The organism is Streptomyces flavotricini, from assembly GCF_020639365.1.
Lineage (GTDB): Bacteria > Actinomycetota > Actinomycetes > Streptomycetales > Streptomycetaceae > Streptomyces > Streptomyces flavotricini.
Genome location: NZ_JAINUL010000001.1, coordinates 125,005 through 181,466 on the forward strand (window position 1 = coordinate 125,005; position 56,462 = coordinate 181,466).

51 protein-coding genes and 4 pseudogenes (1 of these 55 running past the window's edge) are annotated in these 56,462 nt (G+C 70.4%); 26 read left to right on the forward strand and 29 right to left on the reverse strand.

The genetic code is table 11. From position 1 onward, the window contains the following. Positions 1-361: 361 nt before the first annotated feature. Positions 362-1,750, forward strand: coding sequence for a pre-peptidase C-terminal domain-containing protein (locus K7B10_RS00580; RefSeq protein ID WP_229333975.1), 1,389 nt, complete (start codon positions 362-364; stop codon positions 1,748-1,750). Positions 1,751-2,300: 550 nt separating this feature from the next. On the opposite strand, the gene K7B10_RS00585 is transcribed toward K7B10_RS00580, so the two are convergent. Next, positions 2,301-3,209 carry a helix-turn-helix domain-containing protein gene (locus K7B10_RS00585; RefSeq protein ID WP_229333976.1) on the reverse strand — a complete coding sequence of 303 codons (909 nt, stop codon included), beginning with the start codon at positions 3,207-3,209 and terminating at the stop codon, positions 2,301-2,303. A 100-nt stretch (positions 3,210-3,309) separates the two neighbouring features. Here K7B10_RS00585 and K7B10_RS00590 point away from each other — a divergent pair, with 100 nt between their 5' ends. The 4 genes from K7B10_RS00590 (at position 3,310) to K7B10_RS00605 (ending at position 7,122) form a co-directional block, all read left to right on the forward strand. Beyond that, on the forward strand, positions 3,310-4,068 hold the full coding sequence (locus tag K7B10_RS00590; RefSeq protein WP_229333977.1) for a nuclear transport factor 2 family protein: 759 nt from the start codon (positions 3,310-3,312) through the stop codon (positions 4,066-4,068). Positions 4,069-4,471: 403 nt separating this feature from the next. After that, complete coding sequence (gene ygiD / locus K7B10_RS00595; RefSeq protein ID WP_229333978.1) at positions 4,472-5,275, forward strand: 4,5-DOPA-extradiol-dioxygenase; 804 nt, start codon at positions 4,472-4,474, stop codon at positions 5,273-5,275. A gap of 238 nt (positions 5,276-5,513) precedes the next feature. After that, complete coding sequence (locus tag K7B10_RS00600; RefSeq protein WP_229333979.1) at positions 5,514-6,203, forward strand: macro domain-containing protein; 690 nt, start codon at positions 5,514-5,516, stop codon at positions 6,201-6,203. 25 nt (positions 6,204-6,228) lie between these two features. After that, entirely contained in the window at positions 6,229-7,122 is an 894-nt protein-coding gene (locus tag K7B10_RS00605) for an SIR2 family NAD-dependent protein deacylase (protein WP_229333980.1), read from the forward strand. A gap of 23 nt (positions 7,123-7,145) precedes the next feature. On the opposite strand, the pseudogene K7B10_RS41480 reads toward K7B10_RS00605, so the two are convergent. Continuing rightward, positions 7,146-7,252: pseudogene (locus K7B10_RS41480) on the reverse strand (site-specific integrase); the annotation flags it as partial. A 465-nt stretch (positions 7,253-7,717) separates the two neighbouring features. Here K7B10_RS41480 and K7B10_RS00610 point away from each other — a divergent pair. Further along, positions 7,718-8,044: a hypothetical protein gene (locus tag K7B10_RS00610; protein ID WP_229333981.1), complete on the forward strand. Its 327-nt coding sequence runs from the start codon at positions 7,718-7,720 to the stop codon at positions 8,042-8,044. A gap of 75 nt (positions 8,045-8,119) precedes the next feature. Here the strand turns inward: K7B10_RS00610 and K7B10_RS00615 are convergent. Continuing rightward, a pseudogene (locus K7B10_RS00615) lies at positions 8,120-8,926 on the reverse strand (IS5 family transposase). 350 nt (positions 8,927-9,276) lie between these two features. On the opposite strand from K7B10_RS00615, the gene K7B10_RS00620 reads away from it, so the two are divergent. Both K7B10_RS00620 and K7B10_RS00625 read left to right on the forward strand, forming a co-directional pair. Next, a complete protein-coding gene (locus K7B10_RS00620; RefSeq protein ID WP_229333982.1) occupies positions 9,277-9,468 on the forward strand; it encodes a hypothetical protein in 192 nt (63 codons plus the stop codon). 253 nt (positions 9,469-9,721) lie between these two features. Continuing rightward, a complete protein-coding gene (locus K7B10_RS00625; protein WP_229333983.1) occupies positions 9,722-9,895 on the forward strand; it encodes a CsbD family protein in 174 nt (57 codons plus the stop codon). A gap of 1,307 nt (positions 9,896-11,202) precedes the next feature. Here K7B10_RS00625 and K7B10_RS00635 read toward each other — a convergent pair. Continuing rightward, positions 11,203-12,105 (reverse strand): helix-turn-helix transcriptional regulator, encoded by a 903-nt coding sequence (locus K7B10_RS00635; RefSeq protein ID WP_229333984.1) that lies wholly within the window; start codon positions 12,103-12,105, stop codon positions 11,203-11,205. 274 nt (positions 12,106-12,379) lie between these two features. Beyond that, complete coding sequence (locus K7B10_RS00640) at positions 12,380-13,240, reverse strand: SDR family oxidoreductase (protein ID WP_229333985.1); 861 nt, start codon at positions 13,238-13,240, stop codon at positions 12,380-12,382. An 89-nt stretch (positions 13,241-13,329) separates the two neighbouring features. On the opposite strand from K7B10_RS00640, the gene K7B10_RS00645 reads away from it, so the two are divergent. Next, positions 13,330-14,058, forward strand: coding sequence for a TetR/AcrR family transcriptional regulator (locus K7B10_RS00645; RefSeq protein ID WP_229333986.1), 729 nt, complete (start codon positions 13,330-13,332; stop codon positions 14,056-14,058). Between the two features lie 119 nt (positions 14,059-14,177). On the opposite strand, the gene K7B10_RS00650 is transcribed toward K7B10_RS00645, so the two are convergent. From K7B10_RS00650 to K7B10_RS00660, 3 genes are all read right to left on the reverse strand, one after another. Further along, the gene (locus K7B10_RS00650; protein WP_229333987.1) at positions 14,178-14,615 is read right to left on the reverse strand and encodes a transposase; all 438 of its coding nucleotides are present in this window, start codon (positions 14,613-14,615) and stop codon (positions 14,178-14,180) included. 434 nt (positions 14,616-15,049) lie between these two features. Then, positions 15,050-15,850 (reverse strand): maleylpyruvate isomerase family mycothiol-dependent enzyme, encoded by an 801-nt coding sequence (locus K7B10_RS00655; RefSeq protein WP_229333988.1) that lies wholly within the window; start codon positions 15,848-15,850, stop codon positions 15,050-15,052. 384 nt (positions 15,851-16,234) lie between these two features. Next, on the reverse strand, positions 16,235-16,405 hold the full coding sequence (locus tag K7B10_RS00660) for a hypothetical protein (RefSeq protein ID WP_229333989.1): 171 nt from the start codon (positions 16,403-16,405) through the stop codon (positions 16,235-16,237). A 564-nt stretch (positions 16,406-16,969) separates the two neighbouring features. Between K7B10_RS00660 and K7B10_RS00665 the strand changes: the two genes are divergently transcribed. Then, on the forward strand, positions 16,970-19,015 hold the full coding sequence (locus tag K7B10_RS00665; protein ID WP_267501301.1) for a WD40 repeat domain-containing serine/threonine protein kinase: 2,046 nt from the start codon (positions 16,970-16,972) through the stop codon (positions 19,013-19,015). A 407-nt stretch (positions 19,016-19,422) separates the two neighbouring features. On the opposite strand, the gene K7B10_RS00670 is transcribed toward K7B10_RS00665, so the two are convergent. After that, positions 19,423-20,085: a TetR/AcrR family transcriptional regulator gene (locus K7B10_RS00670; RefSeq protein ID WP_229333991.1), complete on the reverse strand. Its 663-nt coding sequence runs from the start codon at positions 20,083-20,085 to the stop codon at positions 19,423-19,425. An 85-nt stretch (positions 20,086-20,170) separates the two neighbouring features. Here K7B10_RS00670 and K7B10_RS00675 point away from each other — a divergent pair, with 85 nt between their 5' ends. Beyond that, a complete protein-coding gene (locus tag K7B10_RS00675) occupies positions 20,171-21,334 on the forward strand; it encodes an FAD-dependent monooxygenase (RefSeq protein WP_229333992.1) in 1,164 nt (387 codons plus the stop codon). Positions 21,335-21,563: 229 nt separating this feature from the next. Here K7B10_RS00675 and K7B10_RS00680 read toward each other — a convergent pair whose 3' ends face one another. Then, positions 21,564-22,160 (reverse strand): sigma-70 family RNA polymerase sigma factor, encoded by a 597-nt coding sequence (locus K7B10_RS00680; RefSeq protein WP_229333993.1) that lies wholly within the window; start codon positions 22,158-22,160, stop codon positions 21,564-21,566. A 76-nt stretch (positions 22,161-22,236) separates the two neighbouring features. Here K7B10_RS00680 and K7B10_RS00685 point away from each other — a divergent pair, with 76 nt between their 5' ends. Beyond that, entirely contained in the window at positions 22,237-23,067 is an 831-nt protein-coding gene (locus K7B10_RS00685; protein WP_229344671.1) for an alpha/beta fold hydrolase, read from the forward strand. Here the strand turns inward: K7B10_RS00685 and K7B10_RS41485 are convergent. The 5 genes and pseudogenes from K7B10_RS41485 to K7B10_RS00705 all read right to left on the reverse strand — a co-directional run. Then, a pseudogene (locus K7B10_RS41485) lies at positions 23,004-23,540 on the reverse strand (hypothetical protein); the annotation flags it as partial. The gene K7B10_RS00685 and the pseudogene K7B10_RS41485 sit on opposite strands and share 64 nt — an antisense overlap. 119 nt (positions 23,541-23,659) lie before the next feature. After that, positions 23,660-25,297: a flavin monoamine oxidase family protein gene (locus tag K7B10_RS00690; protein ID WP_229333994.1), complete on the reverse strand. Its 1,638-nt coding sequence runs from the start codon at positions 25,295-25,297 to the stop codon at positions 23,660-23,662. A 15-nt stretch (positions 25,298-25,312) separates the two neighbouring features. Continuing rightward, positions 25,313-26,833 (reverse strand): APC family permease, encoded by a 1,521-nt coding sequence (locus K7B10_RS00695; protein WP_229333995.1) that lies wholly within the window; start codon positions 26,831-26,833, stop codon positions 25,313-25,315. Between the two features lie 273 nt (positions 26,834-27,106). Beyond that, positions 27,107-27,301, reverse strand: a complete 195-nt coding sequence (locus K7B10_RS00700) for a hypothetical protein (protein WP_229333996.1) — start codon at positions 27,299-27,301, stop codon at positions 27,107-27,109. Positions 27,302-27,738: 437 nt separating this feature from the next. Continuing rightward, positions 27,739-28,644 carry an AraC family transcriptional regulator gene (locus K7B10_RS00705; protein WP_229333997.1) on the reverse strand — a complete coding sequence of 302 codons (906 nt, stop codon included), beginning with the start codon at positions 28,642-28,644 and terminating at the stop codon, positions 27,739-27,741. A 145-nt stretch (positions 28,645-28,789) separates the two neighbouring features. On the opposite strand from K7B10_RS00705, the gene K7B10_RS00710 reads away from it, so the two are divergent. Next, positions 28,790-29,548: an SDR family NAD(P)-dependent oxidoreductase gene (locus K7B10_RS00710; protein ID WP_229333998.1), complete on the forward strand. Its 759-nt coding sequence runs from the start codon at positions 28,790-28,792 to the stop codon at positions 29,546-29,548. 474 nt (positions 29,549-30,022) lie between these two features. On the opposite strand, the gene K7B10_RS00715 is transcribed toward K7B10_RS00710, so the two are convergent. The 5 genes from K7B10_RS00715 to K7B10_RS00735 all read right to left on the reverse strand — a co-directional run bounded on the left by K7B10_RS00715 (position 30,023) and on the right by K7B10_RS00735 (position 38,293). Next, complete coding sequence (locus K7B10_RS00715; RefSeq protein WP_229333999.1) at positions 30,023-30,874, reverse strand: SDR family oxidoreductase; 852 nt, start codon at positions 30,872-30,874, stop codon at positions 30,023-30,025. Between the two features lie 775 nt (positions 30,875-31,649). After that, a complete protein-coding gene (locus tag K7B10_RS00720) occupies positions 31,650-32,057 on the reverse strand; it encodes a PPOX class F420-dependent oxidoreductase (RefSeq protein WP_229334000.1) in 408 nt (135 codons plus the stop codon). A 996-nt stretch (positions 32,058-33,053) separates the two neighbouring features. Then, a complete protein-coding gene (locus tag K7B10_RS00725) occupies positions 33,054-33,404 on the reverse strand; it encodes a hypothetical protein (RefSeq protein ID WP_143686675.1) in 351 nt (116 codons plus the stop codon). Positions 33,405-33,573: 169 nt separating this feature from the next. Further along, positions 33,574-37,503 (reverse strand): WD40 repeat domain-containing protein, encoded by a 3,930-nt coding sequence (locus K7B10_RS00730; RefSeq protein ID WP_229334001.1) that lies wholly within the window; start codon positions 37,501-37,503, stop codon positions 33,574-33,576. 349 nt (positions 37,504-37,852) lie between these two features. Continuing rightward, positions 37,853-38,293 carry a hypothetical protein gene (locus tag K7B10_RS00735; RefSeq protein WP_229334002.1) on the reverse strand — a complete coding sequence of 147 codons (441 nt, stop codon included), beginning with the start codon at positions 38,291-38,293 and terminating at the stop codon, positions 37,853-37,855. Positions 38,294-38,416: 123 nt separating this feature from the next. Here K7B10_RS00735 and K7B10_RS00740 point away from each other — a divergent pair. Continuing rightward, a pseudogene (locus K7B10_RS00740) lies at positions 38,417-38,656 on the forward strand (IS110 family transposase); the annotation flags it as partial. Here the strand turns inward: K7B10_RS00740 and K7B10_RS00745 are convergent. Beyond that, a complete protein-coding gene (locus tag K7B10_RS00745) occupies positions 38,653-39,003 on the reverse strand; it encodes a hypothetical protein (protein WP_229334003.1) in 351 nt (116 codons plus the stop codon). The pseudogene K7B10_RS00740 and the gene K7B10_RS00745 sit on opposite strands and share 4 nt — an antisense overlap. 386 nt (positions 39,004-39,389) lie before the next feature. On the opposite strand from K7B10_RS00745, the gene K7B10_RS00750 reads away from it, so the two are divergent. Then, positions 39,390-40,205, forward strand: a complete 816-nt coding sequence (locus K7B10_RS00750) for an SAM-dependent methyltransferase (RefSeq protein ID WP_267501303.1) — start codon at positions 39,390-39,392, stop codon at positions 40,203-40,205. 113 nt (positions 40,206-40,318) lie between these two features. Here the strand turns inward: K7B10_RS00750 and K7B10_RS00755 are convergent, their stop codons facing one another. From K7B10_RS00755 to K7B10_RS00765, 4 genes are all read right to left on the reverse strand, one after another. Next, the gene (locus tag K7B10_RS00755; RefSeq protein ID WP_229334005.1) at positions 40,319-40,816 is read right to left on the reverse strand and encodes a YfbM family protein; all 498 of its coding nucleotides are present in this window, start codon (positions 40,814-40,816) and stop codon (positions 40,319-40,321) included. Between the two features lie 878 nt (positions 40,817-41,694). Then, a complete protein-coding gene (locus K7B10_RS00760; protein WP_229334006.1) occupies positions 41,695-42,399 on the reverse strand; it encodes a hypothetical protein in 705 nt (234 codons plus the stop codon). 119 nt (positions 42,400-42,518) lie between these two features. Beyond that, complete coding sequence (locus K7B10_RS40620) at positions 42,519-42,650, reverse strand: hypothetical protein (protein WP_267502798.1); 132 nt, start codon at positions 42,648-42,650, stop codon at positions 42,519-42,521. Between the two features lie 113 nt (positions 42,651-42,763). After that, positions 42,764-42,937, reverse strand: coding sequence for a hypothetical protein (locus tag K7B10_RS00765; RefSeq protein ID WP_229334007.1), 174 nt, complete (start codon positions 42,935-42,937; stop codon positions 42,764-42,766). A 938-nt stretch (positions 42,938-43,875) separates the two neighbouring features. Here K7B10_RS00765 and K7B10_RS00770 point away from each other — a divergent pair. Next, the gene (locus K7B10_RS00770; RefSeq protein WP_229334008.1) at positions 43,876-44,115 is read left to right on the forward strand and encodes a chaplin; all 240 of its coding nucleotides are present in this window, start codon (positions 43,876-43,878) and stop codon (positions 44,113-44,115) included. A 306-nt stretch (positions 44,116-44,421) separates the two neighbouring features. Here the strand turns inward: K7B10_RS00770 and K7B10_RS00775 are convergent, their stop codons facing one another. After that, complete coding sequence (locus K7B10_RS00775; protein WP_229334009.1) at positions 44,422-44,643, reverse strand: amidase family protein; 222 nt, start codon at positions 44,641-44,643, stop codon at positions 44,422-44,424. Positions 44,644-44,650: 7 nt separating this feature from the next. Here K7B10_RS00775 and K7B10_RS00780 point away from each other — a divergent pair, with 7 nt between their 5' ends. The 3 genes from K7B10_RS00780 (at position 44,651) to K7B10_RS00790 (ending at position 46,916) form a co-directional block, all read left to right on the forward strand. Further along, a complete protein-coding gene (locus K7B10_RS00780) occupies positions 44,651-44,896 on the forward strand; it encodes a hypothetical protein (RefSeq protein ID WP_229334010.1) in 246 nt (81 codons plus the stop codon). 254 nt (positions 44,897-45,150) lie between these two features. Continuing rightward, on the forward strand, positions 45,151-45,789 hold the full coding sequence (locus K7B10_RS00785; RefSeq protein WP_229334011.1) for a carbonic anhydrase: 639 nt from the start codon (positions 45,151-45,153) through the stop codon (positions 45,787-45,789). A gap of 128 nt (positions 45,790-45,917) precedes the next feature. Beyond that, the gene (locus tag K7B10_RS00790) at positions 45,918-46,916 is read left to right on the forward strand and encodes an L-threonylcarbamoyladenylate synthase (RefSeq protein WP_229334012.1); all 999 of its coding nucleotides are present in this window, start codon (positions 45,918-45,920) and stop codon (positions 46,914-46,916) included. Between the two features lie 117 nt (positions 46,917-47,033). Here K7B10_RS00790 and K7B10_RS00795 read toward each other — a convergent pair whose 3' ends face one another. Further along, positions 47,034-48,173: a PucR family transcriptional regulator gene (locus K7B10_RS00795; RefSeq protein WP_229334013.1), complete on the reverse strand. Its 1,140-nt coding sequence runs from the start codon at positions 48,171-48,173 to the stop codon at positions 47,034-47,036. Positions 48,174-48,260: 87 nt separating this feature from the next. Between K7B10_RS00795 and K7B10_RS00800 the strand changes: the two genes are divergently transcribed. Then, positions 48,261-49,316 (forward strand): ferredoxin reductase, encoded by a 1,056-nt coding sequence (locus K7B10_RS00800; RefSeq protein ID WP_229334014.1) that lies wholly within the window; start codon positions 48,261-48,263, stop codon positions 49,314-49,316. Between the two features lie 7 nt (positions 49,317-49,323). Beyond that, entirely contained in the window at positions 49,324-50,442 is a 1,119-nt protein-coding gene (locus K7B10_RS00805) for a fatty acid desaturase family protein (RefSeq protein WP_229334015.1), read from the forward strand. 651 nt (positions 50,443-51,093) lie between these two features. Here K7B10_RS00805 and K7B10_RS00810 read toward each other — a convergent pair. Together K7B10_RS00810 and K7B10_RS00815 are read right to left on the reverse strand one after the other, a co-directional pair. Beyond that, positions 51,094-52,059, reverse strand: a complete 966-nt coding sequence (locus K7B10_RS00810) for an anti-sigma factor RsbA family regulatory protein (protein WP_229334016.1) — start codon at positions 52,057-52,059, stop codon at positions 51,094-51,096. Further along, positions 52,056-52,829, reverse strand: a complete 774-nt coding sequence (locus K7B10_RS00815) for an MEDS domain-containing protein (protein WP_267501305.1) — start codon at positions 52,827-52,829, stop codon at positions 52,056-52,058. The genes K7B10_RS00810 and K7B10_RS00815 overlap by 4 nt, the downstream gene beginning before the upstream one ends. Positions 52,830-53,309: 480 nt before the next feature. Here K7B10_RS00815 and K7B10_RS00820 point away from each other — a divergent pair, with 480 nt between their 5' ends. From K7B10_RS00820 to K7B10_RS00840, 5 genes are all read left to right on the forward strand, one after another. Then, entirely contained in the window at positions 53,310-53,777 is a 468-nt protein-coding gene (locus K7B10_RS00820; protein WP_229334018.1) for a hypothetical protein, read from the forward strand. Positions 53,778-53,968: 191 nt separating this feature from the next. Then, positions 53,969-54,301 (forward strand): hypothetical protein, encoded by a 333-nt coding sequence (locus K7B10_RS00825; RefSeq protein WP_229334019.1) that lies wholly within the window; start codon positions 53,969-53,971, stop codon positions 54,299-54,301. Positions 54,302-54,468: 167 nt separating this feature from the next. Further along, positions 54,469-54,831 carry a hypothetical protein gene (locus K7B10_RS00830; RefSeq protein ID WP_229334020.1) on the forward strand — a complete coding sequence of 121 codons (363 nt, stop codon included), beginning with the start codon at positions 54,469-54,471 and terminating at the stop codon, positions 54,829-54,831. A 242-nt stretch (positions 54,832-55,073) separates the two neighbouring features. After that, complete coding sequence (locus K7B10_RS00835) at positions 55,074-55,697, forward strand: flavodoxin family protein (protein ID WP_229334021.1); 624 nt, start codon at positions 55,074-55,076, stop codon at positions 55,695-55,697. 393 nt (positions 55,698-56,090) lie between these two features. Then, positions 56,091-56,462, forward strand: partial view of a TIGR03557 family F420-dependent LLM class oxidoreductase gene (locus tag K7B10_RS00840; RefSeq protein WP_229334022.1) — the 5' end (the start) only. It continues 585 nt past the right edge of the window; 372 of the gene's 957 nt are visible here — the first part of the coding sequence; its start codon is at positions 56,091-56,093; its stop codon lies beyond the right edge, outside the window.

Consider the following 56,462-nt stretch of genomic DNA (forward strand, 5'->3'; position numbering starts at 1 on the left):
GCGTTCGCCGTCGACTGCAACACGGAAATTACAGAACTGGTTCGATGATGGCTAGATGTATCGCTCATTACATTGCAGTAACGGGGCACGGTTTGGGCTGCAAGGCCCTCGCGGCCAAGCGGTTGAGCGGCCTGAATCAACTGGCCAGGGGGAGAGGTGCTGCGTTTTGCGTGCTACATCTACCGTTCACTCAACTTGGCTTGTAAGTTCTGCTACTGCGCACCACCGCGACGGCGCAGCTCCCCCACGCGCCCCTCAGGGCGTCGCCACGCCCTGCCCTCTGCAGATCCGCGCACCTCCCCCACCTCTCGGAGACTTCATGGGCACACGATTCAGGCATGCCAAGCTGGCCTCGGCCGCTATGGCTCTGCTCACGCTGACCGGCGCACTCGCCTCCACCGGCAGCGCCGAAGCGGCCGGCACCCGCATACGCCTCGGCAGCGCCTCCGACGTCAGCCGCACCTCCTGGCAGGGCCCCGCCTTCACCATGAACGGTGACGGAAAGATCAACCCCGGATCCATGTCGGCCGCCATCGACGCCATCCGCGGCGGCACCGGCAGCCTCGACGTCGTCATCCTGGCCGGCTCCGCCCCCACCTCAGGCAGCGCCGCCCCCGAATGCGACGCCGTCATGGCGCTGCCCGGCGTCAACTCCTGTACCAGCTGGACCCTGACCGCCGCCTCCGACGGCAACAACAGCCAGGTCAACGCAGACATCCGCAACGCCGAGTTCGTGTACTTCGCCGGCGGGGACCAGTGCCGCTACGCCGCCTGGAAGGGCACCGCACTGGAAGCCTCCGTCGAATCCGTCGTCGCCAAGGGCGGCGGCTCGGGCGGCGGCAGCGCGGGCACCCACATCAACAGCCCCGTGGTCTACGACGCATGCCAGGGAAGCGTCACCAGCGCCGAAGCCCTCGCCAACCCGTACGACAGCTACATCACCTTCACCACCGGCATGTTCGACTGGCCGAACTACGCTGGCGTCATCAACGACTCCCACTTCACGGCCCGCGACCGGATGGGCCGCACCATGGCCTTCGTCGCCCGCGCGATCAAGGACGGCCGGACCTCCGGCGGCAAGGCCTGGGGCGTCGGAGTCGAGGAAGGCAGCTCGCTGCTCCTCGACAGCAACGGCCAGGCCACCCTCTACGGCACCGAGGCCTTCATCGTCCTCGGCGACCACCAGCCCGAACAAGCCACCGCCGGCAAACCCCTGACGTTCTCCGGCTACAAGATCTGGCACCTCGGCCCCGGCCAGACCTACGACTTCAAGAACCGTCCCACCTGCGGCTACTACCTCCGCAACGTCACCGGCGGCGTCATCGACACCAACCCCTACAGCGGCACACCACAGACCACCTGCGGCACCCCGGGCGGCACAGTCCTCCTCGCCGAGAACGAAGCCAACGACACCCGGGCCACCGCCAACGACGCCACCGCCCTCACCTACCCCGCCTCCATCAGCGGCACCATGGCCTCCACCACCGACCGCGACTACTTCCGTGTCTCGCTGGCGGCCAACGAACGCCTCACCGTGCAGTGCGCCGTGCCCGACGCCTACGACGCAGACCTCTACCTCCTCGACTCCAACGGCAGCACCCTCACCCGATCTGTCAACAACGGCCTGGGCACCGACGAGTCACTCACCTTCACCAGAACCGCCGCGGGAAGCGCCACCTACCACCTCGAACTCGAGGCCTACCGCGGCTCGGGCACCCCCACTTACACCTGCACCCTCACCAAGAACTGACACCAGCGCCGGACCGGCGTCGACCGGTCCAGCGCACGTGTCGCCGCGGAGACGGGGCGGCGCCACAAGAATCCTCCGAAGGCCGCGCCCTGCCCCGGGGCGCGGCCTTCGTATGCGTGGCCCTGGGTACAAAACTGCCAGACGTTGGTTACACATGGGTCTCCGAGAGTGACGGAGATCCGCCATGCCCCCTTCGCCGCAACAGCAGCAGGACCGCCAGGCCCAGCACCGTCTGGCGGTCCTGCGACACGCCGAGGAAGTCACCGGGAACGCCTCGCTTACAGAAGCGGCAAAAGGTTCTCCGGGACGGCTTGTTGGCGTCGGCACGCTCCGAGCTACCGCGCGGCCCCGTTTCCTATGCCCGGCGCCGACCACGATCACCCCATCGAGAAAGGGATCTGGCCTTCAACGACGCCTACACATGATCGCTGACGTGCCCGTGTCCTGCACGTCGAGGGGGTGGGGCGGTTCGCCGGAATGATCGGCAGGGTGAGCGGGGTGGACGAGTCAGGCTGGGCGAGGATGCTGCGGCTGATCGGTATGTCGATGGTCAGGGGCGTTGTTGTGTGCGGAAGGTGCCGGGGGGCAGGCCGGTCTCCCGGGTGAAGAACTTGCCGAAGTTGGTGGGTTCGGTGAAGCCGAGGCGGCGGCCGATGGCGGCGACGGGCAGGTCGGTGTGGGCCAGGAGGCGGCCGGCTTCCAGGGCGACGCGGGCGTCGATGAGGGTTTTGGCGTTGCGTCCCGTGGCGGCTTGGCAGGCGCGGTTGAGGGTGGGCAGGGAGTACCCGACCCGGGCGGCGTAGGCGGCGGCGTTGCGGGTGGTGGCGAAGGAGCGTTCGAGTTCGTGCTGGAAGCGCAGGAAGGTGTCGCCTGCGGTGGTGGAGGGTCCGGGCTGGCTGTCGTGCGGGCCGGGGAGTCTGGCCAGGCGGAGGACGAGTGCGGCGAGCAGGTGACGCAGGAGTTCCGCGGTGGTCGCGCTGCATGGGTCTCGCACGGCGCTTCGGTATTCGGCGGCCAGTTCTCCCAGGGCGGCGGTGAGCAGGGTGTTCTCGTGTGGCGCGAGGCGCCAGACGGCGGGACTGAAGGGCGTGAGCAGGGTGCGGGCGGCCCCCAGGGGCGGCAGGAAGGCGGGGGTGAACAGCACTATGGCCGCCTGGACCGGGTCGGCCGGGCGGACGGGTCGGGGCAGGCGCAGTACCCGGCCGGGGGCCACGTGCAGCAGAGTGCCCGGGGGTGAGGGGTGATCTTGGAAATCAACCATGGTGATGGCTTCGCCCGCGGCGACCAGGATGATCTGATGGAAATCTGTGCGGTGCACGCCGGTCAGCGCCTGCGGGGAAAGTCTGCTGGCCAGACACGTAATACTGGTCACTTCGATACCCAGAGGGGCGCGGTCGGGGTTGTGGAAGCCGTACTCGGCGACGTGCGTGCCTTCGCCCGGATGCTCGGTTTTGACCATGATGCTTTCGGATCTTACCTCGCGACAGCGGCACACCTGGCCGAAGGTGGAGGTGCGACTGGTGGAGACGGCTCCGCCTCCGCGCCGGAAGGAACGTGTCATGGGCAACAAGGAACTGGTTCTGCAGGCCGCCGATGAGCTGTTCGGCAAGAAGGACCCCTCCGCGGTGGACCGCTGGGTCGCGGCCGACTACCGCCAGCACAGCAGCCTGGCCGCCGACGGCCCCCAGGCACTGCGCGACCTGGTGGCCGGTCTGCCCGACGGTTTCCGCTACGAGGGCGCCCGGGTGATCGCGGACGGCGACCTGGTCGCCCTGCACGGCACCTACTACGGCTTCGGACCGGACCCGCTGGTCGCCTTCGACCTGTTCCGCGTCGACGCCGACGGCAAGCTGGCCGAGCACTGGGACGCCCTCACCCCGGTCGTGGCGAAGACCGCTTCCGGCCGCTCGCAGACCGACGGGCAGGGCGAGCCGCGTGAACTGGACAGGACCGAGGCCAACCGTGCCCTCGTCGTGGAGTTCGCGGAGAGGGTCCTCAAGGGTGCCGACTACTCGGTGCTGACCGACTTCATCTCCACCGAGACCTACCTCCAGCACAACCCGGAGGCCGCCGACGGCCTGGACGGCTTCGGCGCCGCCGCCGCGACGTGGGGCGAGCAGGGCAAGAACCTGGTCTACAAGCAGGTCCACAAGGTCGTCGCCGAAGGCGACCTGGTGCTGCTGCAGTCCGAGGGCGAGTTCGGCGTGCCAGTGGCGTACTGGGACCTGTTCCGCGTCGCCGACGGCAAGATCGTCGAGCACTGGGACGTCATCGCGCCGGTCCCGGCCGAGCTGCCGCACACCAACGGCCTGTTCTGAGCGGCCGGAGAACATCGTGAGCACTCTGACCTACGCCGGGAAGAAGTTCCGGTTCACCGTGGACAACGGCACGGTGTTCCACAACACCTACGCACCCGACGGCACCGAACTGCGCTACGAGACCGTCGCCGGCCCCGGCACAGGCACGGTCAATGAACACCAACACGGTCCACGCCTTCTGGACCTACGAGACTCCCGACGGCCGGGAGGGCGAACTGCACACCGGCACCCTCGAAGAGCTCTGAGGACACCCGACGGCGAGCGGCCGGACCGCCCGCGGTCCGGCCGCTCGCCGCTTGGCACCCGAATCCCCCCTTTGCGTCCGCCGCCTCCAGCGAGTTCCCGGGGCCGACGTCCGCGATCAGACTTCTTCCCTCCGCGATCTGACTGTTGAGGAGTACCGGTGACCACCGAGCCCGGCACCATGCCCGCCGTCTTCGTCGGCCACGGCAGCCCCATGAACGCCCTGGAGCCCAACGAGTGGACTTCAGGCTGGGAGGAGCTCGCCCGGTCCATGCCCCGCCCGCGCGCCATCCTGTCCGTCTCCGCCCACTGGTACGTGCCGGGCGTCCGCGTCACCGCAGCCGAGCAGCCCCGCACCATCCACGACTTCGGCGGCTTCCCGCCCGCCCTGCACCAGGTGCAGTACCCCGCGCCGGGCTCGGCGGAGCTGTGCCGCCGAGTGACCGAACTGCTCAGCCCGCAGCCGGTGGCCGCCGACCGGCACTGGGGTCTGGACCACGGCACCTGGTCACTCCTGGTCCACATGTATCCCGAGGCCGACATCCCCGTCGTCCAGCTCTCCGTGGACGAGAACCTCACCCCGCGCGAACACTACGAACTGGCCAAACGCTTGCGCCCGCTGCGCGAGGAGGGAGTGCTGATCCTCGGCTCCGGGAACGTCGTGCACAACCTGCACACCTACGCCTGGGGCCTGACCCGCGACGAGCCCTTCGACTGGGGCGTCCGCTTCAACCAACGGATCCGCGAAGCCGTCCCCGCCGGCCGCATCGACGAACTCGTCGATTACGAGCAGTGCGGCCAGGACGCCCTCCTGTCCGTACCGACCCCCGAGCACTACCTGCCGTTCCTGTACGTCATCGCCCAGTGCCGCCACGACGAAGGCATCCAGGAGCCGGTCACCTTCCCCGTCGACGGGTACGACGGCGGCGGAGCGATCTCCATGCTCTCCGTCCGCATCGGCTGACGCCCACCATGACCCCGAACGCCCTGCGCCTGGACGCCTACCGAGCCGCGATCGCCCTGAACACCCCGCCCCGGCCGCTCGCACCACCCGCGCCCACCGAGGAACGCGCACCCTGACCCGGACCGCGCTCCGGCTGCTGGCCGACGACCCGGCCGCCCCACGGCCCGGGCTGACCGCGAAGGACCAGGAACAGGCCGACGACACCCGCGCCCGGCTACTGCTGCGCACCGTAATGACCGTGCGCGCCCCCGGCCCGCTGCCCGACGGAGCCGCCAAGGTGCTCGACGCCCTGCTCGGCGGCGAACGCCTGGCGCGCACGGTCACCGACCCCGCGCGACTGCCGGCACTCGCCGACCAGCTGCCCACCACCTCCTACCGGGCGGCCGGCCGCACCACGCTCTGGCAGGGCGACATCACCACGCTCGCCGCGGACGCGATCGTCAACGCCGCCAACAGCGCGATGCTCGGCTGCTTCGTCCCCCTGCACCCGTGCATCGACAACGCCATCCACAGTGCCGCCGGGCCCGGACTGCGCGATGACTGCCACACCGTCATGGAACTCCAAGGCCACCCTGAACCCACCGGCACCGCCAAGATCATCGTACGGGGCGGGCGGCTGCCGGCCCCGTACGTCCTGCACTCCGTCGGCCCGATCGTCGACGGCACCCTGGGCCCGGATCACGGACAGGCGCTGGCATCGTCCTACCGCGCGTGCCTCGACCTCGCCGCCGAGACGGGCGGTATCCGCACGGTGGCGTTCTGCGGCATCAGCACCGGCGTCTTCGGCTTCCCCAAGGCACCGGCCGCCCGGATCGCACTGGACACCGTCGCCGACTGGCTCGACGAGCACCCCTGCGTCCTCGACCGCGTGATCTTCAACGTGTTCACGGACGACGACTACGCCACCTACCAGCACGCCCTGACCTAACCCGCTCGAAGGAACCCCTACCGCGATGAACACCCACCGTGTCCCCGACCTGACGGCCGCCGCCCGCACCGTCCGCACCTGGCTGGGCGAGGCGGACAGGGTCCTGGTCACCGCAGGATCCGGACTGAGCGCCGCCGCCGGGTACGACTACGGCGACCAAGAGCGACTGAAGGAACTGTTCCCCGCCCTGCACCGGATGGGACTGCGCTCCCGCTACATCGTCGGCGTGCACCTGCCGCCCGCCCTGTGGTGGGGCTACTGGGCCGTCCACATCGACGACATCCGCTACACCCCGGGGCCGAACCCCCTCTACCAGCGACTGCGGGCGCTCGTCGCCGACAAGGAGCACTGGGTGATGACGTCCAACGTCGACGCCCCGTTCGCCCGCAACGGCTTCGCCCCGGAGCGGATCTTCACCCCGCAGGGCGACTACGGCCACTACCAGTGCACCGTCCCCTGCCTGCGCACCACCTGGGACAGCCACCCGCTGGTGAAGGGGCTGCTCGCCGCGTACGACCCAGCCACCGGTGCGATCACCGACCCCGCCGCCCTGCCGCACTGCCCCAACTGCGGCGAGAACGTGGAGATCAACGTGCGGATCGGACCGCAGTTCGTCGACGAGCCCTACCTCCCGGCCGGCAACCGCCTCCAGGAATGGCTGAACAGCGCCGACAACGGCACCCGACTGCTGATCCTGGAGTTCGGAGCCGGATTCAACACCCCCGGCGTCATCCGGACACCCGGCGAACACCTCACCCGGCACCTCCCCAACACCCGCCTCGTCCGCATCAAGCCCAGCCACCCGCATACCCCCGCCGACCTCCGCGAACAGGCCCTGCCCGTCCCGTTCGACACCGACCTCCTGCTCGACGCACTCGACAGCGGGCCGCACGACGCATGGGCCCCCTCGACGAGGTAGCCCAGACGTCGAACAGGACTTGGCTCCAGGGCCTCGCCGATCTCGTCGTCTGCGACGGACGCCAGCGGCCGACCCATGGCGGGCCGCTCTCCGGTCTTGCCCACCCGCGCCCGAAGCCGCGGACCGTATTCGAGGCGCCTCGATGTATCGCCGCCGTCGGCGACTCGCTAGCAGCGGACGACGACCAGGTCGCCGCCGAGCCTGCCAGGAGCGCCGCATGAGGAACCGGCACGGGTCACGGCTACGCTCGCACCTATTCACGACCAGGACATGTCGACCGATGCACCGTTTCGACACTTCACCCAGACGCACCTGGCTACTTCATCGCCTACGAGGGGTGACGCTGCTCCCGCCGGTAGCCGCCGAATCACGTGACCAGGGCCCCTGTTCGACCAGCATCCCTCAAGACCGGAACGACAACAGCCACTTACTGATGGTTTCAGAATGAGGTCGTGAGGCGGCGAAGGCGTAGGGGGCGCCGCCGGATGAAGCAAGGACCTGTCCGGTCTGCCCCATGCAATTCTGTCTCGCTGACTGACCCACGACGGCCGGCAGCCGCGCAGACTCACCCGTAGGCACCGTGCATAGTGTGCTCATGGATCGATTCGCGGGTCAGGCCCGCCTTGAATGGTGGGCCAATCACGCGACGTGCCTTGAGGAGTACGACATCGACATCACCGTCACTGTCGACGCGGTCGGCAAGTGGCGGGCAACCGGGCGGCATGCCAGCGCCCTTGACGCGACCCAACGCGAGGGCTGGGACTTCCTCATGGAGATGGATCCCCACTTCTCCATTGCGTTTCCCGGTGAGGACCGCGGCCGGATCACGGTGCGCGTCGTCGAGGCCGAGGATGGAACCCTCACACTTCTGGAGGCACCGGACTGGGACGGCTCGGTGAGCGTCACCTTCGACCTCAGCTGAGTTCAGCTCGGAAGGACAGCAAATCGACTGCGCCACCCTGCTACCGACTCCGGTGCGTCGCCCTTTACTGATCTTTCAGAATGAAGCTCGGAGGCGGCGAAGGCATATGAGGCTGCAGGCCAGTTCGAGCAGGCCCTGGTGGAGATCTGCGTGTCGTTCGTAGCGGATGCGGAGCCGCTTGAACTGATGCAGCCAGGCGAAGGTGCGCTCGACCACCCAGCGCACCTTGCCCAGTCCCGAGCCGTGCGCGACGCCGCGCCGGGCGATCATCGGCTTGATGCCGCGCTTGCACAGCAGACGGCAGTACTTGTCGAAGTCGTAGCCCCGGTCGGCGTACAGGCGTCGGGGCTTGCGGCGGGGGCTCCTCGTAGACCCCGAATCGCTGGGACTGCGTCCAGTAGCGGCAGCAGCTGTGTGACGTCATGTCGGTTTCCGCCGGTGAGCGTGACGGCGAGCGGGGTGCCGTGGCGATCGACGATCAGATCGTGTTTGGAGCCGGGACGGGCGCGGTCGACGGACGAGGGGCCGATGTGATCCCCCTTTCAGGGCCCGGACATGCGACCCGTCCACGGCGCAGTCGTCCAGGCCGAGAAGGTCAGCGCGGCGTAGTTCGGTCAGTAGGGTGGCGTGCAGACGCGGCCAGACGCCGGCCTCGGTCCAGTCCCGTAGCCGGCGCCAGGCCGTCACGCCGGAGCAGCCCACGGTCTCGGCCGGGACATCGCGCCAGGCGACACCGGTCCGCAACACGTACATGACGCCCGCGAGGGCGGCCCGGTCGGGAACGCGCAGTCGACCCGGGGAGCGATGGCGCCGTGCGGGCGCAGGCGGCAGAAGCGGGGCCACCCGCTCCCACAGGTCATCCGGAACAAGATCAGCACGCACCCTGGACACCCTGCTGACCAAGATCACGGAGCGCAAGACCCACAGCCGAACTCATTCTGAAACGATCAGTTAGAGCCCTGAGGTGTCTGGATAGCCCCGTTCGCGAGAGAGTCAGGCCCCGAGGCGACCACATGTTCCTCTCAGCTGCCTACGATGTGGACATGCCATCGTCTGGGATCGCTCCGGAAAGCCGTCAAGGGGTAAGAGGATCGACTGGCCTGGCGCCTGCACGAGCGGATCGGATCATCAGAGCACTGTCGTGGTGGTGGGCATCTGCACCCCTCCTTCTGTTCGCCCCGGCGATCGCGTATGCGATGGGGTTGCCGGACGTACGACGAGAGGTCGGCTGGATGTTCGGCCTGATGGCGCTGTTCACTGCCGCGCTCGCGCCGACAGCGGGCTTGGTGGTGGCTCAGGTCTGGGACCGGCGTGAGGCACGCGGACGTTTCCTGCTCATGGCCGCGGTGTCCAGTGTGCCGCTTCTCTTCTTCTTGTTCTTCGGAGTGCTGTTCCCCGAGTGCCCCGACGGGTACCGCTGCTAAACGATGCCGGCGCTGATCCTGCGCCGGCCTTCTATGTCCGCGGGTCCGACCGGAATGCCGTCGGGACCACGGGGATCGCGGATGCTTGACCGGAGACCACCCCACTATCGAAGTCCTGCGCCACCCGGACCCACCCGCAGGCCGGTCCCGTGCGAGCTGCGGGCAGGGCAAGCTCCTTGCCTGTTTGGGAAAGCATCCAGCGGTCATACGGGGCCCTGTAAGGCGTATTCCACAGGACAGGGAGTGATCAGCTGTGTCTGGTGAGCAGAAGGCCGAAGCGAAGGGTGAGCAGGCCAAGGGCAAGCTCAAGGAGACCACTGGGCGCCTGACGGGCAACGAGCGATTGACCGCCGAGGGCCGCGCGGAGCAGGCCAAGGGCGATGCCCGCGAGGCCAAGGAGAAGGTCAAGGACATCTTCAAGCACTGAGACTCCCGCCTCGTGCGACGGGGCCGGGACCGCAGCAGCGGTCCCCGCCCCGTTTCTCGTGTGCCGGTGGCGCCGGTCAGGCGGCGGGCTCGGGCTGGCGCAGCTGCGCGTGGCAGAAGAGGTGGGCGTAGCCGTCGGGGAGCTGGCGGAGAATCCAGGCAAGGAGGTCGGGACCAGCGCGGCGCGTAACGACGGCGAAACATCCGCCGGGCTGCACGGCACAGCACGGGTTACGCCGCCACCGCCTCCACGACCGGCTCTGAACCGGCTGGCATGTGTGCCCCCGCCGCCCTCCATGACCGCCGCCGGACCCGGCTCTGCAACACGGGCAGGTGATGCGCTCTGGAGCAGACCACAACTCGCGCACGTTCAGCAGAGCTGCCCCACCAGAGGAGCCGCTTTCGCGGACGCCGGACCTCGGTCCGTCGGTGGTTGGGCGGCCCGGTGCTACTGCCGCCAGAGCGCTCTGGTCACCGGGCCTCGCCCGCGCACGCCCTATCGACGCGGACTGAGCCCGACCCTAGCCCCGGCCACCCACCACCCGGCACCACAAGCACAGCGTTCGGCGTCGTGAGTGACATGCGGCGGCGCGGGTTGACCCCGACGCTGACACCGGCCGCTCCCACCGGTGCCCGCGGCCGCTCCACATCGCCGCGCCCTCCACCTTCTCGCACCCCCGTGCCGTCCACCGGCAAAGAGTCCGGCTGCCGCAGCTGACGAGTCCCCGGCCCAAAGCCGGTCGAACGTCGCCCGCGCCCTGGCCTGCCGGCACGAGAACCAGCCGGACCGGCGAGTGCCGTTCGCCTGCCCCCGAACAGCCGGCCCGCCGCAGCCCACCTGTACGAGGGGCGCCCGCCGCCTGCAGCCACGCCGGAGTCCGCTGCATCGCGCCTCTGATCCCGCCCTCCCCTCCCACCGACAGCAGGCGGGCGGTAACGGCTTCCAGAAAGGAGCGTGATCACCGTAAACGGGACCCCGTGGTCGACGCAGACCGCGTCACCCTCATGGACGTCGCCGGACTGTGCACCTCCTGAACATGCACCAGCACACCGAGCGCGTCGGCCTGCGCATCCGGGTCACCGGGCTGGCAGGCCAAACCCCGGCAGTACATGGCCGAACTCACCCCATATCCCGGGGTCACGGCGGGGCAACCGGAGAACGGTACGCGACAGGCGGCTTCCGTCGGCTCAGCACGGCCGGGCCGATCACGCTGGGACCAAGGCGGGCTTCACCGCCGGACGGCTGCCGCACCCCTGAGCCGGCGGCCACAGCCGCTGCACGGCCGGCGCCCCCCGAGTGACCTGGGGTCACTCGGGGGGCGCCGGTCCGTTCTGGCCCGGGGCCGCGGCGGAGCGGGCCGCCGCGAGTTGGGTGCGCGAGCGGACGCCGAACTTGCGGTAGACGCGGCTCAGCATGCCCTCCACCGCCTTGACGGAGAGGAACATCTGCTGGGCCGCCTGCTGGTTCGTGGCCCCTTGGCAGATGGGGTCCGCCGGCCGCGACTCGGACTCGGTCAGCCTGCGTGTGCCCGGGGCCGGGCCGCCCGGGGGCGACCCCGGTCCCGCTCCGCCCGCCCGGTCGAGCAGCTCGCGCGTGAGTTCCTGCCACGGGCGGGCGCCGGTGTCGTCGAAGACGGCCCGGGCCGCCTCCCACGCCGCGCGGGCTGCAGCCTGGCGTCTGCGGGCCCGTTCGACCCGGCCCAGCGCGAGGAGCGTACGGGCCTGCTCCAGGGGCAGGCCCAGCTGCTCGAAGGCGGCCGCCGTGCGGTGGAGCTTCCCACTCGCCTCCTCCGCGGCTCCGCCGCGCGCCAGCAGGATCGCATGGGCGCGGTCCAGCGCCGACCCCGGTCCCGAACCGGCCCCGGCCGGTCCCACCAGGAGCCGTGCGCGCTCCAGCAGTTCGCGGGCCAGGTCGAGCCGGCCCGCGCAGGTGAAGGCTTCCAGGGCGTCCGGCTGCCAGCGGAACATGCCCGGGTCGGCCGACGGGACGTGCCGCTCGGCCTCTGCGACGGCCCTGAAGGAGGCCACGGCGTCGGCGACGTCCCCGGTGTGCAGCTGGACCGCGCCCAGGACCCAGAGATTGCGCGACACGTACAGTCCGTCGCCCTCCTCCTGTGAGGCGCGGGCCCCGCGGGACGCGGTGCGCAGGGCGGCCGCGAAGGATCCGGCGGCGCTCGGCGTCAGCGCCGCGGTGTACCAGGCGGGGCCCATGGACAATCCAGCTCCGGTGGACAGCCGTACGGCCTGATCGGCCCACGCCAGCGCCGGGGCGCACGCCCCGAGCCGGGTGTCGACCTCCCTGGCCGGGACCCCGCCCGGTGCGTCCCCGCCCCCGCCGGGGCAGAGCCAGGCCTTCCCCGCCTGTGGGTGAAGTCCGCTACGCCACGCGCACGCGGGCTGGACTCCTTCGGCATCCCTCCAGGCCCTGGCTGCGCTCCGACCTTGATCCCGGTGCGACCGGGGCTGTCTGCACGCCCCACTGGGTCTATTCGGCCCAGGCATGCTCCAGCTGGGTGCGCAAGGTGGCGGGCTCTCGTCCGATCAGCTCGGCCAGCGTCGAGGCGACGGCGGTGAACTCGCCGTTCTGCGCCGCTGCGAAGATGCTCAGTAGCAGGTCGGCCATCGGGGCCGGGGCGCCGTGAGCCAGGACCTGCTCGCGGAAGGCGTCGTCGGGGACGACGGTGCGGGTGAAGGGCCGTCCGGTGACCCGGGTCGCGATCTCTGCGATGGTGCCGAAGTCAAGTGCCGCCGTGGCGGTGAGCGGCGGGGTGGGCCCCTCGAAGCGGCACTCCTCGGCAAGGATCGCCGCGGTGGCCTCGGCGAGGTCGTCGTGGCCGGTCCAGGCGACGGGACCGTCTGCGGGGAGGGCGATGTCGCCGGTGTGGCGGGCCGACTCCAGGAACTGCAAGGCGCTGGAAGCGTAGAAGCCGTTGCGCAGTGCGGTCCAGGGCAGGCCGGTGGCGCGCAGCAGGTCCTCGGTCTGGGCGTGGTCGCGGCATGCCTGGAAGCGGGAGTCGTGGGCGGCGCCCATCTGGCTGGTGTAGAGGATGCGGCCGGTGCCGGCCTTCACGGCGGCGTCGATGGCGGTGCGGTGGCCGGTGACACACTCCTCGCCCGTGCGGTCGAGGGAGACGAGGAGCAGTTGCTCGGCCCCCTCGAAGGCGTGCACGAGCGAGGCGGGGTCGTCGAAGCTGCCCTGCCGGACGCGGACGCCACGGTCGGCGAGGTCCTCGGCTTTGCGGGGATCGCGGACGCTGACGCCGACGCGGTCGGCGGGGACGCGCTCCAGGAGGCATTCGACGGTGCGGCGGCCGAGCTTTCCGGTGGCTCCGGTCACGATGATCATTGGCTTCTCCCAGCGACGTTTCCAGTGGAATCAAATCAACAGTAACACTGGAAATTCCGATGGAATCAAATTTTCGGTACCATCGATTCATGGTTAGGCGCGACTCCACCGACAGCCCTCGTCACCGAATCGTCGAGGCGGCCGTCGAGCTGCTGGAGAAGGGCGGCCCCGACGCGGTGAGTACCCGCGCGGTAGCCGCTGCCGCCGGCATGCAACCGCCGGCGATCTACCGTCTGTTCGGCGACAAGGAGGGGCTGCTGGAGGCGGTCGCCGAGCACGGCTACGGGCAGTTCCTCGAGAGCAAGCGCGCCCAGCTCGACCTCGCCCCTGAGGACCCGGTGGCGGAGCTGCGCCGCGGTTGGGACTTGGTCGTGGAGTTCGGGGTCTCGCGCCCTGAGCTGTTCGCGGTGATGAACAGGGCCACCGGTCGGGGCGTGGACATGGCACACCGCGCGGGCCTGGAGATCCTCTACGGCCGGGTACGCCGACTGGCGGCCGGGGGGTGGCTGCGGGTCGACGAGGAACTCGCCGCCCAGATCATCCAGGCCACCGGGCAAGGTGCGGTCGCCACCTGGCACTCCACTCCCGCGGGCCGCCGCAATCCAGAGCTGCTGGACATCCTCCGCGAGTCCATGGTCGCCGCCATCACACGCGTCGAACCGACTGTCCCCGCCACGGAGACCGGCCCTGCCGCCGCAGCCCGCGCACTGCGCGCAGCTCTCCCCGACGACGCCGATGTTCTGAGCGACGCCGAGCAGCGCCTGCTGCGCGAGTGGCTCACACGTCTGGCATCGGACGGCGGCTCTCCATACACCTGAACGCGCGTCAGGAGCCCTCCGCGCAGGTCAGACCTCCCGAGGAGATCGAATGATGAAAAGGCGTCCACGAGGTGAGGCAAAGGGCGGCCACATGGCGCCGGGCGGCTTCCCCTCCCCCATCACACGCCGCCAACCTTGAACTCGGGATACCCCTTTCGCGCCTGCATCGCGACCGGTACGACGCGCTGCCTAACGGGCGGCCATCCCCTGGCCCTGACGGAGGGGAAACACAGCATCGCCCCACTCCTCTCGGAAGGTGAGTCGATCACGCCCGCGCCCGGCTCCGAGTCCCGTCTGGCCCGCTCGCGGACCGGGCGGCGGAGCCGGTCGTGGAACTCGCGGACCAGATCGTGGTTGCGCCAGCGCCGGAAGAACGCGTAGACCCGGTCCCACGGTGGGAAGTCGGCAGACGTCGCCTGCCACTTCGTGCCGTTGTCGACCAGGTAGCGGATCGCGTCCAGCATCGCGCGGTGGCGATAAGCCTCCGGTTGCCCGCCCCGGCGCCGCAGCCAGCCCGGCAGCAGTGGCCGAACCACCGGCCACTCGGCGTCCGACATGTCGGTGGGATACCGACGCTCGCGCGCCCCATGGTCTCTGGCGTTCCCGAACATGTGAGCCGGACAGTCACACGCGAGAGTGGCTGAAGTGGACCCCACTCCCGCGTTGCCGTAGAAATGCGACAACAGGGACTCCTGGACCGCACGTTGGCCTCGACACCCTTCGAGCTGTCAAGAGGCCCTGCTCTCATGCACGGCAGCCGCCGCAGTCACCTGATCGACTGACTTCTCGACGAGATCGGGACGAGGGCAGTCGCGTCGCTTCTCGTGATCGCTGGGACGGACAAAATGGGCACACTGCCATCCAGGTAGACGGTCGGCTTGGTGACGCCCCGAGGCCGCCTCGCGGGTTTGAGCCCGGTGCCGCGACTGACGAACCTGGCGAAGAGTGGTGTCCTACCGGCTCGAGGCGCGGCCGACCGCCCCGCTACGTCCTACTTCTCCTCCGGCTCCCAGACGCGGAGCAGGTCGAGCAGCCCTGAGTCTCCGTCCACACGCAAGGAGTCGGCCTGGATGCGGTCGTACAGGTAGAGGACCAGCTCACTGGCCGTGCCGTGGACGGAGGCGCCGGCTGTGTCCGAGTCTTCGCCGGTCGCGGCGGTGGGCGCGGGGACGCGGGTGGTGCGTGCGCCGTCGCCGTCGACCGTGAGGCGCCAGGAGCGGCCCTCGGCGCAGTGGAAGTCGAAGGCCGTGGGCTTGTGCGGCCAGGCACTCGGCGTTCCGCAGACGGTGAACAGGAACTCCTCCACACCGTCGAGTGCCACCTCGACCGGCAGCGGCTGCGCAGTGCCCCCGGCGAGCTGGGCGTCGTACGTGTGCACCGCGGTCTCCTGGGCCCGGTGCCGGGCGACACCGCCGGAGGTTTGCGGTGACTGCGACGCCGGCCACCACGTCCAGCAACCGCTCTGCGGGCCTGCCTCGCGCAGAGCGCCCAGCAGGAGCTGCGTCGACGCGGCCAGCCAGGCCAGCAGGGCCTCACGCTCCCGCGGCACTTCCAGAGCGGCTCGCGCAGCGGTGGCCTCGGCCGGGGGAGCGTCGGCAGGCCCCGCGCCGACGATGGCGGCCCAGAATCGGTCTCCCCCACCCAGGTGCTTCACCAGATCGAACAACGTCCACCCGGGGCAGGTCGGCACCTGTGCATCGAGACTGGGCGCGGCCGCGACCGCGGCGCGGAAGGCGGTCGACCGTTCATCGATCAGTCGCAGCAGTTCAGGAAGTTCAAGATTCTTTTCCACGCCGGATGTCTATCACCGTGCTCCGGTGATCGGACAGCGATTTTCACAGTCGCCGCCGATTGGCCATTGCGGACGTCCTCGCCTCCCACCGCCCGCCTAAAGCAACGGCGTTGCCGCCCACACGGCCCGGGAACCCGCAAGTTCGATCAAAGGCCCCGCCACGTCCGACCACTCCGGCGTCCACACGGCCACCACGGCCTTGGCCACCTCGACGGCGAGCACCCCGACGATCCGGCCCACCGGCTGCCAGGCCGACGACGAGCGCCGCCGGCATTCAACGCCGCCTCGCAGGCGAACTCGTCGCCGGTCACTGGCGGGACTCCGACGCTCCTCTCCTGGGGGCCAACCCGTCGGCCAGCTCAGAAGGTGTCCCGCTGCGCCGGGTCAGCCGGCCGCCGCAGCCGGACCCCGCCCGAACCGGGGTACGTCCTCGGCCGTGACGTCCATGCGCAGCCGCTGGAACCGGAACGGGTGGCGGAAGATGCCGCCGTGGGCGATGGACCGGTCGGCGCTGATCTCCGCCACCCCCTCCGGGCGCACCAGGACCGCGTCCAAGGTGTCGCGGGAGCCCCACGACGCGGCGAAGCGGACCCCCGGTCCACGGGTGTCCGGGCTCGGAGGCGGTCAGGTGCTCGGCGACCTGGCGGGCCTGCTCCGCGCACAGCGCGACGGTACGACCGACCGCGCGCAGCCGGCCCGCGTCGCCGTAGCGGCCGAGGATCACGAGCCGGGGGCGGGGCGCACCCGGGAGAAGGCACCTCAGCTCGATCAACGTCAGCCAGGACTTGATGACTTTGGCCGGCACCGGCGCCGGACGCCCCAACCCTCGCGATGACCTCGCCTCGTGCCGCGCCGAGAAGCCCCGGAGCGACGGAGCGACGGAGACCGTGCAACTGCGCCGCAGTCACGACGGTCAACATCAAGCAGTCACTTGGCAGCACGCTCTACACCCCAGACGACCTGATGGGCAAGATGTTCAGGATGTTCCGACATCTTGACGGTGTTCACCGATTTCGGGGTGGGTCTCTTGACGATGCGAACCTGCGAGCCCTTGGCCATAGCCCGTTCCCGGGGCGGGCTGATGGGGCCAAAGCCGCTGACAACCCGGCAGGAGGTCCGATGAACTCCCCGCTCTGGCCAAAGCCTTTACGCCCGGGCGACCCCCGCCATGTGGGCCCCTATCGCTTAGAGGGCCGCCTGGGAGGCGGCGGAATGGGGCAAGTGTTCCTGGGGCGCTCTCCCGGCGGTCGCCTGGTCGCCGTCAAGCTGGTGCGACCCGAACTCGCCGACGACCCCGGATTCCGGCGCCGGTTCGCCCTAGAGGCCGAGGCCGCCCGCCGCGTGGGAGGGTTCTACACCGCCCAGCTGGTCGACGCGGACCCCGATGCCGATCCGCCGTGGCTGGTCACCGCATACATTCCCGGCCCATCCCTGCACCAGGCCGTCGAGGCGCACGGCCCGATGCCCCCAGAGGCGATATCCGTATTGGGAGCCGGGCTGGCCGAAGGCCTCGGAGCGATCCACGCCTGTGGCCTGGTGCACCGAGACCTCAAACCCTCCAACGTGATCCTGGCCGCCGACGGCCCCCGCGTCATCGACTTCGGCATCACCCGAGCACTGGACGCCACCTCCCACACCCTCTCCCGCGCGGTAATCGGCACCCCGTCGTTCATGTCCCCGGAACAGGCACGAGGCCACGAGATCGGCCCGGCAAGCGATGTGTTCTCCCTCGGACTCGTCCTGGCGTTCGCCGCCACCGCGCGCAGCCCGTTCGGCACAGGACCGGCAGAGGCGATCGTCTACCGCGTAGCCCACGACGACCCCGACCTCACCGGCCTGCCCGCCCACCTGGCCGACCTGGTGAAGCGCTGCTTGGCCAAAACCCCCGGCAACCGCCCCAGCGTGACCGACATCCTCGGGCAACTCACCGACTTCACCCAGGCGACCACCCAGTGGCTCCCACCGCCGATCGCAACGATGATCACCGAACGCCAGGTCCACACACCGCCAACCCCGGCACTCACTCCCCCTTCCGATCCTGGCACCCACAGAAGCGGAACGACACCCGACGCCCTCGAGCACGCGCCGGCCACGGACCCATCCGGCGACACGGAGCAGCATCCGGACGAACCAGACCAAGGGCCGTCCGACGGCATCCACACGCCGAGCAGGCGTCGCCTGCCCCGGCGGCTCTTCCTGGCCGGCGGTCTGGCTGCACTGAGCGCGGCGGCGGCCCCCATCGGCTGGGACTACTGGTCCCACCGCAACCGGCTGACCGGCGAGGACCTGTACACGGTGGCTTTCAGCCCCGACGGCCGCACCATCGCGGGAGGCAACATCTCCGGCGACGGCTGGCTGTGGGCCACCGACTCACATGATGTGATCACCGATTTCTCCTCCGCCAATTCCGACAACAGCGCCTTGGCCTTCACCCCGGACGGATCCGCACTGGTGACAGCAGGGATGAGAGAGCCGCTGAGCTTCCGCGATCCCTCCACCGCGAGAGTGACGATCTCACTCGCCTCACCGCTGGGAAGCGCCCAGACCATGGCGTTCAGTGCAGACGGAAGCCAACTGGTCGTCGCGGGCAACATTCCGATCGGCAATCTGGAAGCCCCCGAGATCTGCATCGTGTGGGACGTCAAGGCCCAGAAACTGAAGCACACCATGCCATTCGCCTCGAGGGCCAGTTCCGGGGTGAACTCCGCAGCGTTCATCGACAATGACTCACTCATCCTGGCCGGCGGGAACCTCACGGAAGGCAGCACGAACGGATTCTGGCGCTGGAACCTCCCCAGCGGCGAGCTAAAGCCGATGGGCCCCGATGGGTGGGGCTCGGCGGTAGCCGTCAGCCCGCACGGAAAGCAGTACGCGCTCGGCGGCGCCCACGGCTGCTCTCTGACATCCGCTCAAGGAACCGCGCCGCGGGTCATCAGCAACGCCCACGTCGACGCGCTCGCCTTCAGCCCGGATGGTGCCACCCTGGCGGTCGCTGACAAAGACGGCATCCGCCTACGGGACGCGGCGACCGGTCGGACAAAGACGACGATCACCGACCGCAGGGCATCCACATTGGCGTTCCATCCCGACGGGAGGTTCCTGGTCTCGGGAGGCTGGTTCGTCGATGGCAAAGGCGGCTGGCTGTGGCCCCTCAACGACACCTGACCCAGGGCGCGGGCCCCCACGTTTGCGGCTCGGCCTGCTGCTGTTGCGCTTCGGCTGGGTGGAGGACGTGGCGGCCAAGCGCTCGCCGCGGCTCTTGCCGTACGCGCGCCGCCGGCGGGGCAGGCGCCGGGCCGCCGACTGACGGGCAAGCCGCCGTGGAGCCGGCGAAGGAGCAGGCGAGCAGGTCGGGGCCTGCGGGGCGTGGGCCGACGGCGAGCACCGCGTCGACTCCCGGGCGGGGGGCGCCGCCTTCGACGGCAGAGTACGTTCGGAAGTACGGGGTGCGGCCCTGGCCACCCAGGCCGCGACGGGGGTCGCACCCCGGCAGCGCGAAGGCGTCCGGCCCGGTGCCCCGCGGGACCTCTCTGTCCCTGGCGGCGGGCAGCACCCGGGCGTACTCCGGCGGGTCAGGGGCGCTCCGGCACCTCCGCGGCCAGCGACGCGTCCAGCATCCGCCGGACCGTCCCGGTCAGTTCCGGGAGGGTCGGCACGGGGCGCGTGGCAGCGAGGGCCCCGGCCAGGTGGTCGTAGAGGATGCCCTCGGTCCAGGCGACCAGGAGCTCTGCTGAGCGCTCGGGGTGGGCGGCGCCCAGGGCAGCGAGGATTCCGGCCGCGCGGGCGCGGGCGCCGAGGCCCGCTCGGTGCAGTCCCGTACGCAGCTCCGGGTTGCGGGCGGCCTCCAGCGAGAGTTCGAAGCGGGCCAGCTGCCGTTCGCGCCCCGTCGTCAACCAGCGGTGGATCACGCTCGCGAGCCCGGCCGCCGCCTCGTCCCTGGCCGCCCGCTGCCCGTGGCCGCCGCCTTCCCCGTGGTCCCCCGGTGCTCCCCCTCGCGTCTGCGGGAGGGGGAGCACCGGCGCGTCCTGGTCCACGTCGGCCAGGTCGCTCTCGGCCAGGCGCCGATAGCAGGCCTCGATCAGCGCCGTCCGGGTGCGGAAGTAGTACGAGGTGCTGCCCGCCGGCAGGCCGGCGGCGGTGTCGACCGCCCGATGGGTCAGGCCGCGCAAGCCTGCGGCGGCCACGGTGGCGATGGCGGTGTCGGCGATGAGCGTCCTGCGGTCAGGGGTGGACATGGACTCACTCTACAACTGTAGAGTGAGCGATGAATTCCTCTACGGATGTAGAGGTCATGCGTGTGCACCGAGGAGGGGAACAGCCATGTCCGGACGTCGAGTGGTCGTGGTCGGAGCCGGGATCGGCGGACTCACGGCGGCCGTGGCCCTGCACCGCCTCGGCTGGCAGGTCACCGTCCTCGAGCAGGCGGCCCGGGCGGCCACCGGCACCGGCGCCGGGATCGTGCTCGCGCCCAACGCCCTGCGCGCCGCCAGGGCCATCGGATTCGACGTCGAACGGGCGACGGGCAGCGCCGTGTCCGCCGCCATGGGCGTGCGTCGCCCCGACGGCGTCTGGCTCAATCGGGTCGACACCGCCGCACTGGTCCGGCGCTACGGGCGTCCCCCACTCGCCGTGCACCGGGCCGCCCTCACCGGCAGTCTGGCTGCGGAACTACCCGACAGGGCGCTGCGGTACGCCACCCCCGTCGAGGGGGTCGAGGGCGCGGAGGAGGAGACCGCCCGAGTGCGGACCGGGACTGGGGATGTGCAGGCCGACGTCGTGATAGCCGCCGACGGCATCAACAGTCCCCTGCGCCGGCAGTACTTCCCGGGCCACCCAGGCCTGCACCACAGCGGCGAAAGGGCCTGGCGGACGGTCGTCGCCGCCGAGGGTCTGCCCGGCCTCACGACCTCCGAGTCCTGGGGGCGCGGCGAGCGCTTCGGCATCGTGCCGCTGGCCGACGGGCGCGTGTACGTCTACGCCACCGCCTTCGTACCGCCGGGCAGCCGCTCGGCCGACGTACGGGCCGAGCTGGCGCGGCGGTTCGGCCGGTGGCATGCACCCCTACCCGCCCTACTGGAACGCATCGAGCCCGCCGCCCTGCTCCAGCACGACCTCTACGACCTCGCCGCGCCACTGCCCCGCCTGCACCACGGCCGCATCGCCTGGATCGGCGACGCCGCCCACGCCATGACTCCCAACCTGGGCCAAGGCGGCTGCCAGGCGATCGAGGACGCCGTGGTCCTGGCCCACTTGCTGCACCGGGCCGGCCCCCTCGCAGTCCCCGCGGCCCTCGCCGCGTACAGCACAGCCCGGCGGGAGCGGACCGATGCAATCCGGGTGAGGTCCCGCCGGGCGGGCCGGGTGGCCGGCCTGCGCAACCCACTCGCCGCCGGTGTGCGGAACCTCGCCGTCCGCGCTACTCCTGGCCGCCTAGCCCTCCGGGCACTGGACGACCTCTACGAAGGATTCACCCTCCCCGCATAGCCAAGCCCTCCGAGCACGTGGACTACCGCCCCCACAGCGGCACGGCGGCGTGTTCGCGCCACAGCGAGGTGCGCGGAGTCCGGGACGACGGCCATGGTGCGTCCCGGGGTGACTCGGCGCGATCCTCGCACAGCGTGCCGCCATGGAGGGAGTGAACGACAAGCCCCTAGAGGCCGGCCGCGCGGTGCCGAACTCTTCCAGCGCGGGTTTGCGAGAACGGCTCATGGCGTCAGCCCCGGAGGAGGTCGCGCTGGATCTGGTGAGCGATGGAGCGGCGCACTGATGCCGGCCTGGGATCGGTGGCCTTCGTGGGAACGTCAAGACCTCGGCTGATCTCGTCATACGCGGCCTGGTGGGCGCCCGACAGCTCCGCCCGGTACGACCTCAGGTCCTTCTCGACGAGACGCCTCAGCTCGTCGATGGTCTGGGACGTGAAGCGCTTCCTCCCCCGGGCGAGTGCGTTGACAAGGCGGGAACAGTGCGCGGATTCATCGAGAATCTCAGAGATCTCCTCCGCGAGGCCCCAAAGTCGCCCCTCGAGCCATGGCGCGTCGTGCTGGGCGAGGGACACCTCCATCGGGGGCAGTAGCTCGTCAGACCTGTGCTTCGCCATCTGTTTCGACACGGCCGGCTGGCTCATGTCAGTGAGCTGCGCGATACGTTCCTGCGTCCAGCCGAAGCCCGCGAACACCTTGACCATTTCGGCGCGGAGCCGGCGCATCTCCTCGCCCGCACGGATGATCTCGTTCATGCCGACGAGTATCCGCTCGGCCTGTTCCTCGGTCAGCGCCTCGGGGACCTGATGGGCGCTCTCTTCGTCTGCCACAACCCCGTTATACACCAGGACCCCCACTCCCATAACCGGGTTGTACAACCTGGTTATGACTGACAGGATCCGCCCCATGCCTACCTTCCCCGCGCCTGACGGAACTCAGCTTTCATACCGCGTGATGGGTGATGGCGATCCAGTCGTCTGCATCCCGGGAGGCCCCACGGACTCCCGCTACCTCGGAGACCTCGGGGGCCTGTCCAGATACCGCCAACTGATCTTCCTGGACCTGCGCGGCACCGGCCGGTCCGCGATTCCCCGAGACACCTCCTCCTACCGCTGCGATCGCCTGGTCGACGATGTCGAGGCATTGCGCGAGCACCTCCGCCTACCGCGCATGGACCTGCTCGGCCACTCCGCCGGTACCAACATCGCGACGCAATACGCGGCCAGACACGCGGAGAAAGTCAGAAAGCTCGCCCTCATCGGCCCCAGCTCCCGAGCTGTCGACATAGCGATCACGCGCGAGACGCGACGCGAGCTGGCGCAGCTCCGGAAGAACGAGCCATGGTTCCCGGCGGCGTTCGCCGCCTTGGAGGCGATCACCGAGGGAACGGGCAACGACTGGGAAAGCGTCGCCCCCTTCTTCTGGGGCCGGTGGGATGCCACGGCACGACACCACCACGCAGCCAACCAGCCGAGCAACCAGGAGGCTGTTGCTCTCTTCGCGGCTGAGGGCGCCTTCAGTCCGAAGCGCACTCGGGCGGCGCTCGCCTCCTGCCAGGCTCCCGTTCTGCTGCTCACTGGAGAGTTCGACTTGAACAGCCCGCCTGTTGCCGCGGCCGAGTTCGCGGAAGCGTTCCCTGACGCCACGCTCGCGGTACAGCCGGGAGCAGGCCACTATCCGTGGCTCGATGACGCCGACTGGTTCGTGGCGACCACGGCAGCTTCCCTCCGCAGATGACCTGGCCCACGCCCCTGGAATGTGATGCGAACGCGAATGACTCCAAAAGAGGGAACACAACCTGATCGCCGTCGTGGCTCCGCACGTACGGCCGCACCGCCCGCCCTGACGAGTCCAGCCGGTGAGGTGAGGGGCCCATGACGCGGGCAGCCGCATGGCCGCCCGCGGCGGGGAGCACTGTCGCAGGCGGGCCGACGGACTGTGGCTGTTCTACGTTCCGGACGAGCCGCCACCGCCGCCCGATCACGGCCGGGTTCAGGCCGGCGGGACGAGGGTGAACCAGCGCGCGTCGGTGGCGAAGGCGTAATCGAAGCGTCCGGCTCGCCGGTGACGGATTCCGCGTCCCACCGGTGGACGGCCTGTTCGATGGTCTGCATGCGCAACCAGAAGCCGCTGGTCCGCTCCGCCAACCAGCTCAAACACCGGCAGGTCTGGTCCGAGTCCCGCAGCGCGTCCGCCAGTTCCCGGGCGGCTGCGGCCGACCAGTCTCAAAGACCCCGGGTGCGGGCGCACCCGCCGGATCGGGTGTCGCCCCCATCGGCGCGAGCGCCGGCCCCGTGTTCCCCGGCCCACGACCAGGCATCGGCCGGGCTCAGCTCAGGGCGGTGATCACCTCCTTCGCCGCCCGCTCCCCCTCGGTGGCCCCGCCTTCCATGAACCCCTGGAAGTCGTAGCTGCAGTGCTCGCCGCCGATGTGGATCCGGCCCTGGGCGGTGCCCTCGTATTTCGCGTACTTGTGCAAGTAGCCCGTCGGCCAGTACGAATACGCGCCGAGCGAGTACGGATTGCGGTGCCAGGCCGACAGCTGCGCCCGCCCGGTCCAGGCCGCCTTGGTGCCCGGGAAGAAGCGGTCGATCCCGGTGAGCATCCGGCCCGCGAGGGTGCGTACGTACGGGTCGGAGTCGGTGGCGAAGGGGCTCCCCGGCGTGAGCGACCCGGCCAGCGTGCCTCCGCCGTACTGGAGCAGGATGCCCCCGTTACCCGGCTGGACCTTGGTGGTGTCCCAGGTCTGCTGGATGTCGAGGTCGGTGAAGCAGTCTCCGGAGGAGACTCCGGGCCAGGGGCCGGTACCGCGCCAGGGGCGGCTGGTGAACTGCATGTTGAGTTTGGTGCAGTGGCCCATGCGGGCATCGCGCAGCAAGTTCGTCATCAGCGGGTCGAAGCCGGCACCGGTGACGTCGATCCGCTGGAGGATCGGCAGCGGAAGGCACAGGATCGTGTGGTCGGCCACGACCGTGCGGGTGGCGCCGGCGTCGTTGAAGGTCAGTGTCTGGGTGCCGTCGGCCGCGACGCGGACGGCTACCAGTTCACGGCCCATCGCGATCGAACCGGCGGGCAGGGCCTTGGCGATGGCGTTCGGGAGCTGGTCGTTGCCGCCGACGATGTGGTAGCGCTCGTTGGACAGACCCCAGACGTTGAAGTTGCCGGGATTCGGCTGGTAGCCCATCAGCAGGACGAGGGCGAGGGCGGACTGCTGATCGGTGTCGGCGCCGTACTCGACGTTGTACGCCACGTCGATGAAGCGGCCGAGCTGCGAGCCGTGGCCGCCTGGGATCCGGGTCTCGATCCACTCGTACAGAGTCATGTTGTCGAGGGCGGTACCCGCAGGGGTGGTCGCGTTCCAGGAGACCTCGCCGGCGTTCTGAAGGTCGCGGTGCAGTGCCTGGTAGACGGCGTTGAAGTCCACGTCGGCCTGAGCGCGCGAGTAATAGGTGCCGTTGAACCAGAGGACTTCCTCGGCGCCGTTCGGTCCGCCGCCGAGGAAGTCCTCGGTCGGCAGGTTGAAGCGGCGGCACAGTTCCAGGATCTTCTTGTGGCTGGTGTCGATCAGCTCGCCGCCGATCTCGGAGGTCTGGCCGTAGGCCCAGAGGGAGCGCTGGCTCCACATCCGGCCGCCGACCCGACTCGGGTTGGCCTCGTAGAGCGTGCAGTCGACGCCCGCGTCCTTGAGCGTCAGGGCGGCGGTCAGACCCGAGATGCCGGCGCCGACGATGGCCACCCGGGCGGGAGTGACGGGCTTCTTCTCGGTGAGGGCCTCCACGGCCTGGGCGCTGGCGGAAGCCCCCGCCACCGAGGCGAGGGCGGCGCCGAGCCCGAGGGCGGCGCCGCGTCCTATGAGCTGGCGCCTGGTGGAGCCGCGGACCTCGGCGACGGGCAGGCCGAGCCGGCGGGCTGCGGCGTGATCGGCAGCGAGCCGGTGGAGCGCGTGCATCAGGGGGGTACGTGCCATGGCGGTGGCTCCTCGTCAGATGTGCGCGGCGGAGGGGGCGGGCTCGTCGGCGCGTTCGGCGGCGTCCTCCAGGACGACTCGACCGATGATCTCGTAGCGCTCGGGAGCCTTGTACTTGAGCCACAGGCCCAGTCCCAGGCCTCCGAAGAACACCACGCCGACGATCCATGGGATCAATGTGAAGAAGACGGATTCGGCGGCCAGCCCGGCCGCCGTCTTCATGTTGAGCAGCAGCAGGACCACCACGGCGGCCATGGCGACGCCGCCGAGCAGCGGGGCGGTGAAGGTGCGGAACCAGTGCCGGTCCTCGGGGTGGTTCTTGCGGAAGTAGCCGATCACGGCGAAGGAGCACAGGGTCTGCACGATGAGGATCGCCATCGTGCCGAGGATTGCGAGCAGCGTGTACAGGTGGATGTACGGGTCCTGCCCGGTCAGCCAGAACAACGCGACCAGGCTGGTGGCGATGGCCGTCTGCACCAGGGAGGAGACGTACGGGGATCCGTGCCTGGCGTGCGTACGACCAAGGCCGGGATGGAGGAAGCCCTCACGACCGATGGCGTAGAGGTAGCGGGCGGCGCACTGGTGGAAGGCCATGCCGCAGGCGAAGGAGCCGGTGAGGAGCAGCCACTGGAATGCATCCACGGCCCAGGAGCCGATGAAGGTCTGGGTGGGCGCGAAGAAGAGGTCGAGCGGACTCGCGGAGGCGGAGAGTTCCATGGACTTCGCGAGCCCGTTGCCGGCGATGGTCATCCAGGAGACGTAGATGTAGAAGAGGCCGACGCCGACGACGGACACCAGGGTCGCCTTGGGAATGACCCGCTTGGGGTCGCGAGACTCCTCCCCGTACATGGCGGTGGATTCGAATCCGACCCAGGACCAGAATGCGAAGAACAGGCCCAGGCCGGCGGAGGTTCCGGCGAAGGCGTTCTTCGGGTTGACGGGCTCAAGCGGGATCCCGTCCGGACCGCCGCCCGCGATCAGGACGGCAGTGGCGACGGCGAAGAGGACGGCGATCTCGGCGACGAGCATGGCGCCGAGCGCTTTGGCGGTGAGGTTTATGTCGAAGTGCGCGAGAGCGGCGGTGATGGCGAGCATGGCAGTCGCGTACACGATCCAGGGCAGGTCGATGCCGAGTTGGTCGTGGACGGTGGTTTTGGTGAAGTAGGAGAACACGCCCACGATCGACGCCTCGAAGACGACGTACGCGAGAACCGCGAGCATGCCGGAGGCCATGCCGGCGATCCGGCCGAGGCCGTGCGAGATGTACCCGTAAAAGGCACCGGCCGCGGTGATCCGCTTGGCCATGGCCACGTAGCCGACGGCGAAAACGGTGAGGACGGCAGTCGCGAAGAGGTATCCCGCGGGAGCGCCGATCCCGTTGCCGAAGCCGACGGCGATGGGGAGGTTGCCGGTCATCGCGGTGATCGGGGCGGCGGTGGCGACGGCCATGAAGACGACGCCCACCAAGCCCACCGAATCGGCTTTGAGCCGCTGGACCTGTGGTGCGCCGCCACCGGTGCTGGAATCCGTGCTCATGGCTCCTCGTTCCTGTCGTGAGGGCGCTCACTCTCCCGTCGCGTGACCCATCCCACAATCGGCATGTAGTCCGGTAATTCCCTTGCAGGGACGACGAGTTGTCAGGCAGGACGGAGGACACTCAGCGCCCGGGGCTCCCCGTACGCCCGCAGCCCCCGCCAATACGTTGCGCGGGCGGCGGCCGCCACGACGGCCCGCAGCATGAAAGCGCTGACACCTTCGCCGTCCAGGTACCCATCGCGAGGTGTGAACCATGGCGCCGCCCACCGGGCCTCACTCAACCGTTCCGCCTCTGGCGGTGATCGCGCAGGAGGGGCTTGCCGTGGCACGGTCACCGATCGCTTCGCACTTCGGCAGGTTCGTGCGGAGCCAGAACAGGGTCGCCTTGAGGTTCGTGAGCGCCGCGCGCGAGGCGTCCCGTTTCCAATCGTCGTCCAGGGCCTGGACATACGTCTGTGCCCAGTTCACCCACCCAGGCATTGAACCGTCCCACGAACCGCGCGTCGACCCCCGCCACGCCACTACCCCCGAGGTGCGTCGTCAACTTGACGCCTGGCTTCGTGAGGCGTCTGCGATGAATCCCGCCGCACGGGTGAGTTATCCGCCGAGGGCCTGTCGTGGCGGATGTCGGCCCGCCACACCCGCCTGTGTGATCAAGAACCTGATGCCGCCCGGCCTGCCCGCGCTCGCGGCACCCGCGGCCGCCCTGGCCTCTGGCCCTGCCGGCTCCGGTGCCACTGGCCGAGGCGATCGACCGCCCGCCCGTCGCCGCCGAGCACCGCGAAGTACAGGATGCACGTCCTGGACAATCCTCCGAGCTGTCGGAGCGTGCTCAGGATCTCCTCCGTCGTACGGGCCGACGTGAGAATCCAGTCGAGTTCAAAGTCCCGATAGATCTGCCGGACTCACACCGAGGTGCGGGAGGCGGTGCCGGAGTCCCGGTGGAGGCGGGCGGCGTCCTCGCTGGGCGGTGCGCCGAACTGGCGGCGGTACTCACGGCTGAACTGTGAGGGGCTGTCGTATCCGACGCGGTGGCCCACTCCCGTGACGTCGCGGGGGTGGGTGGCGAGCAGCAGGCGGGCTTGCTGGAGGCGGATCTGCTTCTGGAAGCGGATGGGGCTCATCGCCGTCACGGCCTGGAAGTTGCGGTAGAAGGCGGAGGGGCTCATGCCGGCCAGGCGGGCCAGATCCTCGACCCGGAAGGGCTCCGCGTAGTGGTCGCGGATCCAGCGGACCGCCCGGGAGACGTGGCTGAGGCTGCTGTCGGCCAGGCCCAGCTGGCGTACCGCGCGGCCTTGTTCGCCGGTGATCAGACGCCAGAGGATCTCCTGTTTCACGAGCGGGGCGAGCACGTCCCGGTCGCGGGGCTCGTCCAGCAGCCGGAGCAGTCGGACCACGGCGTCGAGCAGGGCCTCGGGGGCCCGGCTGACGGAGATGCCGGACGGAGGGCCGCCCGCGGCGCGCGGGGCGGGGCCCGTACCGGCGCGCAGCAGGAGTTCGGCGACCGCGGGGGGTTCGAGCGTCAACCCGAAGCCGAGGGCCGGATGTTCGCGCGTGGCCCCGACGAACTGCCCGGTGACGGGGAGGTCGACGGAGGCGACGAGGTACTGGCCGGGCCCGTACTCGAAGACCCGGTCGCCCAGCATGAGGCGTTTGGAGCCCTGTGCGATCAGCGCGAGGACCGTGCCGGAGGTGGCTGGTGCGGGGGGATCGGAGCGGTCGACCCGGGAGATGAGGACCCCGTCGACGGGGGTGGTCCAGTCGGGCCGGGCGTGCCGGTCCAGGAGGGTGCGGAGCTCGTCCAGGGGCATGCCGCCATTGCAGCACGGGAGCCGTAGGGAGTCCTGCACTCGGGAGGATCATGCAAGTGAACGGTCGGATCGTTCTACTGTCTGTGCAGGTCAGAGCTTTGAATGGAGGGGAAGGCACAACCAGTCACGGATCGAGGAGGAGATCATGAAGGTAGCGGTCATCACGGGTGCCAGCTCCGGTATCGGGCGCAGCACGGCGATCGAGGTCGCCCGGCGGGGCACCGGGGTCATCCTCACCTACGGTGCCAACGCGGACGGCGGCCGGGAGACGGCGGCGGCCATCGAGAAGGACGGCGGCACGGCCGTGGCCCTGCCCCTGGACCTCGGTGACACAGCCGGGTTTCCCGCCTTCCGCGGTGCGGTGGCCGCGGCGCTGCGCGAGGTGTGGGACCGGGACACCTTCGACCACCTGGTGAACAACGCGGGCTCCGCCCACATGGCCTCGTTCGAGGACACGGCGGAGGAGGACTTCGACCGCCTGACCCGGGTCCTGCTGAAGGGCCCGTACTTCCTGACGCAGACCCTGCTGCCGCTCATGGCGGACGGCGGGGCCGTCGTCCACACGAGCAGCAGCTCCGCGACGGCGGCCGCCCCGGAGCCGGGGTACTCGGCCTACGCCTCGCTGAAGGGCGCCCTCAATGTGCTGGGCCGGTACATGGCCAAGGAGTTCAGCGGCCGCGGCATCCGCGTCAACACCGTCTCCCCGGGGCCGACCCGGACCCGCCTCGGCGGTGACGCCTTCGACCGCTTCCCCGAGCTCGTCCCGCCCCTCGTCGCGAAGACTGCCCTGGGCCGCCTCGGCACGCCGGAGGACATCGCCGCGGTCATCGCCACCCTGCTCTCGGACGACGGACGGTGGATCACCGCGCAGAACGTCGAGGTCTCCGGCGGCTACGCCCTCTGACCGGCCGCGACACGGACTCCGGCCCCAGCGCTCGAAGCAGGCGCCCGGGCGCTGGGGCCGGGGAAGCTGCGCAGCTCGTCGTCAGCCGGCGAGCCGGACGCAGGCTGCTCCCCGGCCGTCGGCCCCGGCATCGCAGCCGTCCAACGACCGAACCTCCGCCGCCGTCATCGCCTTGCCCATCCGGGACACCGCCTGAGCGCATGGGCGTACCGTGTCAGTGCAGGAGTCTGCTGTGCGCCAGGGTGGTCGGATGCACCGCTGGACCGTCCCTCCGCTGCTCGTTGCCCTGCTGCCGACGTGCGGGGGTGTGTCGGTCCCCGGCTCCTGCGGACTCGCGACCCCCACGTGTCCCTGCGCCTGGCCGGGTGGAGGTGGCTGATCTGTGCCGGGCATCGCCGGGGATGACGGATCCGGCGATGACGCAGCTGTGCCGCAGCACATATCGATGATCATTGGCCGGTGAGGAGCGCGGGGCTACGAGGCACCTCGTCCTGCTTCCTCGGGGACGTGAAGGGCGAACTGCCTCACACCGCGCACCGTGGTGCGCAGGACGCGCTGGGTTGCGCGGCTGTCGAGACGTACATCGAGGGCACCGAGATGTGTACTGCCCGCTCGCAGGGCGGTGGGCAGCCGTGATGGGTCGAGTCCGTCGCGCTTGGCGATGAGGAGGCCGAGCTCGTGGCGGCTGACGGCGTCGGGCCCTGCGATGTGGTGGATACCGGCTGCTTCGCCCATCGCGAGTTCCAGGAGGGCGGCGGCTAGGTCGGCGACGTGGACGGGGCAGCGGATGTCGTCGGTGAACAGAGCGCCGTCGCGCGTGCCGGTGGCGAGGTCGTGGATGAGCTTCTCGTGTGCGGAGCGGCCGTAGCCGATGATCAGCGACGTGCGAGCGACAGCGGCCTTCGGGTGCACGGCGAGGACGCCGGTCTCCGCCGCAGCCTTGGCCGCTCCGTACGGGGTGACGGGGTCGGGGAGGCAGGACTCGTCGTAGTGGACACGGGCGCCGGAGAAGACGGCGTCAGTGGATACGTGGACCATGCGGCTTCGGTGCTTCGCCGCGGCCATGGCGAGCCGGATGGGGCCCTGCGCCGTCACCTGCCAGTCGGCTCCTCCGCTCGATGCGTTGAGGATGACGTTCGGGCGCACCTCGCTCATCACCGCGTCCAGGCGTTGGGCGTCTCGTAGGTCAAGGGGGTACCAAGCGGTGTGAGCGGTGTCGCCGGGCTTGGTCGCGTACGTCGCGGCCGTGGTGTGCCCGGCGGCCTTCGCCTGCCGGATGAGCTCGGCTCCCAGGAAGCCGCTGCCGCCGATGATCAGAGTGGTCATGCGCGGCACGGTAGTGCGCAGGGGTGGGCACGGGAGGGAGTTCGGAAAGTCGTTCCCAGGCGGCTTCAGTGGCGAAGGCAGTCGCCCCGGGTTCGGGCGGCCAGCGTCGTCGCAGCCGTCATGGAGCCGATTGACGAGCAGCACATCGTGGAGCCCGGCCTGGTGGCGCTGGGCTCACATGGGCTCAGCCACTTCTCCCCGCACCGCCCGGTCTGGATGAGCAGTCGTGATGGGCCAGTGATCGCGCCGCCGACCGCCGGCTAGCCGAACGTCCTGGCCCGTCTGGACCCAAGAAACGAAGGGCCGCCGCACGTCGTCCTCTGGGGGACGGGGCCCCGGCGCCACCCACGGCTGCGCGCCGGGGGCGCCCCCCGGTGGGCACCATGGGGGATGTCACGGACCGCTGACCAGCCATCATCGGCCGGTCTCTCCCGCTTGCTTGGGGCGGCCCGGTGGTACGGCTGCCCCCGGAAGAACCGGGCACCGGGCCTCACCCGAGCACGCCATCTCGGCACGGGCTGCTGCCGACCCTAGCGCCAGGGCCAGGAGCTGGTCCCCCGCCCCTGCTCTCGGTACCCCAGCCTCTCGTCCCCCGAATCAAGCCGGAAGGTTCAGCGCGCAGGACGCAGCATCGCAACCCGGATCGGGTACGGGAACATCCGGGCCCGCCGGAACGAGCACGACGCCGCCCAGTGCGCTGCCCTCGCCGCGCTCGGCGTGGACTGCGCACGGTAGCGGGGCCCTGGGCTGTCCCCCATGATCGGCCGGACGGTTCCTAGAGCGAGCCGACGACCTTGTCCGGGGTGACGCGGACCACGACGCGCTCCGCGTCTTCGGCGGAGGCCGGGTTGAAGTCTGCGTAGTCCTTGCCCGTGTACTTGCGTGAGAGCTCGTTAATCAAGTCCTGGCCGCCCTCCGTGGTCAGGGTGGCGGTACCGCGCACTTCGGCATAGGTGTACGGCGCATTGTGCGGGTTGATCATGACGGTGATGCGCGGGTCGCGCCGCAGGTTCTTCTCCTTCCTGCGGCCGACCGTCGTGGAGATCAGCAGATCGTCCCCGTCGCGGCCGAGCCAGGTCACCGACAACTGCGGCCTTCCGTCGGGCTGGACGGTCGCCACCGTCGCGAAGACGGGAGTGTCGTCGATGATCTTCTGGAGATCGTCGGAAAGCGCGGCAGACATTGATGACCCCTTCCACGGGGATGCCTCGCCCCTGTAGCGCAGCACCCACAGATTACAAAGAGTCAGCATAATGCGACGCAGGGTTACATGCGACCACCGCCCCGTCCCCACCACACCGGCAGGGACGAGGCCCCACGACCCGGCGGCCACGGTGCCGGCACCGGCATCGGCATCGGCATCGGCATCGGCATCGGCAAAGACCAACCGCCCGCCCCACCTCTTCGAGATCAGGAGAACCTCAGCACGACGCACCGTCCCACCGTCTCCCCTGCCTTGCTCGGACTACCCGCACTGGAAGCGGGGCCGGCGACTTCTGGGTCCAGTCCGGTTTCTGCGCCCGCGTGAAGGACTCCTGCGACGCTCACCCGGTCACCCACAAAAGCCCCGTTGACCACCCACGGCACGGCCAGCGGCCCGCGCCGCATGCCTGCACCGCCGTCTGTTCTATGCGGCCACGCAGGCCATCGCCCCACGCCCACCGTGACGTTGACGGACTTCCGCCGCCGGGCGGTGGAGGGTCCGCCCTGCCGTCCCGGCAGGAAGACCCTCTCGCGCTGCCTCAGCTCTTCGGGTATGGCCTGATCGGCCATCTTCTTTTCCTCCGCCTCATGCCAGTTGGCTGCCGGTCGGCCTCTGTGGCCGCCGTTGCCAGCCATTGTCGGGGCATTACGCGTGCGCAACGTGGTCGATCGATGACAATCCGTGCGGGATGGTCGTCCCGGCCTTCACGAGACCGGTCACACCGACGGCGCCAGACCGGCACCTGACCCACCGGGCGGCTCGCGCCGTCGGGGGGGGCCGCCCGTTGCGTCAGGACGCGGGCTTGTGGAGTCAACCTCGCCGTCACCTTCGGCCAGGCCAGGCGTCGATCACCGTCGCCGCCCAGGCCATCCAGATCGCGGATGCCCCGTCCACGGACCGGTAGCGGCACACCCCGGCCCCCGGTCCCCGGCGCCAGCTGGGGACCGGGGGCCGGGGGCCGAGCCGGTGGGACCGTCAGCAGTGGCCGACGCTGGTCTGGCCGCCCACCAGGGACGAGTGGACGTAGCCGGTCCCCACGTAGCTGGAGACGCGGAACCAGCGGTTGGAGGCGTAGTTCGAACTCGGCGGGTAGACCCACTGGCTGTCGGTCCAGCACAGCATCGTGACGCCGGTCCCGTTGGACAGGTAACCGAGCGAGCCGCACCCGGTGTTGGCGCAGGTGCGCTCGTTCGCCCCGCCGCTGTTGGACGAGATGTAACTGCCGGCCGCGTCGGCGCCGCCGGCGCCGGCGAGCAGACCGGTCAGGGCGACGGCGGCCGCGGCGGCGGCCAGTCCGGCCCGGGACCGCAGGGTGGTGGTCGTCATGCGCATGATCGTTCTCCTCGGGAGACTCTCGGTGGTGTGCGGCGCCCCGGCCGATCCGGCGGCGCTCCACCAGAGAGCCATCCCGGCGGCGGCCGGGGGAAGGAATCAACCGCAGGTCGACCAGGCCCGTACGGCGGTCCGTACAACTCCGTACAGCCCGGCGGCCCGTTCACCGGCACGGCGGCGCGTACGGCAGTCCGGGAACGAGCTGGGCCCACTCCTGAGCGGTGATGACCGTCCCCGCGCGCTCGCACAGCCTCCGGGTGATCTCGTCCTCGTCGCGGGACCACAACAGGGCGGCCGGGCCGGCGCCGCCGGCCGCGAGGGAGCGGCCGTCCGGGCTGTACGCGACGGCGTACGCCTTCCCGCCGAGGCCGCTCAGTACGGTGCGGGGCCGAGTCCGCCGCGGATCGCCGATGTCCCACAGCCACACGGTGCCGTCCGTACTGGCGGCGGCGAGCGTGCCGCCCTCCGGGGCGAACGAGAGTGCGTACACGTAGCTGCTCGGCCCCGTCAGCGTCGGCCCGGCGCTGCGCGGGTGGTCCCCGCTCACGTCCCACAGCCACACGTCCCGGTCGGCGGTACCGGCCGCCAGGATCCGGCTGTCGGGGCTGAACGCGACGGACATGACGTAGCTGCCCGGACCGTGCAGGGTCGACTGCAGCACCGGCCGGCCGCCGCCCTGCGGGAGCCGCCACAGCAGCACCTGCTTGTCGACCGTGCCGGCGGCGAGCCGCCGCCCGTCCGGGCTGAACGCCACCGAGTAGACGTAGTTCGTCGGCTCGGACAGTTCCGCCGAGAGCTGCGGGTGCGCCGGGTCCGCCGTGTTCCACACGCGTACGGTCCGCCCCTCGCTGCCCACGGCCAGGGTCCGGCCCGTCCGGTCGAAGGCGGCGGACTGGATGGTTCCGGTGCCGCCGGCCAGGTGTTCTCCGTAGGGCGCCGGGCGGTCGGGGCGGGAGAGGTCCCAAAGCCACAGCTTGCCCTCCCGGCCGCCCACCGCGAGAGTGCGGCCGTCCGGGGTGAAGGAGACCGTCGCGGAGTACCCCGTGGGATTGGTCAGGGGCGGCCCAACCGGGCGCGGGGACCATGGGTCGGAGACGTCCCACAGCTGTACGTCGCGCCCCGCTACGGCGAGCAGCTTCCCGTCCGGCGCGTAGCCGATCGCATTGACCGTGCCCTGGAAGCCGCGCAGCGGGCGCGGAGGCAGCTGCCACAGACGCACGGTGCCGTCGGCGGCGGCCGTCACCAACTGCCGGCCGCCGGGATGGAACGAGAGCGAGGTGACCGGGCCCGGGTGCGGGAACACTCCGGCGAGGAGGCGTGTCCGGGCGTCGTACAGGCGTACCTGGTTGTCCGCGCTGCCGGTCGCCAGCCACTGCCCGTCAGGACCGCAGGCAATGGCGTTGACGTAGCTGGCCGGGCCGTCGGGGGCGGCCGGGGCCCCGCCGATCACCGCGGGCGGGGCGGGGGCGGAGCCTGGGGCGGGTACCTCCCACACCCGCGTGGACCGGTCCTGGCTCCCGGCGACGAGCCGTGCGCCGTCGGCCGTGAAGGCCAGCCCGAACACCGGGCCGGCCGATCCGGTCAGCGGCTGCGCGTACGCGAGCGGGTGCCCGGGACCGGCGAGGTCCCACAGGCGTACGGTGCCGTCCGCGCCGCCTGCGGCCAGCAGGGCCGCACCCGGGCCGGGGCCGGGGCGGAACGCGACCGTGTGCACCGCCCCGGTGAAACCGGTCAGGCGCGTCCCGGTGGCGGAGCTGCTTCCGGAGTTGCTCGCAGAGCTGCTCGCGGAGCTGCCTTCGGCGCCCGCCGACGGGGCCGGCACCTCCGGGTCCGGCCACAGGTACACCCCGCCGTCGGCGCCCGCCGCGGCCAGCGTCTTGCCGTCCGGCGCGAAGGCCACCCCGTACACGGCCGAAGCCGGCCCCTTGAACGACCGGGCTCCGGCCGCCGCCTGGCCCGGGGCCGACGGCTCCCACACCCGTACGGTCCCGTCCCCCGACCCGGCAGCGAGCCGCCGGCCGTCCGGACTGAAGGCGAGCGCGTACACCGTGTCGGCGAACGTGACAGGCGCCGCTCCCAGCGGTCGCGGCCGCTGCGGATCGCGCAGGTCCCACAGCGCGACCTGGCGGTCCAGGCCGCCCGCGGCCAGGGTCTGTCCGTCCGGACTGAGGGCCACCGCCTGTACGACGCCACGGAACGCGAGGATCCGGGTCACGGCGGGCAGCGCCGAGGCGTCCATCAGCGCCTCCCGGGCCTCAGCCGTGGGTGCCGTGCGGTACGCCACCAGGCCGAGTTGGGCGGAGAGGGCGAGGTCGCTGCCCCGCAGCCGTTCGGCGCGCGCCGCCACCAGCCGGGACAGCGCGACGGCCTGCTGTCTCTGCGCGTCACGGCGCTGGACCACGGCGACACCGGTGAGCAGGCCGGAGAGGACGACCAGCAGTGAGAGCAGGACGAGGAGCCGGCGCAGCCGGCGGGCGCCGCGCCGCTCGCGCCGGACCCGGCCGTCCTCCGCCAGCCGGCTCGCGTCGAGGAACCCGCATTCCAGCGCGTCGAGTTCCGAGGCGTGGCCGCCGTCCCGGGCCCAGGCGGAGGCCACGGCCAGGCGGGTGCCCCGGTAGAGCAGCGAGGGGTCGCGGCCGTGCGCGAGCCAGCGGTCGGCGTCACGCGTCAGGTCCTGCCGGACGATCTGTCCGGCCCGGTCGGTGTCGATCCAGCCGCGCAGCCTCGGCCAGGCGGTGAGCAGCGCCTCGTGGGTGATCCTGGCGCCGTCGCCGTCGAGCGTGACCAGGCGGCGGTCGACGAAGCGCTCCAGGACCGCGTACACCTCTTCGGCCCGGTCGGGGTGCCCCGTGGGCGGGGGCAGCGGCAGCAGCCTGCGCGCGTCGGGCACCCCGTCGCCCACCGCGACCATCCGCAGGAACAGCTGCCGCGCGCGTGCGCACTCGGCCTCCGACAGTCCCGCGTAGACCTCCTCCGCCGTCTCGGAGACAGCCGCGGACATCCCGCCGCCCGCCCGGTAGTCGGCGATGGTCAGGGCAGTGCCGCGGCCGCGTTCCCAGGTCGACAGCAGCGCGTGCGACAGGAGGGGCAGGGCTCCGGGGCCGGAGTCCCGCAGGTCGGCGAGGAGTACGTCGATGAACCCTTCGTCCACGACGAGACCGGCCTTGGCGGCGGGGCCGCCGACCACGGCGCGGATCTCGTCCTCGCTGAGCGAGCCCACGACGGTCTGGCCCTTCTGCAGAGCTGCCGCGAGGGGACGCTGGTCGAGGGCCTGGCCGTAGAAGTCGGCGCGCAGACAGCCCGTGACGCGTACGTCGGAGGAGGGGAGGGCCGCGAGGCAGCGCAGGAACCGCTCCCGTCCTGCGGGGTCGGGGCACACGGTGAACACCTCCTCCAGCTGGTCGACCGCCACGACGATGCGTACCCCCTCCCGCTGGGCCACCGCCTTGACACGTGCGGCGAGTTCGAGGGGATCGCCCGCCAGGTCCGCCCACTCCGCGGTCAGAGCGGCCTCCGCGGACAGGGCGCAGGCCAGGGCGCGCATCGGGTCGCGGCCGGGGGCGAGCAGCAGCGGTGTACAGCCGTGCTCACCGCGCAGGACGGGCAGCACGCCTGCCCGTAGGAGTGAGGACTTCCCGGAACCCGAGGCGCCGACGAGCAGTTGGGGTACGTCGCCGCCCCCTTCGGCGAGGATCCGGTCCACGATGACATCCCGCAGGCGGTCCCGGCCGAAGAACCAGTCGGCGTGGCGTTCCTCGAAGCCCGCGAGCCCCCGGTAGGGCGACGCGCCCGACGCGACGCGCAGGGCCCGGGATCGCCGCAGCTCGGCGAGCCGTTCCAGCCAGCGCTCAATTTCGGCCGGGTCGGTCACCCCGCAGACGTGCAGCACCCGGCGGAACAGGGGCAGGGACCCCATCGACGGCAGGTTCTGGCCGGCGAACCAGCCGCCGATGGTGCTGTGGGCGCCCGGTGCGCCGACCTGGGCGGCGACGGCGCGGACGGTCAGGTCGGCCTTCTCGCGCAGACGTGTCAGATCGGCCGCGAACTCCTCGCGGGATAAAGGGGGTCGGGGAAGAAACGGGGTGGGGTCCATGGGGCCTCCGGGGTCCGGTTCCGCCAGGGCGGTGATGCGATGGACCACCCTTCCCGCGCGCATCCGGCCGCGTGGCCGGAACACCTCGATCCGGTCCCTTTCTACGCCGCCCCACCCGCTCTTTCCGGCCACTCACCACCGTCTCTGTGCCCCCACGCGCCCCGCCGCCCCCCGGGGGTCCCGGGGCTCTCTGGTCCCCGGCCGGGCGGAGCCGCCTCTCCCGGCGCCGTGCCGGACTGCCGCCCGCCCCGGCTCATGATCGGCTGGACAATTCCTGGTTGGCCAGGCCTTGCAGCGTTCGGTAGCCGGATGACCCCCATCTCGGCACGAGTGTGCGGGTGATCCCCGATCAGCGGCGGCCGGTGGCCAGGATGACGAGGAACTGGCCGCCGCCCGTCTCGATGCCCGCGGTCACCGGCAGTCCCGGTACCAGTCGGGAGAACCGGTCCACCAGCCAATCCGCCACCTCCTGGGCGTCCTTCCTGGTCGGACAACGGCCCACCACCTCGCGGCCCCCCTTGCGCTCCAGCCTGTCGGCAACGGCGATCAGCGGCGCGGGTTCGACCACGTACAGGCGCTCCGGCCAGGCGATGACCACCTTGACGGCACCCTTGCGCGTATTGCACCCGCGGTGCGCGAGCCGCTCGGCGACCTTGGCCTTCCGGTCGGCGGTCCGGCTGTCGACACTGGGCCCCCGAGGGTCGTTCACCGACTCGTCGGGGTCGACCGGTTCGTCACACACCCAGCACCGCCAGCCGTCACGCTCGGCCACATCATCAAGAAGACTCATCCAAACAAACTAGCCTGCCCGAACACCACCCGCGCACCAAGGCCCCGGCGACGTCCCAACACCAGCCAACAGCTCGGCACCGGGCCGACCAGCGCACTGGCCGTCGCAAGGGACCTGGGCTGCGAACAGCCCTCCCGGAGAGGAAACAAGCAGCTCAAACGCGCTTTCTTCCTCTCCGCGTTCGCCGCCCTGGGCGACCCGGCATCGCGGACCCACTACGACATGGAGATCGCCCAGGGCAAGCACCACACGCGGGCCCTTCTCTGCCTCGCCAGACGACGGGCCGACGTCCTCTTCGCGATGCTCCGGGACGGAACCTTCCACGAACCGCGGCCTGTTCGGGCGGACGCTCCGCAGACCTAGACCATGGTCAGGAGGTGATCCGTGGGGCCGTGATCGATCTCCCAGTCGATATGGACACCGCAGAATCCGTCCGCGATGCACCGAAGGCCGACGGTCACCCAACGGATCGATCCGTCCTCACCGAGGGAGAAGGCGACTGCGGCCTCGAACTTGTCCCTTCCGCACGGACAGTAGGCCGGGCCGGACCTCTCGGTCTCCCAGGAGTCCTCCTCCCAGTAGTCCTCGCTGTCTGCGATGAACGCACGGCTGCCGCAGCCAGAGCGCTCCCGCTCCGCTCCACAGTCATTCACCAGCACGAAGAACGCCTGGCCGCCGCAACCTCCACAGAGGGAAGGAGCGATTCTCACCGGGCGGTAGGGTTGCTTGGCCACATTCACAGGGGCTTGCCCGCCTGGACCTCAGGAAGCTTGCCATTCCCAGGGTGGCTCGTCGGCCTCAGCCATGGAGGCAGCATCCCGAGCCACCCGTCGGGTCAGCTCCTCAAGTGCGGCCATCGCCTTCAGGACCGCGGCCGGTGCCTGCGCCGCCGGCGAGTTCAGCCGTTCCCCCACCCGGTTCAGGAGCTCGGCCATCCCGAAGGCGGCGGCGCCGAACCGGCCTGCGCCACCACTCGTTCGGCCACACCATCGGGTGGAATCCGGGACGTCTTTGGCGATCGATGCCCTGTTCGGCCTACTGGCCTGGCTAGTGTCCGTTGGCCGACCGATCCCATCGAGACCGCCCGCGAGGTCCCATGTCGAGTGCAACGACCCAGATCGATCCGACGAAACCGAGTATCGCCAGGGTGTACGACGCGTTCCTGGGCGGCACCGACAACTACGAGGTGGATCGCGAGGTGGTCCGGAGTGTGCAGAAAGCAGCTCCGGAGGCCGCGGACCTGGCGGTCGAGAACCGCGCTTTCCTGATCCGTGTCTGCCGCTTCCTCGCCGGGCAGGCCGGCATCATCCAGTACCTGGACTGCGGGTCGGGTCTGCCGACCGCGGAGAACACCCACCAGGTCGTGCAGCGGGTCAACCCGGGCGCCAGGGTCGTCTACGTGGACAACGACCCCCTGGTCCTGGCCCACAGCCGCGCGCTCCTGGACGGCAACGAGAGCGCCGTCATCGCCGCCGAGGACATCTTCGAACCGGAGAGGCTGCTCGGGAGCGAAGTCGTACGTGCGCACCTGGACTGGGACGAGCCGATCGCGCTGCTGCACATGGGCACGCTGCACCACTACAACGGCGAGGACACGCGCACGCGCAAAGACATCATGCGCGCCTACCTCGAGGCCCTTCCGCCCGGCTCCTATGTGGCGATCAGTCATTTCCTGGATCCGGAAGACGAATACAGCGCGACCGCCCGGAAGATGGAGGACATGTTCCTGCACAGCATGATGGGCAGCGGCACCTTCTCCGCCAGGGCCGAGCTGGAGGAGCTGTTCAACGGTCTGGAGATGGTCGACCCGGGCCTGGTGCGGTGTGCCGACTGGTGGCCGGACGGCCCGCGGCTGAGGCCTCTGAGCTCAGCCCAGCGGTGCATCGCCGGCGGCGTCGCCCACAAGCCTTGAGGGGGCTTCGGGGCGGGGGAAGGGGGGCGGCCTCCGTTGCCGGTGGAGGAGACTCCGGTGACAGTGGGCGGCACACGGAACCGCTCTGCGGGGAGAAGGCAGGTCAGCTTGGTTCAGGTAATCCACAGGAGTACCGCGTCTCCCTCTCTGGCCGCCGCGCGCAGGTACTTCGCGAGGTCCGCCCAGTGCGCTGCGACCCAGTCCGGTTCCTCGCCGCGTTCCCAGATGGTCGTCGGGTAGATGTTCGCGGCAGCCAGATCTGTCGGGGTAACGGCCTCGGTCAGGGTGTCGGGAGCGTGGCCCTCCAGGGCGTCGGCGGCGGCGCGCACCCGGTCGGCGGTCAGGAGCCGGGGCGGACCGTAGCCCCAGTCCTGGCCTTCCGGCCAGGGCATGTCCGCCTCTCCATAGACCACGTCCACCGGGAAGCCGCGCCGGTTCAGCAGGAAATCGAGGGCGTGCCAGGCCTTATCGGTCTCGTGCACCCGCGCGGTGGCGGCCTCGTCGTCGCGGCCATACAGCGCGCGGGCGTGCTCGGCCGCCCAGTGCGGGTCCTGGCAAGCGCGCTCGAATTCGGCCCGGGTGAGGCGGAGGTACCGCCCGATCATGCTCATGACCCACACCCTAGGAACAGACACTGACAGGACAACCGTGTCCGGAGGGTGAACGGGCTCGGCAAGGCCGGCTGCCGGGGCTCGCGGCGGGCGGCCTCGACCTCGGACGCGGCTCCCCGGTGTGCCCCCACGCGTCCGTCTTCGACGCTACAGGACGTCTGGCCCCGTACACGAAAGCCCGGGGGGCTGACCGGGCGTTCGGAAGTGGGCTGGGGCAGAAGGGGTGGTCGCCTCGCGGCGGAAGGCACGGCAGAAGTTCAGCGCGCGTGCAGCAGTCGCACCGGCCGCTCCGGCCGCCGTCGCCCCCGGCCGCGAGGCGGCGGCAGCACTCGAAGGCCCGTCGGCAGACCGTCGCGACCTGATCCCGGTGGGTATTCGGGAACTCAACGTCGCCGCCCGCTCCTTGGAGTGGGTCGTCCCCAGTCCGGCGGCCACCGTCTCGGCGGACATGCCGGCGTCGCTGAGCGCGCCGGCGGCCTCCCTCGCGATGCGGGCGGCGATCCGGTCCAGCACGCCGACGGCGCGCAGCGCGGCCAGCCTGGCCGTCGTAGGCCGTCCAGTGGGTGCTCGACGGACGTCCGGACCACTCCCGACGTCGAAGTACACCGGCCCCGGCTCACCACCGCCGACCAGGACACCCACCGCACCCGCGCGCGCGTCCCCGAACTCCACCGTCCACCAGTCGCACTCCACCATCACCGCCCTCCGGGGTTCTCCCGCCCTGCCAACCTGCCCCGCCCGCGCCGCCGCCCACACCCCCGACAGCCCAACAACGCCACGCCGTTGGACCCGCCCCGTGTATGTCGACCTCGGGTGCGAGACTCCGCCGCGCTCGCACCCCGTCCCGGTCAGGTCGTGTTCGACGGCGCCGGATGCGCTCAGCCGAAGCGGTTGATCTTGGGGAACTTCGCGGTGGTGTCGACGTAGTACTTGCGGACCAGCGGGCCGAAGCCGCCCTCCTCGTCGCCGAGGATCATCGATTTGACGACCCCCAGGCTCTTCGCCGCGGTGAACTCCTCCGGCTTCGTCTCGGGCTCCCCCGCGACCAGCGCCTTCCACGCCGCCCGGGACTCCGTCGTGGCGCTGACGTCCGGGTCGAGGCCCAGGTAGTAGACGCGGTCGTCGGTGTCCTTCCCGACGGCCAGGAAGACGATCACGTGGAATCCGCTGGTGAACTTGCTCTTGACCCCGCCCACGTGCTCGGCCGGGCCGTTGACGTACACGGCGCGTTCGGCCTTGAGGGCCGTGTCGATGCCGGTCCACGCGGCCGAGGCGCTGAGCACCGACCCGAGGTCGGCGGGCGTGAAGAGCCCGTCCTTCCCGGGGCTCAGCAGAGCGCCGACCTCCTTGGCGCGCCCCTGGCAGTTGCTGTCCATCATCTTCCCGAACGCGGAATCGACCGGCATCTGCAGCCAGCAGGCGAGGCGCTTGAGGCCGGTGCTGCCCTCCGTTGCGTCCACCGCCTTCGCGATCCGGTCCCTGATGTCCTTGAGCGCCGGCGTGGGCTTGTCGCCGGCCTGAACGTACGCCTGCTCGATCACGAAGCATCCCCCCGAGTCCGGGCTCCACTTGAACCCCACCATGACGCACGGAGCGTACCCACGACGGAGCGGAGCGTGAAGACTCTGGAACGACCAACACCGCGCCATGTCAGTGCCGTTGGGGGATGCCCACCACCGGACGCGCGGCGGTCCGGGTCACGTCACGGGGTGACGGGCCACTCCCCCGGCACCGGATCGCCCAGCCGCGCGCCCCGACTGACGGCGACGCGGTGCACGTCGCGCAGGGCCTCCGTCAGCCGGGTGGCGAGGTAGCGGGTCTGGAACGCGGTCACGGCGGAACCGGCGACCCTTCGCTGCTGTCTTCTTGGCCGTGGCCTTCTTCGCTGCCGTCTTCTTGCCAGGGAGCGGGTGCACGGTGGCGGGCTCGGGACGGGTGCTCTTCGCATCACTGCACGGACTTCTCCAGCATGGCCATCAGGTCGACAACCTCCACCGACGCCGGCGGCGCCTCTTCCCCGCTGGCCGCGGGCAGGGTGCCGGTGCCGGACTTCGCGGAGATCACCTCCTCCGGCGCGTCCCGGTAGGTGTCGCGCATGTCGTAGCCGCCGGAGGTACTCAAGGCCCCCGCCTCGCGCTGTGCGGCCGTCTCGCGCGGCGCCCTGTTGGGCCGACGGGCGCCCTCACCGGCCAGTGTCGTTGCCGGCGAGCGCGGTCGCGGTCCGCACGGTGCGCTGCAAGCTGGGGGTCCGGTAGGAACGGACCAGAGACCGGTGTTGCTGTCAGAAGTTTTGACAGCGTGTGATTCCAGTTGTCGGCCCCGAGCGCGTTGACGCGGATTGCGTACTCGCGTCGGGCCTTGCACTGTTGCCGGGATCGCCGTGGCGTTGCCGAGCGGCTGGCAGCGGTCGAGGAGTTGGCGGTGGACCTCCGGCCCGGTGCTGACCCGCAAGGTGTAGCCCTGGCCGCCCCGTACGGTGACGCCCTGGTCGAGCGCGGCCCGCTCGGCGGGCTCCAGCTCAGTGGCGCGGAGGAAGCCCGCGACCTCGCCCGGCATGTCGAGGACGACCGCCAGTTCCGGAGCCGGGACGCCCTGGTCGGCGGTCGTGCATTCGGGCAGGAGCTCGGCGACGGCGGTACGGATGGCGCCGCGGCTCACATCGTGGTCGCGGCGAGGGCGGCGATGGACCGGCCTTCCAGGTGCGCGGTCGTACGTCGTCGGTCTTGTCGCACGGCGGAACATTTCGGAGATGTGCACGGTGTCGTGCGGCCGCGCGTACGTCAGTAGTTCGCCGAACTTCGGGCGCTCAAGGGCAAGCCGAGGCGGCTCGGCGGTTCTGCCCGTCGCGGCGAGGTTCGGAGGCCACCGGAGGGCGCCGGCACGACCTTGTGCAGCCCGGCGTGTGAAGCATTCGGCCAGATGCGGGAGCGGGATCACCCCTTCGAGGGAACAGGCCGCTCGAGCCCAAACCACCCTGGCGTACGTCAACGAAGACGGGGTGCGGTACCTACCTCGGGCCGCCGGCGCATACGCGCCGCTGAACCAGCAAGGAGAGCCCCATGTCCCGTGTTCTGAAGAGCGCAGGTCTCGCACTCGCCGTAGGTATGGCCGTGCTCGGTGGAGCGTCCGCCGCGTCCGCCGACGCCGGTGCCTCAGGCGTGGCCGCCGGATCCCCCGGCGTGCTGTCGGGGAATCTGATCCAGGTCCCGATCCACATCCCGATCAACGCGTGCGGCAACAGTGTCAGCGTGATCGGCCTGCTCAACCCCGCCTTCGGCAACACCTGCATCAACAGCTGAAGGGCTTGAGTCCCGGTTCGTCCCGGCCGGCCCGCTGCGTGGGCCGGCCGGGACGAACCGGCCGGCCCCTTCCGCTCCCGTCCGGGCGGGCATCCCGGCCCTGTGCACGTCTGAGTTCCGGATGCCTGAGCGGGACTCTCGGGGTTGGCGCCACCGGGTGCCGCGTGGTCCTCGGCGTCAGGCTCCGGCCCGCGACCGAAGTGATGCCCCCTCGGGAGCAGTCCGAGCGCAGCCACGAATCCGAGGGGCGCAAGAAGAAGGGATTCAGGTCGGGAAGGAGTTGACTCCCACCTTCCTAGCCGCGATTCACAACGGTACGGCCCCGCCCGCGCACAGCCGCTCGATGGCGAAGGCATCGCGCCGGGCCACGAGGTGCTCGAACGCCGGGGCGCCGGAAGCGGCCGTCAGCCCCTTGGCGAGGTAGCCGTCCTTCGCGGTGTTCGGGATGCCGTCCAGCGGGCCGAGCGTCTTGCCACGCGCGCGGCGGGCGTCGGACGCCTCGGCTTCCGCGCGGGCGTCCGGGTTCATCACCTCCATGGGGTTCAGAGCGGTGGCCGTACCGGGCCGGTGGTACGCGTCGATCCGGGCGCTCCTTCGTGAAGGCCGGGACCTGGGGCGGTTCGCCGGCGTGGATCTTCCCGAGTTCACCATCCGGGCGGTGGCCATGCTGAGTGAGGACGGCCCGCACTCGATCCGCGTACCCGGTCTCGGCCAGGAAGCGCGGACACCCGGTGCGTTCGCGCGCGGAGCTGACGGGGTCGGGCAGTCCGCTGGTGACTAGTAACTTCCGGTCGAGGGGGTGATCCAGTGCGAGCACCTCGGCAAGGGCCTGGTCGGCTCCGCCGTGGGCACTCCGGACCTGCAGGTGCTCAAGGGCACCGCCTGCCAGACCCACGGCGCTGACTTCTTGATCATCCGGCGATTCCTCTCGGCGGCCACCCGCCGCGGAGAGGGGTCGCCCGGCTCCTCGCGCCCCCGCAACTGGATGGCGCACTGGCTCCGCCCGGGCCGTAGCCCGCGCCGTAAGCTGCGGCCATGGCAGAGATCCAGAACCTGACGCCCCGCGACGCCTTCGAGACGCTCCTGGCGGGCAACGAACGATTCGTCGCCGGTTCGCCCGAGCACCCCAACCAGGACGCCGCACGCCGAGCCCAGACCGCACCTGGCCAAAACCCGTTCGCGGTGATGTTCGGCTGCTCCGACTCTCGGCTGGCGGCAGAGATCGTCTTCGACCGCGGGCTGGGTGACCTCTTCGTCGTACGCACCGCGGGCCACGTCGTCGGCGCAGAGGTGCTGGGCAGCATCGAGTATGCGGTGCAGGTCCTCGGCAGCCCGCTGGTGGTGGTACTCGGCCACGACGCGTGCGGCGCGGTCGCGGCCACCCGCGCCGCCGTCCAGGACGGCACCACGGCCGGCGGCTACGTCCGCGACGTCATCGAACGTGTGACCCCCAGCGTGCTGGCCTCACACGCTGCCGGACACACCGAGGACCCGGACTTCATCACCGAGCACATCAAGCACACCGTCGACCTGCTCCTGGACCGATCCCGTCTGCTGGCCGAGGCCGTCGAATCCGGTCGGGTCGCCGTCGTGGGCCTTTCCTACCGGCTGGCGGACGGCACGGCCCACGTCGTCACCGTCCGTGGTGTCGGCATACCGGCGCGCCTGTTCTGAGGCCACACACCAGAGCGGCGGCCTGCCACCCGGCCGCAGCGGCCCAGGTGCGCGTCGGGGCGGAAGTCGCCACCGCCCACCGGACCCACCCGACACTCGAGGGGTCGGCTCGGTGAGAAAATGCGCGTGTGACGGCAACGAAAGATGACATCGAGAAGGCTGCGCGCGTGCTGCGCGCCGGAGGTCTGGTGGCCCTTCCCACCGAGACCGTCTACGGTCTGGGCGCTAACGCGGAAGATCCCGCCGCTGTTGGCCGGATCTTCGAGGTGAAGGGCCGCCCGCCCTCCCACCCCCTGATTGTTCACATCGCCAGCGCGGCACAGCTCGGCGACTGGGTGGAGGAGGTGCCGCAGACGGCACGTGTGCTGGCCGAGGCGTTTTGGCCAGGGCCGCTCACGCTGGTGCTGCGACGCGGGCGGCGGGTGCCCCTGGAGGCGACCGGTGGACTGGAAACGGTGGCCGTGCGCGTGCCCGACCACCCCGTCGCCCTCGCCCTGCTGTCCGCGTTCGGCGGCGGCATCACGGCACCGTCCGCGAACCGGTTCGGGTCTGTCAGCCCCACCACCGCCGACCATGTCCGCAGAGAGCTCGGCGACGGCGTGGACTTCGTCCTCAACGGCGGCTCCTGCCAGGTCGGCGTCGAGTCGACCATCGTCGACGTCACCGCAGACGTCGCGAGCATCCTGCGGCCCGGCGGGGTGACGGCCGAGGACCTCGAAGCAGTTCTGGGCTACCCGCCAGCGGAACCCTCGGCGAGCCCCGTCCGGGTTCCAGGCCAGCATCCCTCACACTACGCACCACGTGGCCGGGTCGTCCTCGTCGAGCCCGAGAAGGTCGTCGCCGAAGTGGAACTCGCCCAGGAGCTGGGACACCGGGTGGGCGTGTTGGTGCCCGCCGCCTTCGCCGACGCCACGGTGAACGCGCACACCGTGGTGGCGGTTCCCGCCTCGTTCGCCGCCTACGCCCGCGAGCTGTACGGGTACCTGCACGCATTCGACGAAAGCGGCTGCGACCTGATCATCGCGTCCCTTCCCGTCGAGGAGGGTCTCGGCGTCGCGATCGCCAACCGGCTCCGCCGCGCCGCAGGCCCCCGCCCCTCGGGCAATCTCACCGCCCCCAGAGCCTGACCGGCGAGGCCGGCTCTGCGGCGCACCGGGTCCGGCGCCCGCGGCGCCAGGCGCGGCAAGGTCTCCCCCCCTGCACGAGCCCGTGGCGCGCGCTGGCGCGGAGAGTCGAAGTGCGCGTCAGCTGACCCGAAGACCGACCGCCAGCGTCAGTTCAAGGACCCTCTGTGGCGATGCGAGATCCGGAAACAGCCCCCGCAGCTGCGACATCCGGTACCGGACCGTCTGGGGATGGACGAACAACGCCGCCGCCACCTCGTCCCGCCTGCCCTGGTGCAGCAGCCAGGCCCGCAACGTCTCCTCCAGCCGCCGTGCCGTCGCGACAGGCAGGGCCCTCAACGGTGCGAGGGCTCGGGCACGCAGGTCTGCGAACGCGTCCGCGTCAGCGCTCAGCACCAGCTCGGGCAGGTGGTCCTCGGTGTCGCGAATATCAGAGGAGAGGGAGCGCGCGCGTACGGCTCGTGCATACGAGGCGGAAGCACGAGTCCATGGCCGGGCCGGACCTACCACGGCGGTGCGGTCGGTCAGCTGCCGCGAGAGATGTGATCGGTCGGCGTCGGGGACGAGCAGCACACCGGTGGCGTCCGGCAGATCGTCGAGGACGAGGGTGCTCGGGTCGAGCGTGCGGTAGGCAGGCCGGGTCTGGGCGGCGGGCAGCAGGACCGCGGTCAGCAAAGTCGGCGGCTGCCACCCGGCACGTTGAGCAGAGGCCAGCAGCACGTCCGGGCTCGCGCCGGCGAGGAGATCGCGGGCCAGGTGTTCCAGGTGTCGCTCGTGGGCCCTGCCCCGGGCGGCCAGTTCGTCGGCGTGGCCCGCGGCGCTCGCGGCAGAGAGCTCGTCGATGTAGGCGAAGGTCAGCTCCGCGAACTTGGCGACGTCGGCGGCGGGCAGACCCACGGGTACGGCACCCGCGGCCAGGCATCGCCAGGCCACGCGGGCGCCGACGCGGTAGGCGCTGAGCAGGGCGTCCATCGAACGGCCGTCGCGCACCTCGCCGCGGCCCAGCTCGTAGGCTGCGTCACCGGCGTCGCCGCCTGTGGCGTTCCCGCTCGCGAGGTCCAGGTAGTGCCCCAGGGCGGTACGGACGGCTCGGCGGATGGTGGCGCCCATGCGGCCCGAAAGGGCGTTGGCGTAGGGAGGGACCTCGTCGATGATCGCCTGGACGACCTCGTCGGCGGTGGTCTTCAGCGCGGCCCGAAGTGCGGTGACCGTCTTCTCATCCAGGGCCAGTTCGCTGGCCCTCCGGATTGCTTGGCTCACGATTTTGTTCCCTGCGAACAATTCAGCCGATCAAATTTACGTCCTGCGGTCAGGACTTTACCCCTTGAGGCACAGCAAGCTGGAGTCATGACGAGTACAGCCCTCCGCAGCAGGGCGTGGAAACTGCTGGAGATGGTCACGACGCCGCTGCTGCCGTCGGACTACCTCGACCTGGTCAGCCCGCTGCGTGCGGGCGCTGACCTGCGTGGGCGCATCGAGGCCGTGCACCCCGAGACGGGTGACGCCGCGACGGTCGTGATCAGGCCGGGACGGGGCTGGCGCGGCCACACAGCCGGTCAGTACGTGCGGATCGGGGTCGACGTCGACGGGGTGCGCCTGTGGCGTGCCTACTCCATCACCTCGCCGACGAACCGCGGGGACGGCCGCGTCACGATCACCGTGAAGGCGATCCCGGACGGCAAGGTCAGCAACCACCTGGTCCGCAGGGCGAAACCGGGCACGCTGATCCAGCTCGACCAGCCGACCGGTGACTTCGTGCTGCCGCAGGCCAAGCCCGCCAAGGTGCTCTACCTGACGGCCGGCAGCGGCATCACGCCCGTGATGGGCATGCTGCGCGACATCGAGTTCGACGACGTCGTCATGGTCCACTGCGCGCCACAGCCGCAAGACGTGATCTTCCGCAACGAACTGCACGACCTGGTCGCGGACAACAAGCTGCGGCTCACCGAGGTTCACACCGACACGGACGGCATGCTCGACATCGCCCGTCTCGACGAACTCGTGCCCGACTGGGCCGAGCGCGAGACCTGGGCTTGTGGGCCCGCGGGCCTGCTGGACGCCGCCGAAGCGCACTGGACCGAGCACGGCGTACAAGAGCGCCTGCACACCGAACGCTTCCGCCCCGGCATCGTCGTCGCCGGCGACGGCGGCGAGGTCACGTTCAGCGCCACCGGCAAGACCGTCGACGCGGACGGCGCCACGCCGTTGCTGGACGTCGGCGAGGAGGCCGGCGTGCTCATGCCCTCCGGGTGCCGCATGGGCATCTGCTTCGGCTGCATCACGCCGCTCAAGGCGGGCGCCGTCCGCGACCTGCGCACCGGCGAGATCACCGAGGCCGAGCCGGGCGTCCTCATCCAGACCTGCGTGTCCGCCGCGGCGGGCCCCTGCGACATCGAACGGTAGGAGCACCTTGACCGCCATCGACCCCACCGCCCACCTCACCGCGGAGCAGATCGAGGAGCTTGGCCGCGAGCTGGACGCGATCCGCGACGAGGTGATCGCCGGCCGCGGCGAGAAGGACGCCGCCTACATCCGCAAGGTCATCTCGGCGCAGCGCAAGCTCGAGCTGGTCAGCAGGGGCGTGCTGCTGTTCTCGATCTTCCCGCCCGCGTGGCTTCTCGGCACCGCCGGTCTGTCCGTGGCAAAGATCATGGACAACATGGAGATCGGCCACAACATCCTGCACGGCCAGTGGGACTGGATGCGAGACCCGAAGATCCACTCCACCACCTGGGAATGGGATCACGTCTCCCCGGCCGATCAGTGGAAGCACTCGCACAACGAGCTGCACCACACGTACACCAACGTGATCGGCAAGGACAACGACCTCGGCTACGGCATCATGCGCGTCGACGAGGACCAGAAGTGGCACCCGTTCCACCTCGGCCAGCCGCTGTGGAACTTCATCAACGCCTGCTTCTTCGAGTACGGCATCGCAGCGTACGACCTGGAGCTCGGCAAGAACCTGCACAGGAGCCGCCGCAAGAACCCGGAGTTCCGCGCGCGGGCCAGGGCCGTGGGCCGCAAGATCCGCAAGCAGGTGCTCAAGGACTACGTGATCCACCCGCTGCTGTCGGGGCCGTCGTTCCTCCCCACGCTCGCGGCCACCTTCACCGCGAACCTGGTCCGCAACATCTGGTCCCACTCGGTGATCATGTGCGGGCACTTCCCCGAGGGCGTACAGGTCTTCGAGCGCCGGTCGATCAAGGGCGAGACGCGCGGCCAGTGGTACCTGCGCCAGATGATGGGCTCGGCGAACATCAGCGGCAGCAGGGCCATGCACTTCATGACCGGCAACCTGTCGCACCAGATCGAGCACCACCTGTTCCCGGACCTGCCGAGCAACCGGTACGCCGAGGTCGCGGTGAAGGTGCGCGCGCTGTTCGAGAAGTACGAGCTGGAGTACGTCACCGGGCCGCTCCCCAAGCAGGTGTTCTCCGCGTGGCGCAAGGTCTTCCGGCTCTCGCTGCCGAACAAGCAGCGCAAGGTCAAAACGCCGGACCGCGAGCAGGAGCTCGTCGCGGCCTGATTCCCGGGATGGGTTCAGGGGCCATCACAGCCATCAGGTCCTCCAGCTCCTGGCGGGAGGTGAACCCCCGTTGCTCCAATCCCCCGGATGACCTCACGTGGTGGGCCGGCGCTATCCGCACCCGAACCTGCGAAGCCACCCACCCGAAACAGCCGAGCCTCATCCCTGCCCACACCGAAAACGCCTACGCACCCACACCGGCAGCGGGCAGGCCGTGGAGCCCTCCGCATGCGGGACGATCCGGCAGGCCGCCCCGATAGGTGTGCCCTGGTCGACGAGGTAGTCCTCGTCGTCAAGACGGCCAAGCATGTCGTCTGGGGTCACTTCACCTCTCTGCGCAACGCGTGGAGGGGCCCGGGTGCCTGCTGGCACCCGGGCCCCGACGGAACTGCTGCACCATCTGCCGGCCGTGGTGCTGCGCCGGCCTCCTGTTTCCGCCGATCCGACCTGAGCTTCGTCGGGGGTTCGGGGATCGCGGATGCGTGACCGGAGACCACCTCACCAACGATGTCCTGCGGTACCCGGACTCAACGCTCTGCCGAGCGAGAAGACGTTTCGTCTCCAAAGCCCAGCCTTCCTTCCAGCTCACATCACCAGAGAGCGGGTGCCTGATACCCCCGCCCCGTGTAGGCCGGGGCAGGACGGCAGCTTCTACCGCTGTGGGGCGTCCATGTGCAGGCGGATGGTCGTTCCCCGGTCGGGGGTGGAGCGGATTTCGACGAGGTCGCAGAGCTGGTGCACAAGCCACAGGCCGCGGCCGCCGATCTGGTTCGCTTCGGGGCGGCTGCGGCCGGTCATCGCGTCGGGAATGTAGCCGGAGTCGCGGAATTCGCAGAGGAACGTCGCGTCCTGGGCCCAGATGCGCAGGGTGCCGTGGCCACCGCCGTGGCGGATGCTGTTCGTGGCGATCTCGGTGACGGAGACGGCGAGCTTCGGCAGCCGGTCCTCGGGGACGCCGGCGTCGGCGGCGCACTGGGCGACCTTCGAGCGGATCGCGGCCAGGTCGCCGTGCGTGTAGCTCAGCTCCTGGAACGGATCGCACGGGGCGGCCAGGGCGTCGAAGCTGTACTCGTTGCCGGAAAGGTAGTCCTCGTTGGGCGCGTACTGGCCCTCACGGCGGATCTGCGGGTGGCAGCGGGACAATGACCGCAGGGCGTCCTGGTCCTCGTCCGCGGCGTCGTACGGGCACAGCATCGACCAGGTGGAGCTGCGCGCGAAGGCCCGGTTCATCAGCCATTCGTGGTAGCGGAGCTCAGAGAGGTGCGCGGCGCTGCGCGCTTGGCGCCAGGCGGTTTCGCCGATGCCCCGTACGGGCCTGCCGCCTTCGCCGCGCTGGTTCATCCATGCCGACCAGGCGGCGATGTGCCGGCCGGGGTTCGAGCCGGCCGTCGTGGCGTTGACGAAGGTGACGGCCGGTTCGTCTGCGAGTTCACCGCGCAGGAGTGAGGTCTTGTCCTCGGGGACCGCGACGACCACAGCCTCGTCGGCCTCCAGTGCCTCGTGGATGTATTCCAGGGTCCCGGACAGGAACTGCTCTTCCCCGCGGTAGGGGTACAGCTCGTGGCGGAACGGCCCGCCGTCGGGACGGGCCGGTGTCGAGGGCATGGTCTCGGTCATGCCGCCATCACCACCGGAACGTCTGCGGTGGCGTAGCCCGCGAGGCCCCAGCACAGGCGCACGATCTCGTTGGCGCCTTCGACGACGATCCGACGCTCCGGCAGGTGACGGGCCGCGTCGACGAGGGCGCGCATGCCGGCGGCATCGATCATCTCCACGGCGTCGAACCTCAGCTTCACCATGGGCGTGCGCCGCATCACCGCACGGACCGCGGCGTTGAAAGCCGCCGCGCACTCCGAGTCGACCACTCCGTCCACACCCCAGCTGTCAGTGCCTGTGCTGAACATCCGGAAAGCCGGACGCGCAGCACGTGTGCCCATCTCCTGCGGATGCACACACGTCGCCTGCTCCAGCGTGGACGCCTCCCACTGCGCGGCCCTGAACGCGCACACCACGATCGCGCCACTCTCCGAGGCGAACTCCTCGAGCTTCAGCTCCCGAGCCAGCAGCTCCTCCGCGCCGCCGGGCTCCGCCAACGGGGTCTGCTCGGCAAGGACACGTACGGATCGGAAGCCCTCTCGCACCGCCGCGCTCGCCTCCCGGCGCACCGCGGCCAGCATCACGTCGGGATCGGCCAGGTGCGGAAGATCAAGGATCACCGAGGCTGTGGGGAGGCGGTCTCGCTGAACAGCAACGGTGCCGAGAGACCCGATGATCACGAGCTTGTCCCCGTACAGAGCTCCATCGGCCACATAGGAACGCGCATCAGCGAACGCGTCAGCCGGGTCCACGCGCCAGCAGACGTGGTCACCGAGCTCGACTTCGTCCAACGTCGCCAAAGCCCGCACCGATCTCACCCCGACCCCTTCCGAACACCAACGTGACTTGCCAACACGCACAATACTGGGCCCCCGCAGGTGCCCACACAGCCGAATCTGCCACGTGCCTGCTCCACCCGGCGCCTGCCCATCCTCGCGTCCGCGAACCGCTGACCGGGGGAAGCACCACGCGAGCCGCCCAAGCGGCAGGACCCTACCGGCCCCATGGTGCAATGAGGCTGTCCGATGCCCCTGAGGCGCGGGCGTTCGCGGATCCGGGGTGCATATCCCGGGCGGCATCGAGCAGCAAGGGGTCACCGTGAGCGCAGGAGAGCCGGACGGCGGGCGGGCCTCTCGTCCTGACGCAGGCGGAAGCCGCCATCGCAGGGCGATGACCTCGGCGGGAGTGCTGGAGGCGGTGGAGGCCGCGGCGCCCGTGGAGTCGCTCGACGTGGTCGCGCGCATGCTCAGGGACCACCTCCGGCCGTCTCCGTGTCGTGTCTGATCACTGACTTCACGGGCAGCTCGGTCGTACGACTGGGGGCCGCGGACAGCGTCGACACCGATGAGCCGGCCCAGCGGGTCCCGCCTCGCGCAACCCTGTACGAGGACGTGATCCGCAGCCAGCAGCCGCACGTCGAGCACCGGGGCGAGAGCCGTCACGTGCGCGTGATCGCCCCTGTGACCAACCGCGGGGACGCCATCGGCCTCCTCGAACTGTTCCTGCCCTCGGTCCCGGACGCGGACGTGATGCGGGAGATCGGCGAGAGGGCGCCGACTCGCCGAGCAGGCCACCAAGCCGACCGGGCCATGCGCGGCCACGGCCGCAGCGGCTTCGTCGGCGGGCAACTGCTGCGCATCAGCCTGCTCGACGGCCGGGCGGAATGCGTCAACGCCGGCCCACACTTGGTGATCGCCGGAGAACGCCGACGTCCAGGCCGCCGGGCCCGAAGGTCATGACGGGCCCGGTGCGGCAGGCCCGACGGACGAATCCCGACGCGCAACCCCATGGAGAGTGAGCACCTTTGACACGTCTCTTGACGCGGGCAGGCCTGTCAACCTGATGCTGCCAGGGCGGTGACGGGCTGTGGATCCGAGGCAGATCTGCGGGCCTGACTGGAACGGCCTGGTTCGCCCTCTACAGTTCGGCCGTGGACGATCAAGACGAGTTCCTGGCAGCTGTACGCGCCGTGCTCCATCAGGCCGGCTTCGACGAGCGTGCTGTGGGAGCGGAAGGCGTCCGTATGATCCAGCACGCCCGCGGTGTCATGGTCGGCTGGATACCCGAAGACCTCGGGACGCTTCCCTCCCGGCGGCGCGGGGCACGCCGTACACGTTCCAGCGAGCACCCCGGGCTGCCCGGCCTGCGCCACGCTTTCGGGCTCGCACTCGCAGCAGCGTTCCGGGCCGCCGAATTCACCGTCGAGACCCGCGGAGACGAGTGGCTGCTCGTGATCCACCCCACGCACAAGGATATTTCCTGACAGACCTGATCACTCCAGGTGGCCCGGTCGACGGCGCCGACGTAGCGTCCCCGCTCGTACGCCCGGCCGATGGCGGAATTGCAACGCCCGCCCAGGAACACCGCGGTCTGCAGCACCGCCACCTGTGGTCAGAGGGACGGTTGAGCCTGAACTTCCCCCGCTCGTAGGTGATCGCACACCTCATTGCCGGCGAGGATGCGCGATCGACGCAGGAGGCCGCGTGTGCGGCGCAGGTTCAGGGTGCTGTGCCAGGAAAGGCCCGGATGCCGCGCGCGCAGGTGGGAAACGGCTCGGGTATCCAGCCCCGTACCGAGGAAGTACGCATCGATGTCCACCCCGGTGATCACGGCCTTCGTACAGGGCAGGCACATCCGGTAGTGGACCTCCCCGACGACCTTACGGACGTGGACCAGGAGCAGGACCTCATCGCCGCTTCCGGTGTCACCAGGAAAGTGCGAGGAGAGCAGGTCGATGCGCTGGTAAGCCAGGATCCTGCGCCGCAGTCGGCGGACCGTCCCGCCAGCGGCTGAATGCCGGCCCGAGCCAGACGGAAGCGCTTCGGCCCCCACAGTCGTACGGAACAAGGTGCTCGTGGGACGCGCATGATGTCCGTGCATGCCGCACGCGTACCCCCTCGTGAGCCACACATGCTCCTGTCCGGCGTACCCCGCCCTCACTCGGGGATCGGATTCAGCTCCTCCTGCGCCCCTGAAAGGGATCAATTCAGAGCTGGGCTGATATCAGGGCCAAGGGGCGGGGTAGCCGGGGAATCATGAACACCACTGGCACCACCCCGCTGCGCGCTGTCGCCCTTGTCTGCACCCTGTCCCCGTCCCCGAAGCCGTCCAGCTCCCAGCTGCTGGCCGAACAGACCATGGCCGCGCTCGCCGACCACGGAGTCACGGGCAAGACCATCCGAATCGCCGACCACGACGTGAAGACCGGAATCGGCACCGACCTGGGCGACGGCGACGCCTGGCCCGAGATCCGCGACACGATCTTGGGCGCCGACATCCTCATCCTGTCCACACCGATCTGGCTCGGCCACCCCTCCAGCATCGCCCAGAAGGTCATGGAGCGGCTGAACGCGGAGATCTCCGAAAACGATGACGAGGGCCGCATGCTCACCTACGGCAAGGTTGCCGCGGTCTGTGTCGTAGGCAACGAGGACGGCGCCCACAAGGTCAGCGCCGACCTCTTCCAGGGCCTCAACGACGCCGGATTCTCCCTCGCCCCCAACGCCGTCACCTACTGGGTCGGCGAAGCCATGCAGCACACCGACTACCAGGACCTCGACAAGACCCCCGAGAAGACCGCCACCACCACCAATACCCTCGCAACCAACACCGCCCACCTCGCCCGGCAGCTCAAGGCCAACCGCTACCCGCCGGCCTAGGCACATCGGCTCGTACTCACCTGCCCGTGACGTCGCCGCCCTTCGGTGGCGTGGGACGGCAAGCAGTCACGGCGGTGCGGGCTCCGGACCCGAGGGGCAGTCGTCGGCAGGTCCGGGCCGGTCGGTGGAAGTTGCCACCAACGGAGTACCGCCGACACGCGCCGCCCTGACACAGCTGATGCTCCGCCGCGGCGCTCCATTCCTCGCCGCTACCGCGGTGGCCGCCTTGATGTGGCGTACCGGCGAGCAGCACCGGCGTCGGACGGCCCGGTAGGACCACCTCGCCAGACCCACTCGACACACCGGCTACGGATCGTGGAACCCGGCGCCCCAGGCGCCGCGGACACCCGCCGACCGGGGCCTTTGACCACCGTTCTTGGAGGAACGAAACACATGACGTCGTTCGGATACTTCCTGTCCTGCGAGGAATTCACCCCCGCCGAGCTCCTGGAGCAGGCACGCAAAGCCTCCGACGCGGGCTTCACCCGACTGGCCATCTCCGACCACTTCCACCCCTGGAACGACGAGCAGGGCAGCAGCCCTCTGGTCTGGTCGATGATCGGGGCCCTGTCCCAGACCGTGGACCTGCCGGTCACCACCCTGGTCACCTGCCCCACCATGCGTCTGCACCCGGCCGTCACCGCCCAGGCCGCGGCCACATCGAGCGCGCTGCTGGACGGCCGGTTCACCCTCGGAGTGGGAACCGGCGAGGCCCTGAACGAGCACGTCCTCGGGGACCGGTGGCCCTCCTTCGACGAGCGCGCC

Excerpts from the sequence above, each read along its gene's own strand:
- K7B10_RS00580 (WP_229333975.1), top strand. The coding sequence starts at position 362 with ATGGCTCTGCTCACGCTGACCGGCGCACTCGCCTCCACCGGCAGCGCC.
- K7B10_RS00585 (WP_229333976.1), bottom strand. The coding sequence starts at position 3,209 with ATGGTCAAAACCGAGCATCCGGGCGAAGGCACGCACGTCGCCGAGTAC.
- K7B10_RS00590 (WP_229333977.1), top strand. The coding sequence starts at position 3,310 with ATGGGCAACAAGGAACTGGTTCTGCAGGCCGCCGATGAGCTGTTCGGC.
- K7B10_RS00605 (WP_229333980.1), top strand. The coding sequence starts at position 6,229 with ATGAACACCCACCGTGTCCCCGACCTGACGGCCGCCGCCCGCACCGTC.
- K7B10_RS00610 (WP_229333981.1), top strand. The coding sequence starts at position 7,718 with ATGGATCGATTCGCGGGTCAGGCCCGCCTTGAATGGTGGGCCAATCAC.
- K7B10_RS00620 (WP_229333982.1), top strand. The coding sequence starts at position 9,277 with ATGTTCGGCCTGATGGCGCTGTTCACTGCCGCGCTCGCGCCGACAGCG.
- K7B10_RS00635 (WP_229333984.1), bottom strand. The coding sequence starts at position 12,105 with ATGGGCCCCGCCTGGTACACCGCGGCGCTGACGCCGAGCGCCGCCGGA.
- K7B10_RS00640 (WP_229333985.1), bottom strand. The coding sequence starts at position 13,240 with ATGATCATCGTGACCGGAGCCACCGGAAAGCTCGGCCGCCGCACCGTC.
- K7B10_RS00645 (WP_229333986.1), top strand. The coding sequence starts at position 13,330 with ATGGTTAGGCGCGACTCCACCGACAGCCCTCGTCACCGAATCGTCGAG.
- K7B10_RS00650 (WP_229333987.1), bottom strand. The coding sequence starts at position 14,615 with ATGTCGGACGCCGAGTGGCCGGTGGTTCGGCCACTGCTGCCGGGCTGG.
- K7B10_RS00665 (WP_267501301.1), top strand. The coding sequence starts at position 16,970 with ATGAACTCCCCGCTCTGGCCAAAGCCTTTACGCCCGGGCGACCCCCGC.
- K7B10_RS00670 (WP_229333991.1), bottom strand. The coding sequence starts at position 20,085 with ATGTCCACCCCTGACCGCAGGACGCTCATCGCCGACACCGCCATCGCC.
- K7B10_RS00675 (WP_229333992.1), top strand. The coding sequence starts at position 20,171 with ATGTCCGGACGTCGAGTGGTCGTGGTCGGAGCCGGGATCGGCGGACTC.
- K7B10_RS00685 (WP_229344671.1), top strand. The coding sequence starts at position 22,237 with ATGCCTACCTTCCCCGCGCCTGACGGAACTCAGCTTTCATACCGCGTG.
- K7B10_RS00690 (WP_229333994.1), bottom strand. The coding sequence starts at position 25,297 with ATGGCACGTACCCCCCTGATGCACGCGCTCCACCGGCTCGCTGCCGAT.
- K7B10_RS00695 (WP_229333995.1), bottom strand. The coding sequence starts at position 26,833 with ATGAGCACGGATTCCAGCACCGGTGGCGGCGCACCACAGGTCCAGCGG.
- K7B10_RS00705 (WP_229333997.1), bottom strand. The coding sequence starts at position 28,644 with ATGCCCCTGGACGAGCTCCGCACCCTCCTGGACCGGCACGCCCGGCCC.
- K7B10_RS00710 (WP_229333998.1), top strand. The coding sequence starts at position 28,790 with ATGAAGGTAGCGGTCATCACGGGTGCCAGCTCCGGTATCGGGCGCAGC.
- K7B10_RS00715 (WP_229333999.1), bottom strand. The coding sequence starts at position 30,874 with ATGACCACTCTGATCATCGGCGGCAGCGGCTTCCTGGGAGCCGAGCTC.
- K7B10_RS00720 (WP_229334000.1), bottom strand. The coding sequence starts at position 32,057 with ATGTCTGCCGCGCTTTCCGACGATCTCCAGAAGATCATCGACGACACT.
- K7B10_RS00725 (WP_143686675.1), bottom strand. The coding sequence starts at position 33,404 with ATGACGACCACCACCCTGCGGTCCCGGGCCGGACTGGCCGCCGCCGCG.
- K7B10_RS00730 (WP_229334001.1), bottom strand. The coding sequence starts at position 37,503 with ATGGACCCCACCCCGTTTCTTCCCCGACCCCCTTTATCCCGCGAGGAG.
- K7B10_RS00735 (WP_229334002.1), bottom strand. The coding sequence starts at position 38,293 with ATGAGTCTTCTTGATGATGTGGCCGAGCGTGACGGCTGGCGGTGCTGG.
- K7B10_RS00750 (WP_267501303.1), top strand. The coding sequence starts at position 39,390 with ATGTCGAGTGCAACGACCCAGATCGATCCGACGAAACCGAGTATCGCC.
- K7B10_RS00755 (WP_229334005.1), bottom strand. The coding sequence starts at position 40,816 with ATGAGCATGATCGGGCGGTACCTCCGCCTCACCCGGGCCGAATTCGAG.
- K7B10_RS00760 (WP_229334006.1), bottom strand. The coding sequence starts at position 42,399 with ATGGTGGGGTTCAAGTGGAGCCCGGACTCGGGGGGATGCTTCGTGATC.
- K7B10_RS00770 (WP_229334008.1), top strand. The coding sequence starts at position 43,876 with ATGTCCCGTGTTCTGAAGAGCGCAGGTCTCGCACTCGCCGTAGGTATG.
- K7B10_RS00775 (WP_229334009.1), bottom strand. The coding sequence starts at position 44,643 with ATGAACCCGGACGCCCGCGCGGAAGCCGAGGCGTCCGACGCCCGCCGC.
- K7B10_RS00780 (WP_229334010.1), top strand. The coding sequence starts at position 44,651 with ATGGGGTTCAGAGCGGTGGCCGTACCGGGCCGGTGGTACGCGTCGATC.
- K7B10_RS00785 (WP_229334011.1), top strand. The coding sequence starts at position 45,151 with ATGGCAGAGATCCAGAACCTGACGCCCCGCGACGCCTTCGAGACGCTC.
- K7B10_RS00800 (WP_229334014.1), top strand. The coding sequence starts at position 48,261 with ATGACGAGTACAGCCCTCCGCAGCAGGGCGTGGAAACTGCTGGAGATG.
- K7B10_RS00810 (WP_229334016.1), bottom strand. The coding sequence starts at position 52,059 with ATGACCGAGACCATGCCCTCGACACCGGCCCGTCCCGACGGCGGGCCG.
- K7B10_RS00835 (WP_229334021.1), top strand. The coding sequence starts at position 55,074 with ATGAACACCACTGGCACCACCCCGCTGCGCGCTGTCGCCCTTGTCTGC.